Source organism: Stenotrophomonas hibiscicola ATCC 19867 (assembly GCF_000382065.1).
GTDB lineage: Bacteria > Pseudomonadota > Gammaproteobacteria > Xanthomonadales > Xanthomonadaceae > Stenotrophomonas > Stenotrophomonas hibiscicola.
In genome coordinates this window covers 340,199-397,869 of sequence record NZ_KB907502.1, presented here as the reverse complement: position 1 = coordinate 397,869, position 57,671 = coordinate 340,199, and the positions used below count along the sequence as shown (strand labels likewise).

General features: G+C 66.8%; 43 protein-coding genes (2 of these 43 running past the window's edge). 17 read left to right on the top strand and 26 right to left on the bottom strand.

Going from position 1 to position 57,671, the window contains the following annotated elements; translation table 11 throughout:
• Nucleotides 1-496, top strand: the 3' portion of a protein-coding gene (gene cheD, locus G370_RS0115860) for a chemoreceptor glutamine deamidase CheD (protein ID WP_014037083.1). 101 nt of this gene lie to the left of the window's left edge; the window shows 496 of its 597 coding nt (coding positions 102-597); its start codon lies off the left edge, out of view; it ends in the stop codon at nt 494-496.
• Nucleotides 493-1,566 (top strand): protein-glutamate methylesterase/protein-glutamine glutaminase, encoded by a 1,074-nt coding sequence (locus G370_RS0115855; RefSeq protein WP_019661481.1) that lies wholly within the window; start codon nt 493-495, stop codon nt 1,564-1,566. Before cheD ends, G370_RS0115855 begins: the two co-directional genes overlap by 4 nt.
• A 272-nt stretch (nt 1,567-1,838) precedes the next feature.
• On the opposite strand, the gene acnB is transcribed toward G370_RS0115855, so the two are convergent.
• From acnB to G370_RS0115840, 3 genes are read right to left on the bottom strand one after another with little or no spacing between them, the layout of a single operon-like run.
• Complete coding sequence (gene acnB / locus G370_RS0115850) at nt 1,839-4,430, bottom strand: bifunctional aconitate hydratase 2/2-methylisocitrate dehydratase (RefSeq protein WP_019661480.1); 2,592 nt, start codon at nt 4,428-4,430, stop codon at nt 1,839-1,841.
• Nucleotides 4,431-4,473: 43 nt separating this feature from the next.
• Nucleotides 4,474-4,872 (bottom strand): type II toxin-antitoxin system VapC family toxin, encoded by a 399-nt coding sequence (locus G370_RS0115845; protein WP_005416402.1) that lies wholly within the window; start codon nt 4,870-4,872, stop codon nt 4,474-4,476.
• Nucleotides 4,873-4,878: 6 nt separating this feature from the next.
• Nucleotides 4,879-5,103 (bottom strand): AbrB/MazE/SpoVT family DNA-binding domain-containing protein, encoded by a 225-nt coding sequence (locus tag G370_RS0115840; RefSeq protein ID WP_005409505.1) that lies wholly within the window; start codon nt 5,101-5,103, stop codon nt 4,879-4,881.
• Nucleotides 5,104-5,404: 301 nt separating this feature from the next.
• Here G370_RS0115840 and acnA point away from each other — a divergent pair, with 301 nt between their 5' ends.
• The gene (acnA, locus tag G370_RS0115835; protein WP_019661479.1) at nt 5,405-8,158 is read left to right on the top strand and encodes an aconitate hydratase AcnA; all 2,754 of its coding nucleotides are present in this window, start codon (nt 5,405-5,407) and stop codon (nt 8,156-8,158) included.
• Between the two features lie 130 nt (nt 8,159-8,288).
• On the opposite strand, the gene G370_RS0115830 is transcribed toward acnA, so the two are convergent.
• On the bottom strand, nt 8,289-9,839 hold the full coding sequence (locus G370_RS0115830; RefSeq protein WP_019661478.1) for a BCCT family transporter: 1,551 nt from the start codon (nt 9,837-9,839) through the stop codon (nt 8,289-8,291).
• Nucleotides 9,840-10,007: 168 nt separating this feature from the next.
• Between G370_RS0115830 and betI the strand changes: the two genes are divergently transcribed.
• The 5 genes from betI to rpfF all read left to right on the top strand — a co-directional run bounded on the left by betI (nt 10,008) and on the right by rpfF (nt 16,866).
• Entirely contained in the window at nt 10,008-10,598 is a 591-nt protein-coding gene (gene betI / locus G370_RS0115825; RefSeq protein ID WP_005409501.1) for a transcriptional regulator BetI, read from the top strand.
• Between the two features lie 38 nt (nt 10,599-10,636).
• Nucleotides 10,637-12,109 carry a betaine-aldehyde dehydrogenase gene (betB, locus tag G370_RS0115820; protein WP_019661477.1) on the top strand — a complete coding sequence of 491 codons (1,473 nt, stop codon included), beginning with the start codon at nt 10,637-10,639 and terminating at the stop codon, nt 12,107-12,109.
• Between the two features lie 101 nt (nt 12,110-12,210).
• Nucleotides 12,211-13,893, top strand: a complete 1,683-nt coding sequence (betA, locus tag G370_RS0115815; RefSeq protein WP_010482497.1) for a choline dehydrogenase — start codon at nt 12,211-12,213, stop codon at nt 13,891-13,893.
• Between the two features lie 226 nt (nt 13,894-14,119).
• Nucleotides 14,120-15,796, top strand: coding sequence for a long-chain fatty acid--CoA ligase (locus tag G370_RS0115810; RefSeq protein ID WP_019661476.1), 1,677 nt, complete (start codon nt 14,120-14,122; stop codon nt 15,794-15,796).
• A 200-nt stretch (nt 15,797-15,996) separates the two neighbouring features.
• Complete coding sequence (gene rpfF / locus G370_RS0115805; RefSeq protein WP_012480080.1) at nt 15,997-16,866, top strand: diffusible signal factor synthase RpfF; 870 nt, start codon at nt 15,997-15,999, stop codon at nt 16,864-16,866.
• Between the two features lie 12 nt (nt 16,867-16,878).
• Here the strand turns inward: rpfF and G370_RS0115800 are convergent, their stop codons facing one another.
• From G370_RS0115800 to G370_RS0115765, 8 genes are all read right to left on the bottom strand, one after another.
• A complete protein-coding gene (locus tag G370_RS0115800) occupies nt 16,879-19,602 on the bottom strand; it encodes a response regulator (RefSeq protein ID WP_080112542.1) in 2,724 nt (907 codons plus the stop codon).
• A gap of 1 nt (nt 19,603) precedes the next feature.
• On the bottom strand, nt 19,604-20,743 hold the full coding sequence (gene rpfG, locus G370_RS0115795; RefSeq protein WP_019661474.1) for a cyclic di-GMP phosphodiesterase response regulator RpfG: 1,140 nt from the start codon (nt 20,741-20,743) through the stop codon (nt 19,604-19,606).
• 205 nt (nt 20,744-20,948) lie between these two features.
• Nucleotides 20,949-22,460, bottom strand: coding sequence for a lysine--tRNA ligase (lysS, locus tag G370_RS0115790; RefSeq protein WP_019661473.1), 1,512 nt, complete (start codon nt 22,458-22,460; stop codon nt 20,949-20,951).
• A gap of 158 nt (nt 22,461-22,618) precedes the next feature.
• Nucleotides 22,619-24,259, bottom strand: coding sequence for an acetolactate synthase large subunit (locus tag G370_RS0115785; RefSeq protein ID WP_019661472.1), 1,641 nt, complete (start codon nt 24,257-24,259; stop codon nt 22,619-22,621).
• Nucleotides 24,260-24,321: 62 nt separating this feature from the next.
• Nucleotides 24,322-25,707: an NAD-dependent succinate-semialdehyde dehydrogenase gene (locus tag G370_RS0115780; protein ID WP_019661471.1), complete on the bottom strand. Its 1,386-nt coding sequence runs from the start codon at nt 25,705-25,707 to the stop codon at nt 24,322-24,324.
• Nucleotides 25,708-26,406: 699 nt separating this feature from the next.
• The gene (locus G370_RS0115775) at nt 26,407-27,189 is read right to left on the bottom strand and encodes a helix-turn-helix transcriptional regulator (protein ID WP_019661470.1); all 783 of its coding nucleotides are present in this window, start codon (nt 27,187-27,189) and stop codon (nt 26,407-26,409) included.
• Nucleotides 27,190-27,234: 45 nt separating this feature from the next.
• A protein-coding gene (prfB, locus tag G370_RS0115770; protein WP_014037064.1) for a peptide chain release factor 2 occupies nt 27,235-28,360 on the bottom strand; the annotation gives its coding sequence in 2 pieces (ribosomal slippage) (nt 27,235-28,284 and nt 28,286-28,360; 1,125 coding nt in all).
• A gap of 70 nt (nt 28,361-28,430) precedes the next feature.
• Nucleotides 28,431-29,291, bottom strand: a complete 861-nt coding sequence (locus tag G370_RS0115765; protein WP_019661469.1) for a LytTR family DNA-binding domain-containing protein — start codon at nt 29,289-29,291, stop codon at nt 28,431-28,433.
• A 175-nt stretch (nt 29,292-29,466) separates the two neighbouring features.
• On the opposite strand from G370_RS0115765, the gene G370_RS0115760 reads away from it, so the two are divergent.
• Both G370_RS0115760 and G370_RS1000000121095 read left to right on the top strand, forming a co-directional pair.
• Nucleotides 29,467-30,666 carry an acyltransferase family protein gene (locus tag G370_RS0115760; RefSeq protein ID WP_019661468.1) on the top strand — a complete coding sequence of 400 codons (1,200 nt, stop codon included), beginning with the start codon at nt 29,467-29,469 and terminating at the stop codon, nt 30,664-30,666.
• A 324-nt stretch (nt 30,667-30,990) separates the two neighbouring features.
• A complete protein-coding gene (locus tag G370_RS1000000121095; RefSeq protein WP_019661467.1) occupies nt 30,991-32,148 on the top strand; it encodes a hypothetical protein in 1,158 nt (385 codons plus the stop codon).
• A gap of 110 nt (nt 32,149-32,258) precedes the next feature.
• Here G370_RS1000000121095 and G370_RS0115750 read toward each other — a convergent pair whose 3' ends face one another.
• On the bottom strand, nt 32,259-35,171 hold the full coding sequence (locus tag G370_RS0115750; RefSeq protein WP_019661466.1) for a VIT domain-containing protein: 2,913 nt from the start codon (nt 35,169-35,171) through the stop codon (nt 32,259-32,261).
• Between the two features lie 159 nt (nt 35,172-35,330).
• The gene (gene recJ, locus G370_RS0115745) at nt 35,331-37,088 is read right to left on the bottom strand and encodes a single-stranded-DNA-specific exonuclease RecJ (protein WP_026347192.1); all 1,758 of its coding nucleotides are present in this window, start codon (nt 37,086-37,088) and stop codon (nt 35,331-35,333) included.
• A gap of 158 nt (nt 37,089-37,246) precedes the next feature.
• Between recJ and G370_RS0115740 the strand changes: the two genes are divergently transcribed.
• Nucleotides 37,247-38,287: a DUF1176 domain-containing protein gene (locus G370_RS0115740; RefSeq protein WP_019661464.1), complete on the top strand. Its 1,041-nt coding sequence runs from the start codon at nt 37,247-37,249 to the stop codon at nt 38,285-38,287.
• 112 nt (nt 38,288-38,399) lie between these two features.
• On the opposite strand, the gene G370_RS0115735 is transcribed toward G370_RS0115740, so the two are convergent.
• The 5 genes from G370_RS0115735 to dapB all read right to left on the bottom strand — a co-directional run bounded on the left by G370_RS0115735 (nt 38,400) and on the right by dapB (nt 45,330).
• A complete protein-coding gene (locus G370_RS0115735) occupies nt 38,400-39,317 on the bottom strand; it encodes a hypothetical protein (protein WP_019661463.1) in 918 nt (305 codons plus the stop codon).
• A 4-nt stretch (nt 39,318-39,321) separates the two neighbouring features.
• Nucleotides 39,322-39,786 (bottom strand): transcription elongation factor GreA, encoded by a 465-nt coding sequence (gene greA, locus G370_RS0115730; protein WP_026347191.1) that lies wholly within the window; start codon nt 39,784-39,786, stop codon nt 39,322-39,324.
• An 8-nt stretch (nt 39,787-39,794) separates the two neighbouring features.
• Entirely contained in the window at nt 39,795-43,037 is a 3,243-nt protein-coding gene (carB, locus tag G370_RS0115725; RefSeq protein ID WP_019661462.1) for a carbamoyl-phosphate synthase large subunit, read from the bottom strand.
• A gap of 148 nt (nt 43,038-43,185) precedes the next feature.
• Entirely contained in the window at nt 43,186-44,313 is a 1,128-nt protein-coding gene (carA, locus tag G370_RS0115715) for a glutamine-hydrolyzing carbamoyl-phosphate synthase small subunit (protein ID WP_026347190.1), read from the bottom strand.
• 288 nt (nt 44,314-44,601) lie between these two features.
• The gene (gene dapB, locus G370_RS0115710) at nt 44,602-45,330 is read right to left on the bottom strand and encodes a 4-hydroxy-tetrahydrodipicolinate reductase (RefSeq protein ID WP_026347189.1); all 729 of its coding nucleotides are present in this window, start codon (nt 45,328-45,330) and stop codon (nt 44,602-44,604) included.
• Between the two features lie 217 nt (nt 45,331-45,547).
• On the opposite strand from dapB, the gene G370_RS0115705 reads away from it, so the two are divergent.
• A complete protein-coding gene (locus G370_RS0115705; protein WP_019661458.1) occupies nt 45,548-46,009 on the top strand; it encodes a DUF4304 domain-containing protein in 462 nt (153 codons plus the stop codon).
• 87 nt (nt 46,010-46,096) lie between these two features.
• On the opposite strand, the gene G370_RS0115700 is transcribed toward G370_RS0115705, so the two are convergent.
• Genes G370_RS0115700 through G370_RS0115690 form a run of 3 tightly spaced genes read right to left on the bottom strand, consistent with a single transcriptional unit; the run spans nt 46,097 to nt 48,461 of the window.
• The gene (locus G370_RS0115700; RefSeq protein WP_019661457.1) at nt 46,097-46,345 is read right to left on the bottom strand and encodes a DUF6587 family protein; all 249 of its coding nucleotides are present in this window, start codon (nt 46,343-46,345) and stop codon (nt 46,097-46,099) included.
• Nucleotides 46,345-48,210 (bottom strand): ferrous iron transporter B, encoded by a 1,866-nt coding sequence (feoB, locus tag G370_RS0115695; protein WP_019661456.1) that lies wholly within the window; start codon nt 48,208-48,210, stop codon nt 46,345-46,347. Before feoB ends, G370_RS0115700 begins: the two co-directional genes overlap by 1 nt.
• A complete protein-coding gene (locus tag G370_RS0115690) occupies nt 48,207-48,461 on the bottom strand; it encodes a FeoA family protein (RefSeq protein WP_019661455.1) in 255 nt (84 codons plus the stop codon). Before G370_RS0115690 ends, feoB begins: the two co-directional genes overlap by 4 nt.
• A gap of 119 nt (nt 48,462-48,580) precedes the next feature.
• Between G370_RS0115690 and G370_RS0115685 the strand changes: the two genes are divergently transcribed.
• The 5 genes from G370_RS0115685 to yeiP all read left to right on the top strand — a co-directional run bounded on the left by G370_RS0115685 (nt 48,581) and on the right by yeiP (nt 52,154).
• Entirely contained in the window at nt 48,581-49,369 is a 789-nt protein-coding gene (locus G370_RS0115685) for an enoyl-CoA hydratase-related protein (RefSeq protein ID WP_019661454.1), read from the top strand.
• A gap of 2 nt (nt 49,370-49,371) precedes the next feature.
• On the top strand, nt 49,372-49,773 hold the full coding sequence (locus G370_RS0115680; RefSeq protein ID WP_019661453.1) for a VOC family protein: 402 nt from the start codon (nt 49,372-49,374) through the stop codon (nt 49,771-49,773).
• Nucleotides 49,770-50,666, top strand: coding sequence for a hydroxymethylglutaryl-CoA lyase (locus tag G370_RS0115675; protein ID WP_019661452.1), 897 nt, complete (start codon nt 49,770-49,772; stop codon nt 50,664-50,666). The genes G370_RS0115680 and G370_RS0115675 overlap by 4 nt, the downstream gene beginning before the upstream one ends.
• Nucleotides 50,667-50,767: 101 nt before the next feature.
• A complete protein-coding gene (locus G370_RS0115670) occupies nt 50,768-51,538 on the top strand; it encodes an SDR family oxidoreductase (protein WP_014646983.1) in 771 nt (256 codons plus the stop codon).
• 49 nt (nt 51,539-51,587) lie between these two features.
• Nucleotides 51,588-52,154: an elongation factor P-like protein YeiP gene (yeiP, locus tag G370_RS0115665; protein WP_005409468.1), complete on the top strand. Its 567-nt coding sequence runs from the start codon at nt 51,588-51,590 to the stop codon at nt 52,152-52,154.
• A gap of 80 nt (nt 52,155-52,234) precedes the next feature.
• On the opposite strand, the gene G370_RS0115660 is transcribed toward yeiP, so the two are convergent.
• From G370_RS0115660 to G370_RS0115645, 4 genes are all read right to left on the bottom strand, one after another.
• Nucleotides 52,235-52,927: a COG3650 family protein gene (locus G370_RS0115660; protein ID WP_019661451.1), complete on the bottom strand. Its 693-nt coding sequence runs from the start codon at nt 52,925-52,927 to the stop codon at nt 52,235-52,237.
• 83 nt (nt 52,928-53,010) lie between these two features.
• Nucleotides 53,011-53,403 (bottom strand): nuclear transport factor 2 family protein, encoded by a 393-nt coding sequence (locus G370_RS0115655; RefSeq protein WP_019661450.1) that lies wholly within the window; start codon nt 53,401-53,403, stop codon nt 53,011-53,013.
• A complete protein-coding gene (locus G370_RS0115650; RefSeq protein ID WP_019661449.1) occupies nt 53,384-56,533 on the bottom strand; it encodes a multidrug efflux RND transporter permease subunit in 3,150 nt (1,049 codons plus the stop codon). The genes G370_RS0115655 and G370_RS0115650 overlap by 20 nt, the downstream gene beginning before the upstream one ends.
• 36 nt (nt 56,534-56,569) lie before the next feature.
• Nucleotides 56,570-57,671, bottom strand: the 3' portion of a protein-coding gene (locus tag G370_RS0115645; protein WP_019661448.1) for an efflux RND transporter periplasmic adaptor subunit. It continues 44 nt past the right edge of the window; the window shows 1,102 of its 1,146 coding nt (coding positions 45-1,146); its start codon lies beyond the right edge, outside the window; its stop codon occupies nt 56,570-56,572.

The following is a 57,671-nucleotide window of genomic DNA, read 5'->3' as shown; positions in this document are numbered from 1 at the left end:
CGACACCACCGCGCTGACCACCACGCTGGGTTCCTGCGTGGCGGCCTGCCTGCGGGACCCGGTACTGAAGATCGGTGGCATGAACCATTTCCTGCTCCCCGAGGGCAATGCCGGCGACGGCGCGCCCGCGCGTTACGGCAGCTACGCGATGGAACTGCTGATCAACGACATGCTCAAGCGCGGCGCCCACCGCAAGCGCATCGAGGCCAAGGTGTTCGGCGGCGCCAACGTGCTCAAGGGATTCACCAGCAATCCGGTCGGTACCCGTAACGCCGAGTTCGTGCGCCAGTACCTCCAGGCCGAGCATATCCCGATCATCGCCGAGGACCTGTGCGGCATCCATCCGCGCAAGATCTGGTTCTTCGCCGATACCGGCCGCGTGGTGGTGCAGCGCCTGCCGCATGCCCACGAAGCCGAAGTGGCTGCCACCGAATCGGCCGTGCGTGCACGTCTGTCCAAGGCCCCGGTCACCGGTGGCGTGGAGTTGTTCGAATGACCCTGACCGGCAACGCCCCCTGCCGGGTCCTGATCGTCGACGACTCTGCCGTCGTGCGGCAGATGCTCACGGAAATCCTGTCCAGCGACCCGGCCATCGACGTGGTCGGCACCGCCGCAGATCCGCTGCTGGCGCGTGAGAAGATCAAGCGCCTGGCCCCGGACGTGATCACGCTTGACGTGGAAATGCCGCGCATGGACGGCCTGGCGTTCCTGGAAAACCTGATGCGGCTGCACCCGCTGCCGGTGGTGATGATTTCTTCGCTGACCGAACGCGGCGCCGACACCACGCTGCAGGCGCTGGCACTGGGCGCGGTGGACTTCGTCTCCAAGCCCAAGCTGGACGTCGCACGCGGCCTGCAGGGGTACGCCGACGAAATCATCGCCAAGGTGAAGATGGCGGCGCGCTCGCGGGTGCGACCGCTGGTGCGCGCGGCCGCCCCGAAGCTCACGCTGGACGCAGCGCCGGCAACGCGTGCTGCTTCGCCGCAGTTCCGTACCACCGACCGCCTGATCGCGATCGGCTCGTCAGCCGGTGGCACCGAAGCGCTGCGCGTGGTGCTGGAAGGCATGCCGGCCGACGCGCCCGCCGTGGTGATGACCCAGCACCTGCCGGCCAGCTTCAGCAGCGCCTTCGCCGAACGCCTGGACCGCCACTCGGCCATGGCCGTGCGCGAGGCCAGCGACGGCGAAGCGGTGCTGCCCGGCCATGCCTACCTGCCACCCGGCGGCAAGCACCTGCGCATCATCCGCGACGGTGCACGCTGGCGCTGCCGCATCGACGATGGCCCGGCGGTGAACCGGCACAAGCCGGCGGTGGACGTGCTGTTCCGCTCGGTCGCGCAGAGCGCGGGTGGCAATGCCATCGGGGCCATCCTCACCGGCATGGGTGACGACGGCGCACGCGGCCTGCTGGAAATGCGCCAGGCCGGCGCGCCGACACTGGTGCAGGACGAGGCCACCAGCGTGGTCTGGGGCATGCCCGGTGCAGCGTTCAAACTCGGCGCCGCTGAGGAACAGGTGCCGCTGGAGCGGATCGCCGAACGGCTGCTGGCGCTCTCCCGCGGCTGATTGCGCGCCGCGGCTCAAGGACTCCGCGGTCAGTAGATCCACGCCATGCGTGGATGCCTTTGTAGAGTCGAGCCGCGCTCGACTCATCGCGCATCGCACGAACAGCAGCCAAGCATGGACTCGGCGCTACAGGCCATCAGGCAACGAAAGAACCCCCGGCTTTCACCGAGGGTTCTTCGTTTCATCGGGGTGCCGGCCAGCAGCCGCCACCCCCATGCGTTGTCCGCTCACAAAAAACCCCCGGCGCAAGCCGGGGGTTTTCAGTTACCGCATCAGGCAGCGACCGACTTGGCCACGTCCTGGTATTCCTCGATCTGGTCAAAGTTCATGTAGCGGTAGATCTCCGCACCATTGGCGTTGATCACGCCGATGTCCGCCATGTACTCCTCCTTGGTCGGGATGCGGCCCAGACGCGAGCAGATCGCGGCCAGCTCCGCCGAACCCAGGTACACGTTGGTGTTGCGGCCCAGGCGGTTCGGGAAGTTGCGGGTCGAGGTCGACATCGCGGTGGAACCCTCGCGGATCTGCGCCTGGTTGCCCATGCACAGCGAGCAGCCCGGCATTTCCATGCGTGCGCCGGTAGCGCCGAAGGTGCCGTACACGCCCTCCTTGGTCAGCTCCGAAGCATCCATCTTGGTCGGCGGGGCCACCCACAGGCGGGTCGGCAGGTCACGCTTGCCTTCCAGCAGCTTCGCAGCGGCACGGAAGTGCCCGATGTTGGTCATGCACGAACCGATGAACACTTCGTCGATCTTGGCACCGGCCACCTCGGACAGGGTCTTCACGTCGTCCGGGTCGTTCGGGCAGGCCACGATCGGCTCGTGGATGTCGGCCAGGTCGATCTCGATGACGGCGGCGTACTCGGCGTCGGCATCCGGCTCCAGCAGCTGCGGGTTGGCCAGCCACGCTTCCATCTTCTCGATGCGGCGCTGCAGCGAGCGCGGATCCTGGTACCCCTCGGCAATCATCCACTTCAGCAGGGTGATGTTGCTGGTCAGGTACTCGATGATCGGTTCCTTGTTCAGGCGCACCGAGCAACCGGCCGCCGAACGCTCGGCCGAGGCGTCGGACAGTTCGAACGCCTGTTCGACCTTCAGCTCCGGCAGGCCTTCGATTTCCAGGATGCGGCCGGAGAAGATGTTCTTCTTGCCGGCCTTGGCCACGGTCAGCAGGCCCGACTTGATCGCGTACAGCGGGATCGCGTTGACCAGGTCACGCAGGGTCACGCCCGGCTGCATCTTGCCCTTGAAGCGCACCAGCACCGACTCCGGCATGTCCAGCGGCATCACGCCGGTGGCCGCAGCGAAGGCGACCAGGCCCGAACCGGCCGGGAACGAAATGCCCACCGGGAAACGGGTGTGCGAGTCACCACCGGTACCGACGGTGTCCGGCAGCAGCATGCGGTTGAGCCAGCTGTGGATCACGCCGTCGCCCGGGCGCAGCGAGACGCCGCCACGGGTGGAGATGAACTCCGGCAGGGTGTGGTGGGTCTTCACGTCCACCGGCTTCGGGTAGGCGGCAGTGTGGCAGAACGACTGCATCACCAGGTCGGCCGAGAAGCCCAGGCAGGCCAGGTCCTTCAGCTCGTCACGGGTCATCGGGCCGGTGGTGTCCTGCGAGCCGACCGAGGTCATCTTCGGTTCGCAGTACGTGCCCGGGCGCATGCCCTGGCCTTCCGGCAGGCCACAGGCGCGGCCGACCATCTTCTGCGCCAGCGAGAAGCCCTTGCCGGTATCGGCCGGCTGCACCGGCAGGCGGAACAGGTCGGTCGGGGCCAGGCCCAGCGCTTCTCGCGCCTTGCCGGTCAGGCCACGGCCGATGATCAGCGGGATGCGGCCACCGGCACGCACTTCGTCGAACAGCACGTCGGACTTGACCTGGAATTCGGCGATCACCTCGCCGTTCTTCAGCGCCTTGCCTTCGTACGGGCGCAGCTCGATGACGTCGCCGTGCTCCATCTTCGACACGTCCAGCTCGATCGGCAGCGCACCGGCATCTTCCATGGTGTTGTAGAAGATCGGCGCGATCTTGCCGCCCAGGCACACGCCACCGGCGCGCTTGTTCGGGATGTACGGAATGTCATCGCCGGTCCACCACAGCACGCTGTTGGTGGCCGACTTGCGCGAGGAGCCGGTACCGACCACGTCGCCGACGTAGGCGACCAGGTGGCCCTTGTCCTTCAGGTCGAGGATCTGCTGGATCGGGCCGCGCTTGCCGTCTTCTTCCGGGGTGAACGGCGCGTCGTCGCGCTTGTTCTTCAGCATCGCCAGGGCGTGCATCGGGATGTCCGGGCGGGTGGTCGCGTCCGGCGCCGGCGACAGGTCGTCGGTGTTGGTCTCGCCCGGCACCTTGAACACGGTGACGGTCAGGCTCTGCGGCACTTCCGGGTTGCTGGTGAACCACTCGGCATCGGCCCAGCTCTGCAGCACGGCCTGGGCGTTGGCGTTGCCGGCCTTGGCCTTTTCCTGCACGTCGTGGAAGGCGTCGAACACCAGCAGGGTCTTCTTCAGGCCGTTGGCGGCGATGGTGCCGACGCTGGCGTCGTCCAGCAGCTGCACCAGCGGGGCGACGTTGTAACCGCCGAGCATGGTGCCCAGCAGTTCGGTGGCGCGCTCGCGGCTGATCAGCGGGTTCTGCTCGCTGCCCAGCGCGATCGCGGCCAGGTACGAGGCCTTGACCTTGGCTGCGTCATCGACGCCGGCCGGCACGCGGTGGGTCAGCAGGTCGAGCAGGAACTCGGCCTCGCCCTGCGGCGGGTTCTTCAGCAGTTCGATGACATCGGCCGTCTGCTGCGCGCTCAGCGGCAGCGGCGGGATGCCAAGCGCAGCGCGCTCGGCGACGTGGTGGCGGTAGGCTTCCAACATGACAACTCCCGGGTAATGCGTAGGTTGAAATAACAAAGTGGGCTCAGGCGTGCGGCACGATCAGCTTCAGGCCCTTGAAGTAGTCGCGGTAAAACGTGTCGTTCCAGGTGATCAGGCCATCGCACTGCAGCAGTGCGTGGGCGCCGACCATGAATTCGTCCAGGCTGCGGCGGCTGCCGCCACGCTGGCGATGACGGCGGTGCATCTCGCCCGCGCGCAGCGCCGACTTGGCTTCCATCGGGTTGAAGTGCACGCCCATTTCTTCCAGCGCTTCGAGCACCTCGGCGCCGCCGCGCAGCGATGCGCAGACCTCGGCCAGGGTCGCGCCGCAGACCACCACACGGCCACCCACCAGGCTCTGCCGGAGGATGGCCTCCACCGCATCGGCCTGCGGACCATTGCTGAGTAGCTCGACCAGCACCGGTGAATCGACGGCGATCATCACGGCTTATTCCTCGTCACGCACCGCGCGTACTGCCGCATCGGACGATTCGAAGCCGTCCAGCGCGAACTTGCCGCGCGCCCGTGAAATGGCATCGTCAACACTCTTGCGCAGGATGATGCGGCTGCCGTCCAGCTCGACCTTCAGCAGCGTGCCCTTGGTCAGGCCGAGGGCATCACGCACCGCCTTGGGCAGGGTGATCTGTCCGCGTTCTGCAACAGTGGCTTCCATCGGTAGGCCCTCCAGAGTATGCACAAATTATACATACTTCCTTGGGCATACTTCCACCCTGAACAGGACCGGCACCCTGCCAGCCCTTGCCTCGCAAAGGATCGGCCACAAACGTGACATACGCCATACACCCTCCCCTGTAGTCTGGAACCGATGCCGCAGGCCGAACCCGGCCCGGGTGAATCCATTCAGTTTCGGGTTCATACTGGAACTTCCGGGGCCACCAGGCCACCGGCGACCGCAAGCAGGTCCGCCCATGCGCGGGCCACTGCAAGCCATCCGCAAGAAGGAGTTACCCCGCATGAGCGATTCGTTCTCCACCCGCAGCCAGCTGAACGTCGGCGGCAAGACCTACGACTACTTCAGCCTGCCCACGCTGGGCCAGCGCTTCGATATCTCCCACCTGCCCTACTCGATGAAGATCCTGCTGGAGAACCTGCTCCGGCACGAGGATGGCGGCATCACCGTCGGCAAGGACCACATCGAAGCCGTGGCCCGCTGGAACCCGGCGGCCGAACCGGACACCGAAATCGCCTTCATGCCGGCGCGCGTGGTCCTGCAGGACTTCACCGGCGTGCCCTGCGTGGTTGACCTGGCCGCGATGCGCGACGCCGTCGTCAAGCTCGGCGGCAAGCCGGAGCAGATCAATCCGCAGATTCCCTCCGAACTGGTCATCGACCACTCGGTGCAGGTAGATGTGTTCGGCAAGCCCGACGCGCTGGACCTCAACGGCAAGATCGAGTTCCAGCGCAACCAGGAACGCTACGGCTTCCTGCGCTGGGGCCAGAAGGCCTTCGACAACTTCAAGGTGGTGCCGCCCAACACCGGCATCGTGCACCAGGTGAATCTGGAAAACCTGGCCCGCGTGGTGATGACCGCGGAGAAGGATGGCAAGGCCGTGGCCTACCCGGATACCGTGTTCGGTACCGACAGCCACACCACCATGATCAACGGCATCGGCGTGCTGGGCTGGGGCGTGGGCGGCATCGAAGCGGAGGCGGCCATGCTCGGCCAGCCGTCGTCGATGCTGATCCCGCAGGTGGTCGGCTTCAAGCTGACCGGCAAGCTGCCCGAGGGCGCCACCGCCACCGACCTGGTGCTGACCGTTACCCAGATGCTGCGCAAGCTGGGCGTGGTCGGCAAGTTCGTCGAGTTCTACGGTGATGGCCTGCAGCACCTGCCGCTGGCCGACCGCGCCACCATCGGCAACATGGCCCCGGAATACGGCGCCACCTGCGGCATCTTCCCGATCGACGCCGAATCGCTGAACTACCTGCGCCTGTCCGGCCGAAGCGAAGAGCAGATCAACCTTGTCGAGGCCTATGCCAAAGCGCAAGGACTGTGGCACGAACCGGGCAGCCCGCATGCCCAGTACAGCACCACGCTGGAACTGGACATGGGCACGGTGAAGCCGTCGCTGGCCGGCCCGAAGCGTCCGCAGGACCGCGTCCTGCTCGAAGACGTGCAGAAGAACTACCGCGAAGCGCTGGTCGGCCTGACTGCCAACCGTGACAAGCGCAGCGAGGACGTTGCCACCTTCGTCAACGAAGGCGGTGGGGCGGCGGTCGGCAACGAGCAGCTGGCCAAGGGCTTCGCCGACATCGAGATCGAAGGCAGCAAGGTGCGGCTGAAAGATGGCGCGGTGGTCATCGCGGCCATCACCTCCTGCACCAACACCTCCAACCCGGCGGTGATGATCGGCGCCGGCCTGCTGGCCCGCAATGCGGCCGCCAAGGGCCTGAATCGCCAGCCGTGGGTGAAGACCTCGCTCGGGCCGGGCTCGCGCGTGGTCACCGACTACCTGGAAAAAGCCGGCGTGCTGAAGGAGCTGGAGAAGATCGGCTTCTACGTGGTCGGCTACGGCTGCACCACCTGCATCGGCAACTCCGGCCCGCTGCCGACCGAAGTCAGCGCCGGCATCGCCGCCGGCGATCTTGTGGTCACCTCGGTGCTGTCGGGCAACCGCAACTTCGAGGGCCGCGTGCACCCCGAAGTGAAGATGAACTACCTGGCCAGCCCGCCGCTGGTGGTGGCCTACGCCATCGCCGGCACCACCGACATCGACCTGACCACCCAGCCGCTCGGTACCGGCAGCGATGGCCAGCCGGTGTTCCTGCGCGACATCTGGCCGAGCAACAAGGAAATCGGCGATGTCATCGCCGCGACCATCGGCCCGGAGATGTTCAAGCAGAACTACGCCGACGTGTTCAAGGGTGACACCCGCTGGAACACCATCGCCTCGCCAGACGGCAACCTGTACGAGTGGAGCGATGCCTCCACCTACATCAAGAACCCGCCGTACTTCGATGGCATGACCATGCAGACCGGCAGCATCGACGACGTGCATGGTGCACGCGTGATGGGCCTGTTCGGCGATTCGATCACCACCGACCACATCTCCCCGGCCGGCAACATCAAGAAGGACTCGCCGGCAGGCCGCTTCCTGCAGGAGCGCGGCGTGCAGCCGGCCGACTTCAACAGTTACGGCAGCCGCCGCGGCAACGATGACGTGATGGTCCGCGGCACCTTCGCCAACATCCGCATCAAGAACCTGATGTTCGGTGGCGAGGAAGGCGGCAACACCCTGTACTACCCGGCCGGCGGCGGTCAGCCGGAGAAGCTGGCGATCTACGATGCGGCCATGAAGTACAAGGCTGAAAAGGTGCCGCTGGTGGTGCTGGCCGGCAAGGAATACGGCACCGGCTCGTCGCGCGACTGGGCGGCCAAGGGCACCCTGCTGTTGGGAGTGAAGGCGGTCATCGCCGAGAGCTTCGAGCGCATCCACCGTTCCAACCTGGTAGGCATGGGCGTGCTGCCGCTGCAGTTCCGCAACGGCGAAAACGCGCAGAGCCTGGGTCTGGACGGGTCGGAAGTGATCGACATCACCGGCCTGCAGGACGGTGCCAGCAAGCGCGCCACGGTCACCGCGACCAAGGCCGATGGCACCAGGAAGACCTTTGAGGTCTCGGTGATGCTGCTGACCCCGAAGGAAGTCGAGTACTTCCGCCATGGTGGCCTGCTGCAGTACGTGCTGCGCCAGCTGGCCAGCAAGTAACGGAAAAGGGCCGGATCCGCACGGATCCGGCCCTTTCCGTTTGCGATGCACCCCCCTGTAGAGCCGAGCCTGCGCTCGGCTGCTTCTGCGCCGACAGCAGCCGAGCATGGGCTCGGCTCTACAGAAGCACTCAGCGGCGCGGTGCGTCCGGGTCGGTGCGCAGCGCCTTCAGCAGGCCCCACATGTAGAACGCCAGGGTGAACGAGAACGGCAGGCCGCACAGCACCACCGCCGTCTGCATCGCGCTGAAGTTGCCGGCCAGCAGCAGGCCAACGCTGGCCACGGTGATGCCCGCCGCCCAGAACACGCGCAGCCAGATCGGTGCGTCGTGACCGTCCTCGACGCCGTCATCGACACGACGGGTGCACAGATTGGCGATCATCAGCGTGCCCGAATCGACCGGGGTCAGGAACAGCACGAAACCAATCACCACCGCAGCACCGGCCACGTACGGCGCGCCGGGCAGGTATTCCAGCAGCTTGAACAGCGTCATCGCCGCATCGTGCTGGGCCACGTCGCCCAGGATCGCCTGGCCATGGTTGAGGACCAGGTCGATGGCGGTGTTGCCGAAGATCGACAGCCACGCCAGGGTGAAACCGAGCGGGATGAGAAGCACGCCCATGACAACTTCACGGATGGTGCGTCCCCGCGAGATGCGCGCCACGAAAAGGCCGACGAACGGCGCCCAGGCGATCCACCAGGCCCAGTAGAACAGCGTCCACGAGCCCATCCACTCACGCCCCTTCGGGTCGTTGAGGTACATGTCGAAACTCTTGCGCACGAACGCACCGAGGTAATCGCCGGTGTTCTGGATCAGGCCATCGAACAGGTGCAGGGTCGGGCCGGTGACCAGCACGAACAGCAGCAGGCCGCACAGCAGGCGCACGTTGAGGTTGGAGAGCCAGGCAATGCCCTTTTCCACGCCTGCAACCACGCCGATGGTGGCCACCACCATCATCACCAGCACGATCGCCACCAGCACCTGCGGCGTATCCGGGATGTGGAACAGGTAGACCAGGCCGGACTGCACCACCAGCGCGCCGATGCCGAGGTTGGTCACCATCGAGATCAGCGTGGCCAGGATGCCGAAGCCATCCACCATGTCGCCGATGCGGCCATGGATGCGCTCACCGAAGATCGGGTACAGCGCCGAGCGCAGCGCCAGCGGCAGGTCGCGGCGGTAGGCGAAGTAGCCCAGTGCCACACCGACCAGCGCATACAGCGCCCAGCCGTGCAGGCCCCAGTGCAGGAAGGTCAGCACCATCGCCTCGCGGCCGGCGGCCACGGTGCCGCCGGGTTGCCCGGGCGGATGCAGGAAATGGTCCAGCGGCTCGTAGGCGCCGTAGTACAGCAGCGCGATGCCGATGCCGGCCGAGAACAGCATCGAGACCCAGGCCACGTAGCCGAAGGCCGGTGATTCCTCGTTGTGGCCCAGGCGGATGCGGCCATACGGCGAGAACGCCAGCCACAGCACGAAGCCCAGGCACAGCACGATCAGCAGCATGTACCACCAGCCGAACGCGGCCGACACCTCGGCCTGCGCCCATTGCAGCCAGTGCTCGCTGCCTTCGGGATAGAGAACGGTGAGCAGCCCGAGGATGCCGATCGACACCGAGGAGCTGAGGAAGACAAAACGGTTCAAGCGCAGGGGCGAACGCTTGGGATGAGCCAGGGAAGACATGGGATCGTCTCATCAGTCCGGGGGAGTACATGGGCGGGGCCGGACCGGTAAACCGGGCCCATGGCGTGGGGCGCGAGCGCATCCTAGGGTTTATTGATTGAACGTTCAATCAATAAAAAGCATAATGGCGGGCAGCCGATCCTTCGGGTCGCAATCCGTGGAGAGACAATGCCGAAGAAAGGCGTGGAACCGGTACGGCGCGAACAGCTGATCCGGGCCACTTTCCAGACCATCGACGAGATCGGCATGGCCGATGCGACCGTCGCCACCATCGCGAAGAAGGCAGGGTTGTCCAGCGGCATCGTCGCCCACTACTTCGGCGACAAGGACGGCCTGCTCAATGCTGCAATGCGGCAGATCCTGCGCGAGCTGAAGGACGCGGTCGCCCGCTACCGCGCCGACGCCAGCGACGACCCGCGCGAGCAGCTGCGCGCCATCGTCGACGGCAACTTCGACGACAGCCAGATCAACGGCACCGCGATGCGCGTCTGGCTCACCTTCTGGGCCGCGAGCATGCACCAGCCGGAACTGGCCCGCCTGCAGCGCGCCAACGACCAGCGCCTGTTCTCCAACCTGTGCCACCAGTTCAACCGCCTGCTGCCCCACCCGCAGGCCCGCCTGGCCGCCCGCGGCCTGGCCGCGATGATCGACGGCCTGTGGCTGCGTGGCAGCCTGGTCGGCGGCCAGTTCAACGCCGAGAAGTCCCGGCGCATCGCTTACGGCTATATCGACTTCCAGTTGCAGGCTGTCGCGCTATAAGCGCTTCAGCACCCGCCCCCTTCCAAGGAGTACGCCCCATGACCACCCTGCCCGTCCAACAGCTCTACATCCACGGCCAGCGGGTCGATGCCACCAGCGGCAAGACCTTCAAGACCGTCAACCCGGCCACCGGTGAAGTCCTGGCCGAGGTGCAGGTCGCCAGCCAGGCCGACGTCGAACGCGCCGTGCAGAGCGCGGCCGAAGGCCAGAAGGTATGGGCGGCGATGACTGCCATGGAGCGTTCGCGCATCCTGCGCCGCGCCGTCGAGATCCTGCGCGAGCGCAACGACGAACTGGCCCAGCTGGAGACTCTGGACACCGGCAAGGCGTTGGCCGAGACCACCGCCGTGGACATCGTCACCGGCGCCGACGTGGTCGAGTACTACGCCGGCCTGGCCACCGCCATCGAAGGCATCCAGCTGCCGCTGCGCGAATCGAGCTTCTTCTACACCCGCCGCGAGCCGCTGGGCGTGGTCGCCGGCATCGGCGCCTGGAACTACCCGATCCAGATCGCCATGTGGAAGTCGGCCCCGGCCCTGGCTGCCGGCAACGCGATGGTGTTCAAGCCCTCCGAAGTGACCCCGTTGACCGCGATCCGCCTGGCCGAGATCTACACCGAAGCCGGTGTGCCGGCCGGCGTGTTCAACGTCGTGCAGGGCCCGGGCCGCGAGATCGGCCAGTGGCTGACCGAGCACCCGGTGATCGAGAAGATCTCCTTCACCGGCGGCGTCGCCACCGGCAAGAAGGTCATGGCCAGCGCCGCGTCCTCGTCGCTGAAGGAAGTGACCATGGAGCTGGGCGGCAAGTCGCCGCTGGTGATCTGCGATGACGCCGATCTGGACCGCGCCGCCGACATCGCGGTGATGGCCAACTTCTTCAGTTCCGGCCAGGTCTGCACCAACGGCACCCGCGTGTTCGTGCCGCGCAGCATGCTGGCCGCCTTCGAGGCCGCCGTGGTCGAGCGCGTCAAGCGCATCCGCATCGGCGACCCGATGGCCGCCGACACCAACTTCGGCCCGCTGACCAGCTTCCCGCACATGGAAAACGTGCTGCGCTACATCGAGAGCGGCAAGGCCGAAGGCGCCCGCCTGCTGACCGGCGGCGGCCGCGCCACCGAAGGCGCGCTGGCCAATGGCGCCTACGTGCTGCCGACCGTGTTCTCCGACTGCCGCGATGACATGACGATTGTCCGGGAAGAGATCTTCGGGCCGGTGATGAGCATCCTCGCCTACGACGACGAAGACGAAGTGGTGCGTCGTGCCAACGACACCACCTTCGGCCTGGCCGCCGGCGTGGTCAGCAAGGACGTCAGCCGCGCCCACCGCATCATCCACCGCCTGGAAGCCGGCATCTGCTGGATCAACACCTGGGGCGAATCGCCGGCCGAAATGCCAGTTGGCGGCTACAAGGAATCCGGCGTCGGCCGCGAAAACGGCATCTCCACCCTCGGCCACTACACCCGCATCAAGTCGGTGCAGGTCGAGCTGGGCGACTACGCCAGCGTGTTCTGACCGGCGCGCCCCGAGCACGCCCTCTCGTCCGGCCACCGCGCCGATCCGACATTCCGCCGCGACGCCTGCATGCAGCGCGCCCCGGCCTGCAGGAGACACCCATGAGCACCCATAACGAGTACGACTACATCATCATCGGCGCCGGTTCGGCCGGCAACGTGCTGGCGACCCGCCTCACCGAAGATGCCGATGTCAGCGTGCTGCTGCTGGAAGCCGGTGGCCCGGACTACCGGCTCGACTTCCGTACCCAGATGCCGGCGGCGCTGGCCTTCCCGCTGCAGGGCAAGCGCTACAACTGGGCGTACAAGACCGATCCGGAGCCCTTCATGAACAACCGCCGCATGGACTGCGGACGCGGCAAGGGCCTGGGCGGCTCGTCGCTGATCAACGGCATGTGCTACATCCGCGGCAACGCGATGGACTACGACAACTGGGCCAGCATGCCGGGCCTGGAGGATTGGACCTACCTGGACTGCCTGCCGTATTTCCGCAAGGCCGAAACCCGCGACATCGGACCCAATGACTACCACGGTGGCGATGGCCCGCTGCGCGTGACCACGCCCAAGGCCGGCAACAACGAACTGTTCGCTGCGATGGTCGAGGCCGGCGTGCAGGCCGGCTACCCGCGCACCGACGACCTCAACGGCTACCAGCAGGAAGGCTTCGGCCCGATGGACCGAACGGTGACCCCGAAGGGCCGTCGTTCCAGCACCGCCCGCGGCTACCTGGACCTGGCCAAGCCGCGCCCGAACCTGACCATCGTCACCCACGCGCTGACCGACCGCATCCTGTTCTCGGGCAAGCGTGCGGTGGGCGTGCAGTGGCTGCACAACGACCAGCCACAGCGTGCCACCGCCCGCCGTGAGGTGCTGCTGTGCGGCGGCGCCATCGCCTCGCCGCAGATCCTGCAGCGCTCGGGCGTGGGCCCGGCCGACCTGCTGCGCAGCCTGGACATCGACCTGGTACACCACCTGCCGGGCGTCGGCGCCAACCTGCAGGACCACCTTGAGATGTACCTGCAGTACGAGTGCAAGAAGCCGGTCTCGCTGGCCCCGGCGCTGAAGCTGTACAACCAGCCGGCGATCGGTGCCGAGTGGCTGTTCCTGGGCACCGGCATCGGCGCCAGCAACCAGTTCGAGGCCGGCGGCTTCATCCGCAGCGACGCCGAATTCGACTGGCCGAACCTGCAGTACCACTTCCTGCCGGTGGCGATCAATTACAACGGCTCCAACCCGATCAAGGCGCACAGCTTCCAGATGCACGTCGGTTCGATGCGCTCGCCCAGCCGCGGCCGCATCCATGTGCGTTCGAAGGATCCGCGCGAACATCCGAGCATCCTGTTCAACTACATGTCGCACGAGCAGGACTGGCGTGAGTTCCGCGCGGCGATCCGCATCACCCGCGAGATCTTCGCGCAGCCGGCGCTGGCACCGTACAGCGGCCGCGAGATCTCGCCGGGCAGCGCGCTGCAGACCGACGCGCAGATCGACGCATTCGTGCGCGAGCATGCCGAGACCGCCTACCACCCGTCGTGCTCGAACAAGATGGGCCATGCCGATGACCCGATGGCGGTGGTCGACGGCCAGGGCCGCGTGCACGGGCTGGAAGGCCTGCGCATCGTCGATGCCTCGATCATGCCGCAGGTGGTGACCGGCAACCTCAACGCGCCGACCATCATGATGGCCGAGAAGCTGGCCGACGTGATCCGCGGCCGCACCCCGCTGGCCCGCAGCACAGCGCCGTATTACAAGGCCAACGGTGCACCGGTGCGCAAGCAGGGCTGAGCCAGCCGCACACCTTGAAACACCCGCCGGGCATGGCCCGGCGCTACCAGGCGCGTCCTGCCTTCGGTAGCGCCAGGCCATGCCCGGCGCCGTTTGACGCGTTCGCACAATGCGCTACGCAAACCCCTCTTCGCGTTTTCCCTACGGCGGGGTATGCTGCAATGAACGGCCATTGTCGATACGCTCGGGGCCGAACCTAATACATCACGATTCCTGGAGGGGGAATATGAGTCTGGATCGTCCCTGGCTGCAGAGCTATCCGAAAGGCGTTCCCGCCGAAATCGACGTCAACGAGTTCCATTCGGTAGCTTCGGTCTTCGACGCTTCCGTCGCGAAATTCCGCGACCGTCCCGCCTACTCCAGCTTCGGCAAGGTCCTCACCTATGGTGAGACAGACGCGCTGGTCACCCAGTTCGCCGCCTACCTGCTGGGTGAGCTCAAGCTCAAGAAGGGTGACCGCGTCGCCCTGATGATGCCCAACTGCCTGCAGTACCCGGTGGCCACCTTCGGCGTGCTGCGCGCCGGACTGACCGTGGTCAACGTCAACCCGCTGTACACCGCGCGCGAACTCAAGCACCAGCTGGTCGACGCCGGCGTCAGTGCGCTGGTGGTGGTCGACAACTTCGGCGACACCGTCGAACAGGTCATCGCCGATACGCCGGTCAAGCACGTGGTCACCACCGGCCTGGGCGACCTGCTCGGCGCCAAGGGCGCGATCGTCAACTTCGTACTGAAGTACGTCAAGAAGATGGTGCCCAACTACCACATCAAGGGTGCCGTCCGCTTCAGGCAGGCGCTCAAGCTGGGCAGCCGCCACGCGCTTCCGCCTGTCGAGATCGACCACGACGACATCGCCTTCCTGCAGTACACCGGCGGTACCACCGGCGTGGCCAAGGGCGCGATGCTGACCAACCGCAACCTGATCGCCAACATGCAGCAGGCGTCGGCGTGGCTGTCCACTTCAGGCATCGAGCCGGGCAAGGAAGTGATCATCACGGCCCTGCCGCTGTACCACATCTTCGCGTTGACCGCGAACGGCCTGGTCTTCATGAAATTCGGTGGCTGCAACCACCTGATCACCAACCCGCGCGACATGAAGGGCTTCGTCAAGGAGCTCAAGGGTACCCGCTTCACCGCCATCACCGGTGTCAACACGCTGTTCAACGGCCTGCTCAACACCCCCGGCTTCGACGAGATCGACTTCTCCTCGGTCAAGTTCACCCTGGGCGGTGGCATGGCCGTGCAACGTGCCGTGGCCGAACGCTGGAAGAAGGTCACCGGGGTGACCCTGGTCGAGGCCTACGGCCTGACCGAGACCTCACCGGCAGCCTGCATCAACCCGCTCACCCTGCCCGAGTACAACGGCGCCATCGGCCTGCCGATCCCGTCCACCGATGCGTGCATCAAGGACGACAACGGCAACATCCTGGCGCTGGGCGAAGTGGGCGAGCTGTGCATCAGGGGCCCGCAGGTGATGAAGGGCTACTGGCAGCGCCCGGAGGAAACCGCCACCGCCATCGACGCCGACGGCTGGCTGCACACCGGCGACATGGCGAAGATGGACGAACAGGGCTTCTTCTACATCGTCGACCGCAAGAAGGACATGATCCTGGTGTCCGGCTTCAACGTGTACCCGAACGAGGTCGAGGACGTCATCGCGATGATGCCCGGCGTGTTGGAAGTGGCTGCGGTCGGTGTCCCGGACGAGAAGTCCGGCGAGGTCGTGAAGGTCGTGATTGTGAAGAAGGACCCGAACCTGACCGCGGAAATGGTCAAGGAACATGCCCGGGCCAACCTGACCGGTTACAAGCACCCCAGAATCGTAGAATTCCGAAAGGAGCTGCCGAAGACCAACGTCGGCAAGATTCTCCGTCGCGAGCTGCGTGATACGCCCGCCCAGTAAGGGTTTCCGGGCAGCACGACAGTACAGGGGACCCCGCCGGAGACGGCGGGGTCTTTTTATTGCCGGAACATGGCCGGCCCGGCGCTTGCGGGCGGTTCACGACGGGTGCATAGAATCAGTCGCCGCCGCATGTTCAGCTCGCCCCCTCACTCCTCTCCGTCCGCTCTGCGGTTGGCCGGACGGTCACACGGAGAACTCCCATGTCTGCAGTACGCCCCATCATTACCCGTCCCTCGCAGCACCCTACCCTGCGTATCACCGAAGAACCCGAGCGGGACGTTTACTGGATCCATATGCACGCCAACCTGGTCAACCAGCCAGGCCGGCCGTGCTTCGCCTCGCGCCTGGTCGATGACATCGTCGACTACCAGCGCGAACTGGGCGATCGCCTCAGCGCCTCGCACGCTCTGTCACCCCATGTCGTACTTGCCTCGGACAGCGACGTGTTCAACCTGGGCGGCGATCTCGAACTGTTCTGCCGCCTGATCCGCGAGGGCGACCGCGCCCGCCTGCTCGACTATGCCCAGCGCTGCGTGCGCGGCGTGCATGCCTTCCATGCCGGCCTGGGCACCCGTGCCCACAGCATCGCCCTGGTCCAGGGCAATGCACTGGGGGGCGGCTTCGAGGCCGCACTGAGCTGCCACACCATCGTCGCCGAGGAAGGCGTGTTGATGGGCCTGCCGGAGGTGCTGTTCGACCTGTTCCCCGGCATGGGCGCCTACTCCTTCCTGTGCCAGCGGATCAGTCCGCGGCTGGCGGAGAAGATCATGCTGGAAGGCAACCTCTACACCGCCAGCCAGCTGAAGGAAATGGGCCTGGTCGACATCGTGGTGCCGGTGGGCGAAGGTGTTGCCGCAGTCGAACAGGTGATCAAGGAAAGCCGACGCATCCCGCACGCCTGGGCGGCGATGCGTGAGGTCAACGAGATCGCCACCATGGTGCCGCTGCATGAAATGATGCGGATCACCGAGATCTGGGTAGACACTGCGATGCAGCTCGGCGAGAAGTCCCTGCGCACCATGGATCGGCTGGTACGGGCGCAGGCCCGACGCAATGGCGACCCGGCCTGATCGTCTGGCGGGTCAGGACGGGCTGCGCTCGCTGTCGTCGCGGTGCGGTGCCCCCGCACTACGGGCAGCCAACGCATTCCTGCCGTTGCGCAGAGCGGTCGCCAGGTTGCTGAGGCGGGCGCTCCATTCACCCTTCAGCTGCCAGTCCGCCATGCGCATGATTTCGCCACTGGAGGCGGCAACCTGGACAAGCCCCAGGTTGCTTGCCACGCCGCGCAGCGCGTGGGCGTGCTCGCGGAAATCCTCCCAGGCCTGGCGCTCGCCGCAGCCCTGCAGCTGGCCCATGCTCGCGTCGACGTCCGCCAGGCATTGGTCGATGAACTTGCATTCGAAGCCATCGCCCATGCCCAGCGACGCCAGCTCGTCCAGCACCGCGGTATCGAGCACGCCATCGCCGACCGGCAATGCAGGCACCGACTGGATGCCGGGCTCGGCGCGGGTGTTGGCGGCGACATCGGCCAGCACTTCCAGCAGGCGGGTGGCCACCACGGGCTTGGCAAGGAAGGCGCGGGCGCCGGCCTGCTCACAACGCAGGATGGACTCGGGGGTGACGTCTGCGCTCAGCACCATGACCGGAACGTAAGGCATGCCGCTGGCCTGCATCACCCGCAACTGCTTGAGCAGATCCAGTCCGCTCATGCCGGGCATGTGCAGGTCGACGATCGCTGCGTCGTAACTGGCCTGCTCCAACGCATCGAGCACTTCGGCGCCGCCGTTGACGCAGGTGACCTTGTGGCCGGCCTTCTCCAGCAGCCGCTGCAGCACCATGCGGTTGGCCTCGTGATCGTCAGCCACCAGGACCCGCAGGCTGCGCACCCGTGCACGATGGCGCAGGAAGGGGTTGGAAAACGCGATGACATTGCCGGCTTCAGCCACCTCGGACGGAACCGCCGGGGCTGATGCGGTCTCTGCGACGTCCAGCGTGATCTCGACCCAGAACACGCTGCCGCGCGGGCTGTTCGGTACATAGCCGACCTGCCCGCCCATCGACTCGACCAGGCCCTTGGCAATGGCCGTGCCCAGGCCGGTGCCCTCATGGCGACGGGCCAGGCCGACATCACCCTGCTCGAAGGCATTGAACAGGCGCCCACGCAGCGCCACCGGCACGCCGATGCCGGTATCGACGATCTCGAATCGCAGGCGCATCCGTTGGCTGCCCGGCGCGTCCGGGCTCGACACGCGCAGATGCACGTAGCCGCTGTCGGTGAACTTGACCGCGTTGCCCATCAGGTTCAGCAGGATCTGCTGCAGATGCCCGGCATCACCCAGCAGGCGCGGCGGCACGTTGTCGTCCACCTGCACGCGATAGTCCAGCGACTTGGAGCGGGTCTGCGGGGTCAGGATCAGGTTGATCGCCTGCAGCACGTCGGCCAGTGCGAACTCGTGCGACTCCACGCGCACCTTGCCGGCTTCGATCGCGGAGATGTCCAGCACCTCTTCCACCAGCGCCAGCAGGCTGCGGGTCGAGGCCTGGATGGTGTTCAGGCACTCGCGCTGTTCGTCGTCCAGGCGGGTGGTGGCCAGTACTTCGGTCATGCCCGCCAGCCCGTTCAGCGGCGTGTGGAACTCATGGCTCATGTTGGCCAGGAAGCGGCTCTTGGCTTCGTTGGCCTGGCGCGCCTCGGCCACCGCCCGGGTCAAGGCATGCAACAGCGAATCGAAGTACAGCGGAATCGCGCCCAGGCCCAGCAGCAGGCCCCAGCCCAGATAGTCGTGGCTGCGCCAGTAGGGCGACAGCATCACCGTGCACAGGAACGCCAGGCAGCCCATGGCCGTGGCCACGCGCAGGTAGGTGCTGCCGTAGCGCATGCCGTTGCCGATCGTGACCCACAGCATCACCGCATACAGCGGTGCGGCCGGCTCGCCCTGGATCGTCATGATCCAGGCCATGCAGGTGTAGTCGGTCAGCATGCCGATCACCCGGCGCACATGCGACACGCCCGGATTGACCAGGATCGCGGCCAGCAGGCCTGCGGAAATGGTCAGCTCGAAGGCGAGGATCAGCCACGTCGCAGTCAGCGCCTCACCGCCACCGCTCAGCGAGCGCCAGCCGAGATAGCTGATGAACAGCGCCGTGATGATGATGCGGATCAGGTTCTGCGCGTGCTCGCTGTCCTCGCGCCCGGACAGGCGCTGCTTGAAGCGGGCCAGCAGCGAGCGCTTGTCGGAGCCAGTGGCGGGCGTCGTATCCATGGTCGGATGTCGCATCCTTCGGCGCAGCAGGGAGGAGCAGCACAACGGTACCGCCAACAGCCCCAGCCACAGTGAAACCGCCAGGCCCAGGTTGGCCTGCCAGTAAGGGGTCAACAGCACCGTAGTGCCGAAACTGGCCATGGCCAGCACGACGGCAGCGGCCAGGTACCGCGGCCCGAAGCGCAGGCCGTTGCCCACTGTCACCCACATCACCACCGCATACACCCACGCCAGCGGCTCACCCATCTGGATCATGCCGATCGCGATCAGTCCGTAATCGGCCAGCATCCCGGCCACCCGTCGCGGGTCCGAGCGCTGCGGCCTCCACAGCAGCCAGCCGAACAGCAGCAGCGACAGGCCCAGGCCGGTCACTACCGTTGCCAGCACGCCCTGGTACTGATCCAACCGGTGCAGGCGGGCACCGGACAGCAGAACATAGATCAGGATCAGCGAGATCAGCACCACCCGCACGATCGCCTGGCCATGTTCCGAATCCGGACGCTGCGCCAGCCGACGCTTCACGCGTGCGAACAGGTCCTGCATGTCACCCACCCGGTCGCGTCGATGCCGTCGAGTGCTGGGCGCAGATGTCCATCAACTGCTGGCGGCCGCGCATCAGCGCATCCACGCAGCGTGGATCGAACAGGCGGCCACGCTGTGCGTACAGATAGGCCAGTGTGGCTTCCATGGTCCATGCTTCCTTGTACGGACGGGGTGAGATGAGTGCGTCGAAGACATCGGCGACAGCAACGATCCGCGCTTCCAGCGGGATCGCTTCGCCGACCAGGCCGTCGGGATAGCCGCTGCCGTCATAGCGCTCGTGATGGCGCAGCGCGATGAGCGCGCCCACCTGGATGAAACGGTTCTGGCTGCCACTGAGCAGCTCGTGGCCGATGCGTGGATGCCGGCGCATGATCGCCAGCTCCTCGTCATTGAGCTTGCCCTGCTTGAGCAGCACCGCGTCGGGAATGGCGATCTTGCCCATGTCATGCAGCGGTGCGGCCATCTCGATCAGGCGCACGTCGTCTTCGGGCAGGCCCAGCTGCTCGGCAATCAGCCCCGCCACGCGCGCCATGCGTTCGAGGTAGGCACTGGTGCCGGCATCACGGAACTCGATCGCCCGTGCCAATCGCGACAGGGTCTCGCGTTCGCGTTCCTCGACCTCGTGCATGCTGGCCAGCAGGCGCTGCTCCAGCGACAACGCGCGCTGCTTCACGTTCTCGGTCTGCTGGCGCAGCTGCAGCAGGTTGTAGCAGCGCGCGCGCAGTTCGCGCGGGCGGATCGGCTTGACCAGGAAGTCGATGACCCCCGCTTCCAGCGCCGCCTGCCGGATCGGCTCGTCGCCGACCACGGTGATCAGGATCACCGGGATATCGCGGTGCTTGGGCAGGCGACGGAAACGGCGGGCGAACTCCAGCCCGTCCATCTCCGGCATGCGGTAATCGAGCAGCAGCAGGTCGACCGGGTGCGCCTCGCACCAGGCCAATGCGGTCAGCGGATCGCCGAAGTCATGCACGCTCAGTTCCGGCGCGATGTCTTCGATGACGTGACGCAGCATCGTCCGCGCGGACGTCTGGTCGTCAACAATGACGATGTTCAACGCGTACTCCGCCTGGTTTCTCGACCATGCTGGATCATCAGCAGGCGAGGATACCCTGCCGCTGCGAACGCTCGCACCCTGCATCGGCCCGACTCCCGTGTCATGCGTCCCGGTTCATGATCGTCATCACATTGTGAAGCGGACTCTCCACAATGCGCACTCCCCCTGGCGCCGATCAAGCCATAACAGACGTCAAGGTAGTGCATTAACGATACGCCGAGTGCGGGAGGCGTCAATCGCGCCGTCTCATTTCGCGACGGCGCGCACAAACAGGGGTCAAAAAGACGACTTACTGCTCCGGACGCATGTACGGGAACAGCAGCACGTCACGGATCGAGCTGCTGCCGGTCAGCAGCATCACCAGGCGATCCACGCCGATGCCGAGGCCACCGGTCGGGGCCATGCCGTACTCCAGCGCACGGATGTAGTCGGCGTCGTAGTGCATCGCCTCGTCGTCGCCGCCTTCCTTCGCGGCCACCTGGGCCTGGAAACGCTGCGCCTGGTCTTCCGGGTCGTTCAGTTCGGAGAAGCCGTTGGCCAGCTCCTTGCCGTTGACGAACAGCTCGAAGCGATCCGTGTAACCCGGGTCGTTGTCGTTGGCACGAGCCAGCGGCGAGACCTCCACCGGGTGGTCGGTGATGAAGGTCGGCTGGATCAGGGTGTGCTCGACCGTGGCCTCGAAGATCTCCAGCAGCAGCTTGCCCCAGCCGTAGGACGGCTTGACGCGGATATTCAGGCGCTCGCAATGGCGCAGCAGCGCGTCGCGGTCGGTGCAGTCGGCGACGGAAATCTCGGGGTTGTGGTGGCGCACCGCCTCGTCCATGCGCCAACGGCGGAACGCCGGGCCCAGGTCGATCTTCGCCCCGTCCCACTCGACCTCGGTGCTGCCGTTGACGGCCTTGGCCACGTCACGGATCACGCCTTCGGTCAGGTCCATGATCTCGTTGTACGTGGCGTAGGCCTCGTACAGCTCCATCATGGTGAATTCCGGGTTGTGGCGGGTGCTGACGCCTTCGTTGCGGAAGTTGCGGTTGATCTCGTAAACGCGCTCCAGGCCACCCACGGTCAGGCGCTTGAGGTACAGCTCCGGCGCCACACGCAGGTACAGGTCCAGGTCCAGCGCATTGTGGTGGGTGGTGAACGGCTTGGCCGCCGCGCCGCCGGGGATGTAATGCATCATCGGCGTCTCGACTTCCAGGAAGTCGCGGCTGTCCAGCCAGGCGCGCATGGCGCGGATGATCTTCGAGCGCTTGATGAACACCGCGCGCGATTCCGGGGTCACGATCAGGTCGACGTAGCGCTGACGATAGCGCTGCTCGACGTCGGCCAGGCCATGCCACTTGTCCGGCAGCGGGCGCAGCGACTTGGTCAGCAGGCGGATCGATTCGGCCTTGACCGACAGCTCGCCGGTCCTGGTGCGGGTCAGGCCGCCTTCGACGGCGATGATGTCGCCCACGTCCCAGCCCTTGAAGGCGGTATAGGCATCGCCCAGCACCGTGCCCTGCAGGAACAGCTGGATGCGGCCGGACTCGTCCTGGATCTGCGCGAAACTGGCCTTGCCCATGATGCGCTTGGCCATCAGGCGGCCGGCCATCTTCACCTGGCGGCCATTGCCTTCCAGCGCCTCGGCGGTCCACTGTTCGACATCGGCGAACTCTTCCTGCAGGCGGCCGGCGAAGTCCTCGCGACGGAAATCGTTCGGATACGCGATGCCCTGCCCACGCAGCGCTTTGAGTTTCTCACGGCGCTCGGCGATCAACTTGTTTTCGTCGACGGGGGGGGTATCGGTAGCTTCGCTCATGGATCTGCGGGAATCGTGTAGTGAGGGGGATCTTGCGCCCGGCACAGCCGGTTGCCCAGCATACCAAAACCGTCCAGCCCCAGCCGGGAGAGGGGTCAGATCCCCCTGCTGCGCAAAGGAATCTGACCGCCTCCGGGACCCTGCCTGGCCCTGGATGTCTACCTGTTGCCGGGGAAGGCCTGCCGCAACTCATCCACCAGCACCCGCTGGTTCTCCGAATAGTCCACCGGCACCGACACCAGGTGCACCCCACCCTCGTTGAAGGCCGCCTCCAGGGTCGGGACGAACTGCTCGATGGCCGTCACCTCATGCCCCTTGCAGCCATAGGCCTCGGCATACTTCACGAAATCGGGATTGCTGAAGGTCATGCCGTAGTCGGTGAAACCATCCACCGCCTGCTTCCAGCGGATCATGCCGTAGGCACCGTCGTTGAGGATCAGCACCACCAGGTTCAGGCCCAGCCGGCGCGCCGTCTCCAGCTCCTGGCTGTTCATCATGAAGCCGCCGTCGCCACACACCGCCAGCACCCGTCGTTGCGGGTACAGGATCGAGGCCATGATCGCCGACGGCAGGCCCGCGCCCATGGTCGCCAGCGCGTTGTCCAGCAGCAATGTGTTGGCCACCTGGGTGCGGTAGTTGCGCGCAAACCAGATCTTGTACATGCCGTTGTCCAGCGCCACGATGCCGTCCGGCGGCATCACCTGGCGCACGTCGTGCACCAGTCGTTGCGGGGTGAAACCAGCGTCCTCGGCGCGATCGGCAAGGTGCTCGAGGATGGTCGCGCGCAGCGGCAGCAGCGCATCGGCATGGGGCACCGCGCCTTCGATGCGGTCGGCCAGTTGGGTCAGCGAACGGCCGATGTCACCGATCACTTCCACCTGCGGGAAGTAGACCTGCTCCACCGCCGCCTGCGAGTAGCCGATATGGATCACGGTCGGCCCGCCTGGACGCATCACGAATGGCGGCTTTTCGGTGACCTCATGGCCGATGGTCACGATCACGTCGGCATGGTCGATGGCCATGTGCACGTAGTCGCGTTCGGTCAGCGCCGCGGTACCCATGTACAGGCCCGAGCCGCCGGCCACCGCACCTTTGCCCATCTGCGTGGTGAAGAACGGAATGCCGGCGCGTAGTACGAACGCCGACAGCGCCTCGCTGGACTGCGGCCGCGACGCCGCCGAAGCGATCATCAGCAACGGCCGCTTGGCATTGCGGATGATCTCCGCGGCGCGGTCCAGCGCCTCGGGGCTGGCAATCGGCCGCTCCACCGCATGCGGCGGAATCAGCGACACCCCTTCTACTTCATCGGCGGCGATATCCTCGGGCAGCTCCAGCAACACCGGGCCCGGGCGCTCCTCCTGGGCCACACGGAACGCTTCGCGGACGATGGTCGGGATGGTGCGCGCCGAGACGATCTGCCGCGCCTGCTTGGTCAGCGGCTTCATCGTGCTGACGATGTCGACGATCTGGAAGCGTGCCTGCTTGCTGGCCACGATGCCCTTCTGGCCGGTGATCATGATCACCGGCCACGCACCGAGCAGCGCGTAGGCGGCGCCGGTGGTGAAGTTGAGCGCGCCCGGACCGAGCGTTGCCAGGCATACGCCCGGCTTGCCGGTCAGGCGGCCATACGTGGCCGCCATGAACACCGCCGCCTGTTCGTGGCGGGTGATGACCAGTTCGATGCTGGAATGGCGGAGCGACTCGACCACGTCGAGGTTTTCTTCGCCGGGAATACCGAAAATGCGCTCGACGCCTTCGTTCTCAAGTGCGGCGACGAGCAGATCTGAACCCTTGGACATCGGATGCCGTCCTTTGTGCTGGACTGATGGTGGATCGTTGCAGGAAGGATGAGAGCCGCGCGTCAATGCTTGTCGAACCACACTGTCTGCGCGTTGACGAATTCACGGATGCCGAAGTGCGAGAGCTCGCGGCCGAAGCCGCTCTTCTTCACGCCGCCGATCGGCACGCGGGGGTCCGAAGCGGAGAAGCCGTTGACGAACACACCGCCGGTCTGCAGCCGGCGGGCCAGCTGCATGGCTCGGGCGCGGTCGCCGGTCCACAGGTTGCCGCTGAGGCCGAACTCGCTCTGGTTGGCCAGTTCCACCGCGTGGTCGGCATCACGGGCGCGGCTGATCGAGGCCACCGGCCCGAAGGTCTCGGTATCGAAGGCCTGCATGCCCGGCTCCACGTCGGCCAGCACGGTGGGGGCGTAGAACGCGCCCGGGCGATCCAGCTGATGGCCGCCGACCAGCAGCTTCGCGCCGGCCTCCACCGAGGCGCGTACCTGCGCATCCAGCTGTTCCAGCAAGTCCTGGCGGGCCATCGGGCCGATGCGGTTGGCCGGGTCGCGGCCATCGCCGATGCTCAGTGCCTGCACCTTCTGGCAGAACTGCGCCACGAAACGGTCGTAGACCGCGTCCTCGACGATGATGCGCTTTCCGGCGATGCAGACCTGCCCGGTGTTCTGGAAGCGCGAGGCGACCGCGGCATCTACGGCGGCGTCCAGATCGGCGTCGGCCAGCACGATGAACGGATCCGAGCCACCCAGCTCCAGCACTACCTTCTTCAGTGCCTGCCCGGCCTGGGCGGCGATGCTGCGGCCGGCGGCCACGCTGCCGGTCAGGGTGACGGCGGCGATGCGGTCATCGGCGATCGCACGGCTGGTACCCTCGCGGCTGATGTTGGCGGCGATGAAGGTGCCTTCCGGCAGCCCGGCATCACGCCAGGCGGCATCGAGCAGTTGCGCGGTGCCGACGATGTTCTCGGCCGGCTTCAGCAGGAAGCCGTTACCGCCCATCAGGATCGGTACCGCCGCGCGCATCACCTGCCAGTACGGGAAATTCCACGGCATGATGCCCAGCACCACGCCCAGCGGCAGGTAGGACACGTAGGCCTTGTCATCGGGCACATGGGTCGGTTCGTCGCGCAGGAACTGCGCGCCGTGGTCGGCGTACCAGTCGCACAGCACGGCACATTTCTCGATTTCGGCCAGCGCTTCAGCTTGGACCTTGCCCATTTCGGCAGTGGCCAGCGCGGCCAGCTTCTCACGGTCTCGGCGCAGTACGGCGGCCATCGCACGCAGTACGTCTGCGCGCTGTTCCAGGCTCTTGACGCTCCAGGTCGCAAAGCCGACCTGGCCGCGATCGAGGATTGTTTCCAGCTCGGCATCGGTGGCAAAGGGATGGCTGGCGATCTGCCGGCCGGTGGCCGGATCGCGGGAAATGGCGGTGGTGGGGGCAGCGGACATGCAGGGCTCCTGGTGTCTCGACAACGGGCGGTGGCCCGTCTCCTGCGCAGGAATGTGGACCCGAATGGCGGAGGCAACAAGGCGTCTGCTTATCCTGTGACCTGCACTTACCTGTCTGAATGGGGATAGGTGCCGGCAGGGCTGCGCCCTGCACCCGCAGAGGCCAGGGCAACGTCAAGGTCAAAGGCCTGCATTCCGTGGGATGGCGGGGTGGGTCCGGTTGCGGGGGACGGCGTGAATCCCCCTCCGGGGTCCGGCCCAGCCGCCGGCGGCTGGGCGTTCGGGCGCTTGCGAAGCAGTGCTTCGCAAGCAAAGCGCCCTCACCCATGTAGCCTCGGTCGCGCCATCCATGGCGCTCACGCCCCCGCAACCGGACCCACCCCGCCTTCGACAGATTTCCGCGATCTGTCGGGAATACTCTTGGGATCTGACCCCGGAATTTCTTTCGATATCTGACAGATGTGTCGACCAAGGTCGACACCTACCAACAGCCGCGCGAAATTTGTCTGAGGCGGGGCGGTGTGGGTTGGCAGGACCGTTGGCGCCATGGATGGCGCCATCGAGCCCCCACGGATGGGTTCACGGCGTGTCCTGCCAGCCCACACCGCCCCGCCATCCCAAGGATGCTCGCTGTTGCTGTTGCTGTTGCCTTGGCTTGAAGCCTCTGCGGGTGCAGGGCGCAGCCCTGCCGAACACCCCCTACTTCCGCGGCAGGTAAGTCACCAGGGAAAGATCGTGCCGGCTCTCCGGCACCAGCGCCACGTACTGCAGGTCCAGCAACCCCCGCGTGGGATGGTTCAGCTTCTTCGCACCCTCATCGAACCGGCGCACATCGTGCTCCGGCCACCACTGGCGGAACTCCTCGCTGTGCGCGGCGATGTCTTCCACCAGCGCCAGGAACGGGGCCTTGTCCGGGGCCTGCGCCATCGCCGCACGGAAGCCTGCCAGCAGGCCGCGGGTCATTTCTTCCCAGTTGAGGATCAGCGTGCGGTACGGCGGGTACAGAAACATCAGCCGCAGCGTGTTGCGCTCGTGCGGCGCCAACTGGCTGTAGTCCACGAACAGATCGGCGATGGCCGGGTTCCAGGCCAGGATGTCGAAGCGGGTGTTGCGCACATAGGCCGGGATCGGCTGCATCGCCTCCACCAGCTGGCGCAAGCCGTCGGTCACGCTCTCGTCCGGTGATTCCAGCGGCACGCCGTAGCCGGACAGCGCGAACGCGTAGGCGCGCTCGTCGTCGCTCATGCGCAGCACCTGCGCCAGCCGCTCCAGCACCTCGGGCGAGGCGCGCACTTCACGGCCCTGCTCGATCCAGGTGTACCAGCTGACACTGACCCCGATCGCCAGCGCGACTTCCTCGCGTTTCAGGCCCGGGGTACGCCGGCGCCCGGCCGGCAGGCCGAGCGTGGCGGGGTCGACACGGGCGCGGCAGGCCTTAAGGAAGCCGCCCAGTTCCTTGCGTTCACTTTCGCTGCGCATCATCGCCCTCCGTTGCGGAAGGCGATGCTATCCGCGCAGGCGCGTCGATCAGGCATCGACGCGCTTGGAGCCCACGGCCAGGCCGGCCTTCAGGCTGGCCTCGACGAACTCGTCCAGGTCGCCGTCGAGCACCTTCTGCGTATCCGAGCGCTCGATGCCGGTACGCAGGTCCTTGATACGGCTCTGGTCGAGCACGTAGTTGCGGATCTGGCTGCCCCAGCCGATGTCGGACTTGGTGGCTTCCACCGCGTCCTTCTCGGCGTTGCGCTTCTGGATCTCCAGCTCGTACAGCTTGGCGGCCAGCATCTTCATCGCGTTGTCGCGGTTCTGGTGCTGGCTGCGGCCGGTCTGGCAGGCCACGACGATGTTGGTCGGGATGTGGGTGATGCGCACCGCCGACTCGGTCTTGTTGACGTGCTGGCCACCGGCACCGGACGAACGGTACACGTCGGTACGCAGGTCGGCCGGGTTGATGGTGATGTCGATGTTGTCGTCGATTTCCGGCGACACGAACACCGAGGTGAAGCTGGTGTGGCGGCGGTTGTCCGAGTCGAACGGCGACTTGCGCACCAGACGGTGCACGCCGGTCTCGGTCTTCAGCCAGCCATAGGCATAGTCGCCTTCCACGCGCAGCGTGGCCGACTTGATGCCGGCGACGTCGCCACCGGACACTTCCATCAGTTCGGTCTTCCAGCCGCGTGACTCGCACCAGCGCAGGTACATGCGCAGCAGGATCTCGGCCCAGTCCTGGGCTTCGGTGCCGCCGGCACCGGCCTGGATGTCGACGAACGCCGCCGCATTGTCCATCTCGCCGGAGAACATGCGCTGGAACTCCAGCTTCTCCACGTGGGCCTGGTGCTTGTCCAGGTCGGCGACCACGGCCAGGGCGGTGTCCTCGTCCTGCTCGGACTCGGCCAGCTCCAGCAGCTCGGTGGCATCGTTCAGGCCATCGAGCACCGAGGCGATGCCGCCCACGGTCTTTTCCAGGCTGGAACGTTCGCGGCCCAGGTTCTGGGCGTACTCGGCGTTGTTCCAGACGTCGGGGCTTTCCAGCTCCCGCGTTACTTCTTCAAGACGCTCTTTCTTGGCGTCGTAGTCAAAGATACCCCCGAAGCGACAGCACGCGATCGGTCAGATCGGTGATGCGCTGGCGGACAGGATTCAGTTCGATCATGTCGGCGGTTATGAATTCAAAAGATGACTGGTAATGATACCGCAGGCTGCGGGTACCCGGAATGAGGGCCTCACCCTGCCCCCAGCGCCTGCCGCAGCAGCGGCAGCTGGCGCCGGCTGCACGGCACTTTCGCCCCGTCGGCCATATGCAGCAGGGCCTCGCCACCGTCCAGCGGCTCGATCGAGCGCAGCTGGCCCCGATGGATCAGCCAGCTGCGGTGCGGGCGCAGGAACTCGCCCGGGTCGAGCCGCTGCTCCAGCACTGCCATGGTGATCCGCAGCGGATAGTCGTGGCCGCGTACCCGCAGGTTCACATAGTTCCCTGCGGCCTGGGCGTACTCCACGTCCGCCGTGGCGACCAGGAACTCCTTGCCCAGCTTGCGCACCAGGAAGTGCTGGGGGCGCTCGACCGGCTCCACCGGCGGGCCGACGTCCGGCTCGGCCAGCAGGCTCGCCTCGCCCTGCCTGCGCCGGCCGAACCAGCTGGCAAAGTGCTCCAGTGCCACGAATATCGCAAACGTGCGTACATCCTTCAGGTATTCGTAGGCAAAACGCTCCAGCCAGCCGGCATCATCCTGGTAGCGATGGCCCAGCGACCCGTAGGCCAGGTGCCGCAGCAGCACCATCCCCACCACGTGCAGCAGCGACCAGCCGACGCTGGCCAGCAGATACAGCGGCAACCGCTGCTTCCAGGTATCGGCATGCAGCGGCCAGCGCTCGCAGCCCCACCACAGCAGCGGCAGGGTCAACAGGACCAGGCCGAGGCTGCTGAACTCCCAGATCATCGGCTCCCACAGCCCGAGATCGGCGCCGCGGCGACTGGCGTCCATCACTTCCACCAGCGCATTGGTCACTGCCGAGGCCGACAGGATCGCCGCCCATACCAGCAGGCGGGTTGAAGTACGCCAGCGCGATGGTCGGCCCTGGGTCATTGCTGCATCCATGTCGTTGCGGTGCTCCAGCCTGCCTCAAGGGACAAAGGGTAGCGGCTCCATTGGTCCCACCACCCCCGCCATTGGTCACTGCGTCGGTTCCAGCGGCCCCTTGCCAGTCGCCGCACGGACCGGGCGGCGTCACCTTGGCTCGACTCTCCGGCACACCATCACCATGACCCGACGCTACGACATCGACGCCCTGCGCGTGTTCGCCTTCGCCCTGCTGATCCTCTACCACACCGCCATGGCCTACGTGGACGACTGGGGCTTTCACCTCAAGAGCGTGCATACCGCCGAATGGCTGCAGTGGCCGATGCTGTTCGTCAACCGCTGGCGGATGTCGCTGCTGTTCCTGATCTCGGGTATCGCCATCGCGCTGATGCGGCCGGAAGGCAGGTTGCTGCGCTTCGCCGGCCTGCGCACCTGGCGGCTGCTGCTGCCGCTGCTGTTCGGCATGTTCGTGATCGTGCCGATCCAGCCCTATTGCGAAGGCGTGGCCAACGGCCACGTGGCACCCGGCTTCGGCCACTTCCTGCTGCGCTACTGGCAGGTGCGGCCGTGGCCGGAAGGCAGCTTCGCCGGCTGGCAGTACGGCATCACCTGGAACCACCTGTGGTACCTGGCCTATCTTTGGAACTACACGCTGGCCTTGGCCCTGTTGATGCCATTGCTGGGAACGGCGGTGGTTCGCCGCGCGATGGCGCTCTGCGCAGCATCGCCGATGCTGCTGATCGGCCTTCCGTCCACCCTGTTGCTGGCCTGGGTGATCTGGCTGGAGCCGATCTACCCGTCCACCAATGCCCTGCTCGGCGACTGGTACCAGCACGCGAAGTACGCGACGGTGTTCCTGGCCGGCTACCTGCTGGGTCGTGAACCGGTGTTCTGGGAGCGCGTGGTCGCCCTGCGCCGCACCACGCTATGGCTGGCGCTGGCTGCCGTCGGCTGGTATCTGGGGTTGCGCATCCTCGGTCAGGTACTGCCCGCCGATTCCCCGCTGCGGCAATGGCCCGAACCGTTCTGGGACCTGCAGGGCCGGGCCAGCCAGTCGCTTTACGTATGGACCGCGCTGCTGGCCATCCTCGGCTGGGGAAAGGTCTTCCTCGATCGCCCGTTCCGCTGGCTGCCGTACTGCACCGAAGCCATCTATCCGTGGTACATGCTGCACCAGAGCCTGATCATCGCCCTGCTGTTCTGGCTCAAGCCACTTCAGTTGGGCTGGTGGATGGAACCGGCCCTGCTGCTGGCCGGTACTGTCGGCGGCTGCCTGCTGATCCACGAACTGCTGATCCGACGCGTGCGTTGGCTGCGGCCGCTGTTCGGCCTGCGTGCGAATCCGCCAGCGTGGCCGGTTGCACACGCTGCGCGGTTGTAGAGCCGAGTCCACGCTCGGCTGCTTCTGCCCTGAGCCGAGCATGGGCTCGGCTCTACACGTCCACCGGCCGGCAATCCACTTCTGGCTGGCCGCTACTGATGGCACTGTCACGGACGCACCAGCGCCGGCGCATTTTGGCTGACGTGCTGGCTGGCTGATAGACCAGCATCGATGCTGGGGACTCCACACGGGACCTCGTACGGGCAACGGATACGCAGCATGTTCATGGCATTTGCAACTATTCGCATTGGAAGCTCAACAGCGCCCTGCCAGTGTAGGAAGTCGCCTTTTCGACGGAAGGCACTTTTTGCCGGGAGCGCTGCAATGGATCAATCCGACATCAATCTGCTGGTCGCCTTTGTTAACTCGGAAGAAGCTGCGCTTGCTGAGGAATGTCAAGGCGACATTTACCCGAGCTATCACTACCAACTCGGAGCACTTGCACCGAAAGCAGGTCGCCACTTGTCTGGGGATCTGCTGCAACGTTTCTACTTCCACTGGCTGCGCGTGGGTGACTGGAAGGTCGCCGGACTCCCTGAGAGAGACTTTCCCACCCTTGTTGCAGCCTATCTGGAACTCACAAAGCTCCCGATGGGCTACGGCACGCGCCCACCCAGCCGAAGCCTCGAGCACCTGTTCTGCTTCGGCTTCAATGAGCATGGCGAGCTGCCAAGTGGCACGGTTGCAAATGCAGCCGACCTGAAACAGCGCACCCATCTGGTGGAGCATTGCAGGAAGTACCAATCGTTCCATGCCCAGCGAGAGAAGGTCGAAAAATTCCTTCCATTCCGCTCGTCGGCCCCGATCATTCTCGAAGCCGGCCGATCCCTGCAACACGATATCAAGGAAATGGGGCCAATCCTCTATTGGGGCATGGCACTCATTGCACAACTCAATGAGGACACGCGCATCCCGATGGCACATGACCTGATGGTCAGGAAGTGGTCTGGAGACGGAGATCGAAACCACGCGCTCTCCGTGCTTTACCTGACTGCCCAAGCCGCCCGACCACACTGCGCGGAGAACAGCGAGTACGTCGCTCTTTGTGAAAATCTGGCGCAACTGCATGACATGCGGATCATGGCGGGGGACGCTGTCCAGCTGGTGCAGCGCCAGGGTTGGCGTGTGCAGAACATCCGAGACTGGAGCGCCAGAATCACCCTCTATCAGGACGGCGAGTACAGCAGCGAGAGCGGACATCCTCGGATCAGCCTGACCCTCAACAGTTGGCCTGACAGCCCTTGGTCAATCAACCTGACCTCGGGTGATGGCTCCTACGTCGCCTACCGGGACAGACCCACCAGCAACGACTTCCAACTGCCGCCAATCATCGGCGCCACGCTTGATCACTTTCCCGAATGGGTCAAGCAGATAAATACAAGCCTGGGTATCAATTTGGTTCCAGGCACGGATTCGGTTGCGTCTGCCCACAAGAATCGCACGCTGGCCAGACAACTAGACGCTTGGATGCGCGCAGACTAGCAGTGTAGAGCCGAGCCCACGCTCGGCTGCTTCTGCCATGAGCCGAGCGCAGGCTCGGCTCTACATTGAGGCAGTCGAGCAAGCTCGACTCCACAAGGGCGTCCGAGTGATCAACGCACCTCGAACTCGCCCACCAGCACGGTTTCGGCGCGGTCCTTCAACCGCATCGTGACCATCTGGTCCTTCTGCTTCGACGTGCCCCAGTGGGTGGTCAGGCGCAGCATCAGCGTCGTCGCCCCGGTCACCAGCTGCTGGCGGCTGCCGAAGTAGTTCGCCTCCACCTTGTACTTGCCCGGCTTGGCATTGCGTAGCGAGAACTGCTCGGGACCATAGCCGCCGGTGAAGTCCTGCGACATCTGCCCGCCCTGGTAGGTCAGGCGGTTGCCGTAGTAGGCGCGCTCGCCGTTCGGGTCGGTCACCCACAGGTCCATGTCGCTGTTGTCGGCATCCCACGACAGCACCACCCGCAGGTCCAGCGGCATCGCCTGCAGCAGGCGCGGGTCGATGGCCGAGGTATCCAGCCGCGGCGTGCTGCGTGCCACCAGGTTGGTCAGCTCATCCAGTGCGATCAGGGCGATGCCATCGAAGCGGCTGTCCCACGGCCGCACCACCACCTGGTACAGCGGCGCAAGCGCCTGCTGCGGCTTGCCGGCCGCTGCCAGCGCCAGGCCCAGGTCGCGGAAGCTCTGCGGCTCTTCCTGGCCCATCGCCAGCACCTGCTCGAACACCGGCACCGCCAGTGCGGGCGCGTCGGCCTGCATCAGCCGGTAACCAAGCACGCGCAGCAGGTGCCGGTTGTCCAGGTCCATCTCGGCCAGGTTCGACAGCACCCGCAGTGCCAGCTCGCGCTGGCCCTGCTCCAGCAGCAGGTCGGCCACATCGAGGAAGAAGGCGCTGCTGTCGGCGTGGGCATCGCGCTCGGCCAGATAGCGGTCGTAGAGTTGCGACGGCGGGCCCTGGCGCAGGCGCCGGGCGATGGCCGAGTCCGGCTGCCAGGCCGCCAGCTGGATGCCGAGTTGGCCGTCGTTGGCGGCAGCGGGCGCAGCGACACGGCCACCAGTGACCGTGATTGAATCGAGGGCCATGTTCGATGCAGGTGCTGAGCGACGCGCACGCGCGCTGCTGGCTTCCATGCGCTGCTCGGCGGCGGCGGCCATCGGTGCCGGGGCGGGCGGTGCCGCGGGGGGCGGCGCGGCGAGCGTCGCCACCGGCGCCGATTCCATCGCGTAGTCCGCGGAGGCCACTTCCAGTGCCCCACCCTTCACGTGCGGCGGCGCTCCCTTCGGCCAACTGCGGTTCCACCACTGCTGCCGCTCCTTCCAGCGTGCCGCCAGCTCATCCAGGCGCTGGCGATCAGCAGCGGCGCGGTCTGTCACCTGCCGTGCGAACCGCGCGTCGTAGTCCGCGCGCAGCTTGCCGGACGGACGGATGGCATAACGCAGGTAATCCTCCAGCGTCTCCAGCACGATCAACGAGGTGTCCGGCCCGACCAGGCCAAACTGCTGCGACAGGCGCTGCATGGCCTCACGGTTGCCGCGGCGGTCGACGGCCAGTTGGTGCAGGCGCGCCTGCGCCCACAGGCCGGCCAGCAGTTCGCCGTCATCGCTTTTCTGCGTGGCCGGCAGCGCCTGCCATTCGCCGCCACCCACGCGCACCCGCATCGGCACGCCGTCAGCTGCCAGTCGTGCATGCAGCCACAGCCAACCCTGGGCTTCACTGCGACGGTCGATGACCACGTCCTGCACGCCGCGCCCTGCATCGACCTGCACATCCAACGGCGACGCCAGCAGCGCATGCGCGGCCGCGTCGACATCCTTGCCCAGCGCGACGAAACGGCCGCCATGCGCCTCACTCCAACCCCGCAGTCGCACGGCATCGGTGCGCGCGCCGGCGCTGCTGACCGCAAACAGGCGTTGATCCGGCGCCATCGCCGGCAGCTGTTCCGGCCCATAGGTCAGCAGGCCATCACTGACCAGCAGGTATTCCCTCACGCTCGATCGCGGCTGCCACTGGGCCAGCGCGCTGGCACCGTCCGGGCGCACGGCCTGCAGGGCTGCGCGCAGCTCGCTCCAGTTGCCGGCGCGGATACGGAATCGACGCACCGGCTCGGCGCGATCCCGCAGCACGGTCAAGGCCACGGTGCCGTCACCCATCGCAGCGAAGTAGCGATCCAGCAGGGCAAGCTCACGCGAGCGATCGCGCTGTCCCGCCGAACCGGAGCCGTCCCACAGCAGGCCGATCTCGCTGGGCAACGTGCGCGGCGTGCTGCTGGCCGCCACCGGCAGCTGTGCCAACAGGTAGTGTCCATCCTGCCAGGGCGCCACCTGCACCTGCGCCTGACGTGCTGCCGGCAGGTTCCACTGCAGCTGCTGCGGCAACTGCGCGCCCTTGCCCTGCCACAGCAGCTGGCCCGCGCTGATGCGGAAGGGCGCCGTACCCGCGGTGGCCGTACCGGGGGCCTGCAGTTTCAGTTCAACCGAGGCTGCACCGGCGGCGAACTGCAGCGGCAGCGTCCACTGCCAGCCTTGGCCGGCAAAGGCCAGCGGTTCGCGGATCACCAGCTGCACGCGCCGGCTACCGCTGGCCGGCAGCGGGTAGATGCGCAGGCGGAACTGATTGCCGGCGGTCTGTTCCAGCAGGGCCGGGTCGACGCCGCGGCGGGCGATCTCCTCGAACACCTGGCGACCGCGGTCCTTGGGCACCGGCACCGCGTCACGCATCTCGCCGTTGATATCCAGCGCGAAGCCGGTGATCTGCTGGCCCTCGGCCAGCGGGAACTGCAGCTCGCCCTCCAGCACGCGCCGGTTCGGGTTGTGGAACTCCAGCGTGATCCGGGTCTGGGCGACGCCGGCCTGCACTTCGCCTTCGATGCGGGCTTGTCGTAATTGAACCGGCTGCTCAGCCGCCGGCGCGATCAGCAGCGGCGTGGCGGACTGCGGCCGGGAGATCGTCGGCGACTGTGCGCCAACGGGCCAAGCCGCAAGGGCCAACAACAACACAGTGCAGCAACGGGCGAAGACCATGACCGGACTCCAGTGGGATCGTGGATCGTTGAACGCACCAGCAACCGTAATGGGGTTGGCGCCCCCCCCCAAAAAGGGGACGGAGGGGATTAAGTCGCAATTGGCATACAAGGCAAAAGCGGCTTAATCCCCTCCGTCCCCTTTTTCCGTCCCCTTTTTCTATGCAGGCAGGCAGTGCTCCACGATCAGCTGGATGGCGCTGCCGCCACGGTAGTCATCGCAGGCCAGCCGGTAGGCCAGGTGGACGTGACGTGATGGCGCGTTGCCGTGCCAGCCGCCGAAATGGATGGCGTTGATCGTGCCGGGTACGCCGGGCAGGCGCAGTTCCAGCTTCAGGTGACGCTCCTTCAGCACGCGCCAGTTGGTCACTTCGAAGTGGCCGTCGAACAGTGGCTCGGGGAAACCCTGGCCCCACGGCCCGGCCAGGCGCAACGCATCGGCGTGGCGATGGTCCAGCTCGTCCGCGGCCAGCTCGCCGTCACTGAGCACCTGCTGCTGCAGTGCCGCCGGATCGAGCATCTCCAGCACCACCGCGACGAAGGCGGCCTTGAAGTCATCGACGTGGTCACGCCGCAGGCTGAGGCCGGCCGCCATGGCGTGGCCACCGAAGCGTTCGATCAGGCCCGGGTGGCGCGCATCGACCAGCGCCAGGGCGTCACGGATGTGCAGGCCGGGAATGGAGCGCGCCGAGCCTCGCAGGGTGTCGGCGCCGGGTTCGGCCGGGGCGAAGGCGATCACCGGGCGATGCAGGCGATCCTTCATCTTCGATGCGACCAGGCCGACCACACCCGGATGCCAGTCAGCATCGAACAGGCAGGCCGCCACCGGTCGCTGACCGGCCATGTCCAGCACCACCCGGGTCAACGCCTGCTCGGCGTCATCGGTCATCGACTGCTGCACGGCGCGCCGTTCCGAATTGATCTGCTCCAGCGTCTGCGCGATCTCGCGCGCCTGGCGCGGGTCTTCGGTCAGCAGCAGCGCGATGCCCAGCGCCATGTCTTCCAGCCGGCCCGCGGCATTCAGGCGCGGGCCGAGCGCGAAGCCGATGTCGGTGGCCGTCAGCCGCGCGGCATCACGGCCGCTGGCTTCGATCAGCGCACGCAGGCCAACACAGCCCTGTCCCGCGCGCAGACGCCGCAGGCCCGCGCTGACCAGTGCCCGGTTGTTCGGATCCAGCGCCACCAGGTCGGCAACGGTCCCGACCGCCACCAGGTCCAGCAGCGTGGTCAGGTCCGGGCCCTTGCCATCCGCAAAGACACCTGCCTCGCGCATGTGCCGGCGCAGCGCCATCAGCACGTAGAAGATCACGCCGACGCCTGCCAGCGATTTGCTCGGGAACGCATCACCGTCCAGATTCGGATCGACGATGACATCGGCCGGCGGCAGCTGCGGCCCGGGAAGGTGATGGTCGGTGACCAGCACCTGCCAGCCGCGTGCCTTGGCCGCGGTCACGCCCGCATGGCAGGCGATGCCGTGATCGACCGTGACCAGCAGGTCCGGTTGCAGCGCGGCCAGCTCTTCCACCAGCGACGGTGACAGGCCATAGCCATGCACCATGCGGTTCGGCACCGCGTGGAAGACGTGTTGCGCGCCGAGCATGCACAGGCCACGCACGCCGACCGCACAGGCGGTGGCGCCATCGCAATCGAAATCGCCGACCACCAGTATGCGCTTGTCGTTGGCGATGGCTTCGATCAGCAGGCCCACTGCATCATCGATACCGGTCAGCAGCTCGGGCGCGTGTAGGCTGCCCAGTTTCGGCAGCGCCAGCTCTGGCGTTCCCGCACCACGGCTGGCATAGAGTCGGGCCAGCAATGGCAGCGTGCCCTCTGGCCAGCTGCCGGGCACGACCGCATCGCGGCGGCGGATCAGCGGTGTATCAGAGGGCGGCTGCGCAGCATCGGCGGCAAGGGACATCGGCATCGCCGGTTACGAAAGACCCGCACATCATAACTTGCACCGCTCCCCCGGTCGGCTGCCGCTGCTGACGAGGCAACTTGGCTCTTCGGCCAGCAGCATTTGGATTTCACGACCGCATCTTCCATGCTTGCCTGCCCTGGAACGGACTTCCATCCATGACCCGCACCCTGCTGACCGCGCTGATGGCACTCACCGTGGCCCCGGCCGCCCACTCCGCCACGCCTGAGCCCAGGCCCGGGGTCGAATTCGAACACAACGACTGGTCGCTGGCCTGTGACAACACCCGCACCTGCCGCGCCGCCGGCTACAGTCCGGAACAACCCGGCAACCTGCTCAGCCTGATGCTTGAGCGCGCCGGCGGCCCGGGTGCGAAGGTGATCGCGCGGCTGCGCAATGGCGAGGATGGCGAAAGCCCGACGCCGACCGGGGCACTGCGCCTGCGCCTGAACGGCAAGGACCTGGGCCCGGTGCGCGACACCGGCGACGGGGACAAAGTGTTGTTACAGCAGGCACAGACCGATGCACTGGTCGCCGCACTGCCGCGCCAGGCACGCATCGAGATCATCGACGGCAAGGGCAAGGCCTGGCCGATCTCCGACAGCGGTGCAGCAGCCGTACTGCTGAAGATGGACGAGGCCCAGGGCCGGCTGGGAACGCCCGGTGCGCTGGTACGGCGTGGCGACAAACCCGAAGCAAGCGTGCCTGCGGCGTTGCCGGTGCCAGTGATCGTGCGCGGCACGCTGGTGGCATCGCGCGCCTCGGACGCGGCACTGGCCAAGGCACCGGGCCTGCGCAAGGCGCTGATCGCCAGCCTGCCGAAGCCGGATGAGTGCGGCCGCCTGAGCGATGGCGGGACAGATGAAATCGAGATCCAGCGACTGGACGCCCAACATGTGCTGGCAAGCACCAGCTGCTTCGTGGGTGCCTACAACTTCAGCAGCAGCTACTGGGTAGTGCAGGACAAGCCGCCGTACGAAGCACGCTTCGTCACGTCCGATGCAGAAGACTTCGATCGCGACGACGCTACGTTGAGCGGTCGCTTCCGTGGGCGCGGCGTCGGTGACTGCTTCTCCGGCCACGACTGGGCTTGGGATGGCGCGCGATTCGTGAAGAGCAGCGAGTTCACCACCGGGCAGTGCCGGGGCGTTGCGGGTGGGCACTGGACACTGCCGACGGTGGTCAGCGAGGTCCGTTGAGGCGCCGCTACCTGCGATAGTGCCGCCCGCTGGCCGGCAACTCCGGCAAACCCTGGGGGTCAGCGCCGTTTCCGATGGAAAACGGATCCGACCCCGCTCGGCCGAGCCCCGATCAGTCGTGAAGCTGGCGCGGCTTCTTCCAAAACTGCCAGCGCTGTCCGCGATCCAGCTGGAACTGCAGGCCGTCCTCGAAATCCAGCACCAGCCGCTGCAGCTCGCCGCGCTTCAGCGCGGCCAGCAGCGGACGGATCGCATCGTTGCCGAGCTGCTGCAGGGAACGCAGCTGGCGCAGGTCGACCAGTGCATCCACCGCCTGCTCGCCATCGACGGCTACGCCAGCCGCCAGGGCCAGGCCCTGCAACAGGGCATCGCGGCTGCGCACCTGTGCGTGCGGTGTGCTGACCGACACCGGCATCACGCCACCGCCCCAGAACCACAGCGAATTGATCGGCTGTTGCCCCTGCGCGGCGCGCTGCTGGTTCCAGGAATGGTTGTGCAGCAGCACCTGCGCCTCGGTCATCAGCGCCCGCCAGCGACGGCCGCCCTCGCCCTCCGGCAGATGCGAGAACAGGTCATCGCCCAGCACCTCGTCCGGACTGTCGAAGTCCGGCAGGGCCAGGTCGATCGGCAGGCGCAGGTACCAGCGCGACGGGTCCGGTGCGTCGAGCACGAATCCGGCATCGGCGAACAACGGCTGCAGCACCGGCAGCAGGGCCAGGCTGTCGGCCAGCGTCGGCCGCAGCGTTTCGCCGTAGGCCATCATCCGCGCGCCATGCATGTCCGGCACCATGCAGGCCGGATCGGCACGCAACCAGCTGGCGCCGGCCGCATCGCCGACGTCGCGCTGGCGGGTCAACGCGGCCACCGGCCAGTGCGGCGCGGCAACCGCAAAATGGCGCGTCAGCTGCGCGCGTTCGCCCGGCGCGACCTGCACGGTCGTGGCACGGCCGAGCGCACGTGCCACATCGTCCGGCAACGCAGCCGCGGCAAAGCGGCTGCGGGCCGGCAACAGCAGGGTCGCCGTTGCCACCGTGTCAGTCCACGTAGCTGACGCTGACGATCTCGTACTCGCGTTGGCCAGCCGGGGCGTCGATCACGATCGAATCACCTTCCAGCTTGCCGATCATCGCGCGCGCCACCGGCGAGGAAATCGCGATCAGGCCCAGCTTGATGTCCGCTTCCAGGTCACCGACGATCTGGTACTTCTTCTCTTCGTCGGTTTCCACGTCGGCCAGCGTCACGCTGGCGCCGAACACCACCTTGGAGCCGGCGTTGAGCTTGCTCACGTCGATGATCTCGGCGTGCGACAGCTCGCCTTCCAGCTGCTTGATGCGGCCTTCGATGAAGCCCTGTTCCTCGCGCGCGGCGTGGTACTCGGCGTTCTCCTTCAGGTCGCCATGCTCACGCGCTTCGGCGATGGCGGCGATCACCTTCGGGCGCTTGACCGACTTCAGGTGATCCAGTTCGTCGCGCAGCTTCTGCGCGCCCTTCATCGTGATGGGGGCTCTCATGCATTCAACTCCTTGTGCAGCTCCTGCAGCGACCAGACGGGGCCGGTGCCGCGGAATTCCAGTGAATCCACCAGCGCCTTGGCGCCGGCAATTGTGGTCGAGTAGGTGACGCGATGCTGCAGCGCCTCGCGACGGATCGAGAACGAGTCGTTGATCGCCGAACGACCTTCGGTCGTGTTGACGATGTAGACGATCTCGCCGTTCTTGATCGAGTCGACGATGTGCGGACGGCCTTCGACCACCTTGTTGATGATCTCGCAGTCCATGCCGTGCTGCTGCAGCCACGCGGCAGTGCCACGGGTCGCGACCAGGCTGTAGCCACGCGCCAGCAGCGCCTTGGCCACCGGCAGCACGCGCTTCTTGTCCGGATCGCGGACCGAAACGAAGGCCTTGCCGACCGGCGGTGCCTTGATGCCACCGGCTTCCTGCGCACGCGCGAAGGCGGCGTTGAAGCTGCGGCCCACGCCCATCACCTCACCGGTGGAGCGCATCTCCGGCCCGAGGATCGGGTCGACGCCCTGGAACTTGGCGAACGGGAAGATCGCTTCCTTCACCGAGTAGTAGTCCGGTACGATTTCCTTGGTCGCGCCCTGCTCGGCCAGGCTCTTGCCGGCCATGCAGCGCGCGGCGATCTTGGCCAGCGGCATGCCGGTGGCCTTGGACACGAACGGCACGGTGCGCGAGGCACGTGGGTTCACTTCCAGCAGGTAGATGGTGTCGGCACCCTCGTCGCTGGTCTGGATCGCGAACTGGGTGTTCATCAGGCCGACCACGTTCAGGGCCTTGGCCAGCTCCACCACCTGGCGGCGCAGCTCGGCCTGGGTTTCAGCCGACAGCGAGTACGGCGGCAGCGAGCACGAGGAATCGCCCGAGTGCACGCCGGCTTCTTCGATGTGCTCCATCACGCCGCCGATCAGGACGTTGCCCTGGGCATCGGCAATGATGTCGACGTCGCACTCCACGGCGTTGTCGAGGAAGCGGTCCAGCAGCACCGGCGAATCGTTGGACACCTTCACCGCGTCGCGCACGTAGCGGGCCAGGTCGGCTTCGCCGTAGACGATTTCCATCGCACGGCCGCCCAGCACGTAGCTCGGGCGCACCACCAGCGGGTAGCCGATCTCGCGGGCCAGCAGCAGGGCTTCCTGGTCGTTGCGGGCGATGCGGTTCGGCGGCTGCTTCAGGCCCAGCTTGTCGACCAGCTGCTGGAAGCGCTCGCGGTCTTCGGCCAGGTCGATCGAGTCCGGGCTGGTGCCGATCACCGGCACGCCATTGGCCTCCAGCGCGCGCGCCAGCTTCAGCGGGGTCTGGCCGCCGTACTGCACGATCACGCCCTTCGGCTGCTCCAGTTCGACGATTTCCAGCACGTCTTCCAGGGTCAGCGGTTCGAAGTACAGGCGGTCGGAGGTGTCATAGTCGGTCGACACGGTTTCCGGGTTGCAGTTGACCATGATGGTTTCATAGCCATCCTCGCGCAGCGCCAGTGCCGCGTGCACGCAGCAGTAGTCGAACTCGATGCCCTGGCCGATGCGGTTCGGGCCACCACCCAGGATCATGATCTTGTCGCGGTTGCTCGGCGCGGCCTCGCACTCGTCCTCGTAGGTCGAGTACAGGTAGGCGGTACCGGTGGAGAACTCGCCGGCGCAGGAGTCCACGCGCTTGTAGACCGGGCGCACCTTGTGCGCACGACGCAGCGCGCGGATGGCGGCTTCATTGGTGCCGGTCAGCTGCGCCAGGCGCGCATCGGAGAAGCCAGCGCGCTTCAGCTTGCGCAGGCGTGCGGCGTCCAGCGCGTCGATGCCACCGGCAGCGACTTCGCCTTCTGCAGCGATGATTTCCTCGATCTGGTCCAGGAACCAGTGGTCGATGAACGACAGTGCGTAGATCTCTTCCACGCTCATGCCGGCGCGGAACGCGTCGGCGACGAAGAACAGGCGCTCCGGGCCCGGCGCCTTCAACTCGCGGCGCAGGGTCTGCAGGTCGTCTTCGTTGGCCAGGTCCAGGCCGGTCGGGTCGAAGCCGACCTTGCCGGTTTCCAGGCCACGCAGGGCCTTCTGCACCGACTCCTGGAAGGTACGGCCCATCGCCATCACCTCGCCGACCGACTTCATCTGGGTGGTCAGGCGAGCGTCGGCGGCCGGGAACTTCTCGAAGGCGAAACGCGGGATCTTGGTGACGACGTAGTCGATCGACGGCTCGAACGAGGCCGGGGTCAGGCCACCGGTGATTTCGTTCTTCAGTTCGTCCAGGGTGTAACCCACGGCCAGCTTGGCGGCGACCTTGGCGATCGGGAAGCCGGTGGCCTTGGACGCCAGCGCCGAGGAACGCGACACGCGCGGGTTCATCTCGATGACGACCACGCGGCCGGTCTTCGGGTTGATGCCGAACTGCACGTTCGAGCCACCGGTATCGACGCCGATCTTGCGCAGCACGGCGATGGAGGCATCGCGCAGGCGCTGATACTCCTTGTCGGTCAGGGTCTGCGCCGGCGCCACGGTGATCGAGTCACCGGTGTGCACGCCCATCGGGTCCAGGTTTTCGATCGAGCAGACGATGATGCAGTTGTCCGCAGTGTCGCGGACCACTTCCATCTCGAACTCCTTCCAGCCCAGCACCGACTCTTCCACCAGCACCTCGGTGGTTGGCGACAGTTCCAGGCCGCGGCTGACGATCTCGACCAGCTCTTCGCGGTTGTAGGCAATGCCGCCACCGCTGCCGCCCAGGGTGAAGCTGGGGCGGATGATGGTCGGGTAGCCGACGCGGGTCTGGATCTCCAGCGCTTCGTCCAGGGTGTGGGCGACGGCGGCGGTCGGGCATTCCAGGCCGATCTCACCCATGGCCACGCGGAACAGCTCGCGGTCTTCGGCCATGCGGATCGCTTCGCGCTTGGCGCCGATCAGTTCGACGTTGTACTTCTCCAGCACACCGTTGTCGGCCAGGTCCAGCGCGCAGTTCAGCGCGGTCTGGCCACCCATGGTCGGCAGCAGCGCATCGGGCTTTTCCTTGGCGATGATCTTCTCGACCGTCTGCCAGTTGATCGGCTCGATGTAGACGGCGTCGGCCATCTCCGGGTCGGTCATGATCGTGGCCGGGTTGCTGTTGACCAGCACCACGCGGTAACCCTCGTCACGCAGGGCCTTGCAGGCCTGGGCACCGGAGTAGTCGAACTCGCAGGCCTGGCCGATGACGATCGGGCCAGCACCGATGATGAGGATGGTCTTGAGGTCAGTGCGCTTGGGCATTTTCTTCTCTAAGTCAGTACAGCGTGACAAGGGGGGTGATCGCACGCTGTCGATCAGGAATCTTGATCCGCAGCGCCGCGCCAGGGGCAGCAGCGATGCGGGGTTTACGGTCCATCGCGACGCCACCGGCAGGCCGGCGGCGTACTGATCACGCCTTGGCCTGCTCCATCAGCGCCACGAAGCGGTCGAACAGCGGACCGACATCGTGCGGGCCCGGGGATGCTTCCGGATGGCCCTGGAACGAGAACGCCGGCACGTCGGTGCGGGCCACGCCCTGGTTGGTGCCGTCGAACAGCGAACGGTGGGTCACGCGCAGGGTCGGCGGCAGGGTTGCTTCATCGATCGCAAAACCGTGGTTCTGCGAGGTGATCATCACCCGGCCACTGTCCAGGTCCTGCACCGGGTGGTTGGCACCGTGGTGGCCATGGCCCATCTTCATGGTCTGCGCGCCAGAGGCCAGGCCGAGCAGCTGGTGGCCCAGGCAGATGCCGAAGGTCGGGATCTTCACGTCGATGAAGGCCTTGATCGCGTCGATGGCGTAGTCGCACGGTTCCGGGTCGCCCGGGCCATTGGACAGGAACACGCCGTCCGGCTTCAGTGCCAGCACTTCGGCGGCCGGGGTCTGCGCCGGCACCACGGTCACTTCGCAGCCGCGCTCGGCCAGCATGCGCAGGATGTTGGTCTTCACGCCGAAGTCGTAGGCCACGACCTTGAACCGGGCCGGCACGCTGACGAAAGCATTGGCATCCAGGTCCAGCTGGCCCTCGGTCCAGGTGTAGGTCTTCTCGGTAGTGACGACCTTGGCCAGATCCATGCCCTTCAGGCCCGGGAACTTGCGGGCGGCTTCCAGTGCCTTTTCCACGTCGATGTCGCCGGCCATCAGCGCACCATTCTGCGCGCCCTTCTCGCGCAGGATGCGGGTCAGCTTGCGGGTGTCGATGCCGGCGATGGCGACGACGCCCCGCTGGATCAGCCAGTCCTGCAGCGACAGCTGGCTGCGCCAGTTGCTGGGACGGCGCGGGACGTCGCGCACGATCAGACCGGCCGACCATACCTTGGACGCTTCATCGTCCTGGTCGGTCATGCCGGTGTTGCCGATATGCGGATAGGTCAACGTGACCATCTGCCGGGCGTAGGACGGGTCGGTCAATACTTCCTGATAGCCGGTCATGGCGGTGTTGAACACCACTTCACCGACGGACAGGCCGGGCGCGCCTACGGATTCGCCCTCGAATACGGTGCCGTCTTCGAGGACGAGGATTGCGGCTTGGGTCACGGGAATCTCACTTTGGCTACCGAGGGGGCTGCCGAAGTCACGCCTGCGCTTCACGGAAATCCGGTTGCAAAAAAGCGCGGACGTACGGTCTGGGACCGGTCCGGCTTTCGTGATTCGGCGAGTGCGAATTGTAGCGCTGCCGGGGCGCTCGCGCCAGCGGTTATCGCGCTTCATGAACAGGCGATTGCGCATTCATTTCAATCCGGCGGCGTATGCGGCGCCCGCTGGTAGCGCCGGGCCATGCCCGGCGAACCGACACCGACGCCGGGCACGGCCCGGCGCTACCGGTTAACGCGGCCCGTCCAGTAGATCCCGCACCCGGTAGCTGCCCGGAGCCCGGCCCTGCAGCTGGCGGGCGGCGAACAGCGCGCCGCGGGCGAAGATGTCGCGGTTGGTGGCCCGGTGCACCAGCTCGATGCGCTCGCCCAGCCCGGTGAACTGCACCAGATGCTCACCTACGATGTCGCCAGCACGCAGGCTCGCGTAGTGCGGCTCCGCTCCGCCGCGCTGCGCGGCCGCGCCCAGGGTTAGCGCGGTGCCTGACGGTGCGTCCTTCTTCTGCGTGTGGTGCGATTCGACGATATCGCAGTCCCAGCCGGCCAGCGCCTGCGCGGCGCGCTCCACCAGCTCGTCCAGCACCGCCACGCCCAGGCTGAAGTTCGACGCCCAGACCAACGGGATCTTCGCCGCTGCTGCATCCAGCGCCTGCCGCTGCGTGCCGGAGATGCCGGTGGTACCCGACACCAGCCCCGCGCCGCGTTCCACGCACAACGCCAGCATCGGGTCGAAACCCTCCGGCAGGCTGAAGTCGATCGCCACGTCGAACACCGGCGCGCCGGGCAGTTCGCTGGCACCGAAGAACGGCACGCCGTCGACCACGCGCTGCGCCGGCGCACGGCCGGCCACTGCGGCCACGATCTGAAGGGTTTCGGGATGTTCGGCGGCCAGCCGCAGCAGGGCCTGGCCCATGCGCCCGGAGGCGCCGTGAATGAGCAATCGCAGGGGAGTCTGGTTCATGCCTGCAGGCTAGCGGCAGCACGCCTGCTCCGGCAAGCGCCGTCACTGCGACGCTGGGTGACCTTCCGCGCAATGGATGCTCGTTCCTCCCTGGGTACGCCTCTCTTGACTGCACCAGGCGGAGCGCATGCGACACCGTAGATGTCGCGTTTACCACTGGACGCAGAAACGCGGCCACTCAAGGCTGTGGTCCCCTCTTCCGGCCCAGGCAACGCCCATGAAATCCGCGACCGTCTTCAGCAAGTGCGCCAGGAAGACCGGCTATGCCGGGACCACGACCACCCGCTACCGCTTGCTGGATGACGCCCTGCTTGTCGTGAATCACCAACGCGCCAGCGAAAGCCGCGGTTTCTATGTGAATGCCGGACTCTACTTTCCAGAGTTGCTCGTGCACCCCCTCACGCCCGACGATCTTGAAACGGCTTTCAGGTACCGCTCCAGCATCCCCACGCCGCATGTCGACTGGCGTATCGAAGAGACGCCAGGCCTGCGCCGGGCTTTCACCCAGCAGGATCTTCATGACCTGCTCGATGCTGGCGATCGCAACGCGATGAAGCGCCTGCTGCTCAATGCCCTTGCCGACGTGGCGGGCTTCGCAGCGACCCATGGAAATCGCGCCTCGGTACGGCGGATGCAGCAGGAGGGACGCTTTCGCGCGATCATCCGCAAAGAGGTCTGAACCCCGGAAAGCGTGCAAACCAAGGTTCGCACCCACAGGCCGAAAGTTCGCACCCGCCGCACAGCCGCCGTCGAGCATGGCTCGACGCTACTTCTTGTTGGTCGGCCCGCAACTGTCGCAACCGCCACAGGCACCGCCACCTCCGCTGGCAGGCGGCGCGATCTTCCGCCCCAGCGCCTGCGCCCAGGCCGCGCGGCCCGGCTTCAGCAGAGCCAGCGCCAAGGCACCGCGCAGCGTGCGCACCGTGCCGGGGAACTGCTTCTTCAGCACCACCCAGGCGCTGACCAGCACGGCCACCGCGATGATCAGGTACTGGATCAGCAGCCCGGTATCCATCAGCCACCTCCCAGCGCCTTGGTCACCTGGTAGGTGATCAGCGCCGCCACGTAAGCTGCGGCGAACAGGTAGAACGCGGCAAAGCCCATCTGCTTCCACGAGTTGGTCTCGCGCTTGATGGTGGCCAGCGTCGAGATGCACATCGGTGCGTAGATGTACCAGACCAGCAGCGACAGGGCCGTGGCCAGCGACCAGCCATCGCTGATCAACGGGGTCAGTGCCTGGCTGGCCGCATCGTCATCCGCCGCCGACAGCGCATACACCGTCGCCAGCGACGACACCGCCACCTCACGCGCGGCCAGGCCCGGGATCAGCGCGATGCAGATCTGCCAGTTGAAGCCCAGCGGTGCGAAGAACACCGCCATCGCATGGCCGATCTGGCCGGCGTAGCTATAGTCGATGGCCGGCATCGTGGCGCCCGCCGGCGCCGCTGGGAACGACAGCAGCACCCACAGCAGGATGGTCAGCGCCAGGATGATGCCGCCGACGCGCTTGAGGAAGATCATGCCGCGCTCGTACAGCCCCACCGCCAGGTCGCGCGCATGCGGCAGCCGGTACGACGGAAGCTCCAGCATCAGCGGATGCTCGCTCTTGTCGCGGCGCCACTTCTTCATGATCCACGACATCGCCAGCGCACTGAGGATGCCGGCGACGTACAGGCCGAACAGCACCAGGCCCTGCTGGTTGAACACGCCCCACACGGTCTTCTGCGGAATGAACGCACCGATCAGCAGCGCGTACACCGGCAGGCGCGCCGAACAGGTCATCAGCGGTGCGACCAGGATGGTGGCCAGGCGGTCACGCGGGTCCTGGATGCTGCGCGTGGACATGATGCCCGGCACCGCGCAGGCGAAGCTGGACAGCAGCGGGATGAACGAGCGGCCAGACAGGCCGGCAGCGGCCATCATGCGGTCGAGCAGGAACGCCGCGCGCGGCAGGTAGCCGGATTCCTCCAGCACCAGGATGAAGAAGAACAGGATCAGGATCTGCGGCAGGAACACGACCACGCCACCGACACCGGCGATGATGCCGTCGGTCAGCAGGCTGGCCAGCGGACCCTCCGGCAACACGCTGCCAACGAGAGTACCGAGCCAGGCGAAGCCAGCCTCGATGCCATCCATCAACGGCGTCGCCCAGGCATACACCGCCTGGAAGATCAGGAACATCACCACCGCAAGGCTGATCAGCCCGAACACCGGGTGCAGCAGCCAGCGGTCCAGCGCGTCGTCGATCTTCGCGGTTCGCGCCGGCATGCGCACGGCGACCGAAAGGATCTCGCGCACCTTGGCGTGGTAGTCGATGCCACCTTCCGGGCCCGGCACCGGCGCATCCAGGTGCGGCACCATCGCATCGAGGCGCTCGACCAAGGCCTTGGCGCCCTGCTTGCGCACCGCCACGGTCTCCACCACCGGCACGCCCAGCTCGCGTTCCAGCGCGGCCACATCCACCTGGATGCCGCGGCGTTGTGCGGCGTCGACCATGTTCAGCGCGACCACCATCGGCTTGCCCAGCTCACGCAGCTCCAGCGCGAAGCGCAGGTGCAGGCGCAGGTTGGTGGCGTCGATCACGCACAGCAGCACGTCCGGCGCGGCTTCGCCCGGGTAGAAGCCCCGGCACAGGTCGCGGGTGATCGCCTCGTCCAGGCTGGCCGGATGCAGGCTGTAGGCGCCCGGCAGATCAAGCACCGCGAATTCACGGCCGGACGGCGCACGCAGGCGGCCCTCCTTGCGCTCTACGGTGACGCCGGTGTAGTTGGCGACCTTCTGCCGACTGCCGGTCAGCTGGTTGAACAGCGCGGTCTTGCCGCTGTTGGGGTTGCCGACCAGCGCAATGCGCAGCGGGGCGGTGGCAGCGGAAGCGCTCATGCGCGTCGCTCCTGGCGGTTGGCGTCTACCACGACGCGCTTGGCCTCACTGATCCGCAGCGCGAACCGGGTGAACCCGACCTGCACCAGCAGCGGCTCGCCCCCCACCGGACCTTTGGCCACCAGGCGCACTTCCTCGCCATTGACGAAACCCAGCTCGCGCAGGCGACGGGCGATGGCATCGTTGGCGTGCAGGTCCTGCACGGACTCGACCACGGCCGAGATGTGCAGCGGCAGTTCGGACAGCGTCATCTAGCGTGTTCTCTGCTGGATGTAAATGGTTCTCGATTCTAACATTCCCGCGTCGCGTCATGGCCCATGACCAATGGCCCGCTATGATCCATACAGGTATGGAGTGACCCTGGAATCCCATGAACGATGCTTTGCAGATCGAGCGCCGCGGCGCCGTCATCACCCTCTGGCTGAACCGGCCGGAACTGCACAATGCCTTCGACGCCAGCCTGATCGCCCGGCTGACCGCCGCGCTGGAGGCCGCCGGACGGGACGATTCGATCCGGGCCGTGGTGGTGGCCGGCCATGGCGCCTCCTTCTCGGCCGGCGCCGACATGCAGTGGATGCGCGGCATGGCTGCGGCCAGCGAAGCCGATAACCGCGAGGACTCGCTGGCCCTGGCCCGGCTGATGCGCACCCTGGACGAGCTGCCCAAGCCGACCCTGGCACGGGTCCACGGCGCGGCCTTCGGCGGCGGTGTCGGCCTGGTCGCCTGCTGCGACATCGCCATCGCCAGCACCGCGGCCCGCTTCGGCCTGACCGAAAGCCGCCTGGGCCTGCTGCCGGCGGTGATCTCCCCCTATGTGATCGAGGCCATCGGCCCACGCCAGGCCCGTCGATGGTTCGCCACCGGCGAGCACTTCGATGCCGAGACCGCACTGCGGATCGGCCTGGTCCACCAGCTGGTCGAACCCGAGCGCCTGGACGAGGCGTTGGAACGCCAGCTGGCCCTGCTCGACAAGGCAGGCCCGATCGCCTCGTCCACCGCCAAGCAGCTGGTGCGGCAGGTCCGGGACAGCCATGACCGCGACACCCTGGATCGCGATAATGCCGCCCTGATCGCGCGCCTGCGGGTGTCCGCCGAGGGCCAGGAGGGCCTGGGCGCCTTCCTAGACAAGCGCGCCCCCCATTGGGTCACGGAAGCCTGAACATGCTCGATCATCTTGGTTTGACCAGCGCCGACCTGGCGCGCAGCAAGGCCTTCTTCCTGCAGGCACTGGCGCCACTGCAGATCGGCGTGGTGATGGAAGTGAGCGCCGAACTGACCGGCGACCACGACCACGTCGGCTTCGGCAGCGACGGCAAGCCGTTCTTCTGGCTCGGCAATGGCGGCACCGCCAGCCACGGCGTGCACGTGGCCTTCGCCTGCGCCAGCCGCGCGCAGGTGGACGCCTTCCACGCCGCCGCCCTCACCGCCGGTGGCCGCGACAACGGCGCGCCGGGCCTGCGCCCGTGGTACCACCCGGATTACTACGCCGCCTTCGTGCTCGACCCGGACGGCAACAACATCGAAGCGGTCTGCCATCGCCCCGTCGGCGAGGTGGCTGCATGAGCGACTACGTCCGCATCGTCGAGGTCGGCCCGCGTGACGGCCTGCAGAACGAAAAGCAGTCGGTGTCCACCGCCGACAAGATCGAACTGATCAACCGCCTGTCGGCCACCGGCCTGCGCAGCATCGAGGCGACCAGTTTCGTCAGCCCGAAGTGGATTCCGCAGCTGGCCGATGCCGCCGAAGTCTACGCCGGCATCCAGCGCCGCCCGGGCATCCACTACCCGGTACTGGTGCCGAACGAACAGGGCTACGACCGCGCCCGCGCGGTGGGCGTGGAGGAAGTGGCGGTGTTCACTGCCGCGTCCGAGGCGTTCAACCGAACCAACACCAATGCCGGCATCGACGAGTCGCTGGCCCGGTTCGAGCCGATCCTCCGCCGCGCCGCCGCCGATGGCGTGCGCGTGCGTGGCTACGTCTCCACCGTGCTCGGTTGCCCCTACCAGGGCGAGGTGCCGCTGGCCGACGTGGTGCGCGTGGCGCGCGCGCTGCACCAGATGGGCTGTTACGAAATCTCGCTGGGCGACACCATTGGCGTCGGCACCCCGCGCAAGGCACGGGCGATGCTGCAGGCGGTGGCGGCCGAGATTCCGATGGAAGCATTGGCCGTGCACTTCCACGACACGTACGGCCAGGCCATCGCCAACATCGCCTCCTGCCTGGAAGAAGGCGTGCGCGTGGTCGACAGTGCCGTCTCCGGGGCCGGTGGCTGCCCGTATGCCAAGGGTGCCAGCGGCAACGTCGCCAGCGAAGACGTGGTCTACCTGCTGCGGGGCCTGGGCCTGGAGAGCGGCGTGGACCTGCCGGCACTGGCCGAGACCGGCCGCTGGCTGGCCGGCCTGCTCGGCCGCGCCACCGCCAGCCGCACCGGCCAGGCGCTCGCAGCGACCGGCTGAGCACCCCGCTGCGCCGCTCCCGCTCGGGCGGCGCAGCGCACAACGGCGACGGTCGCCGCTTCCGTTAGAATCGGCGGTTCTCGAACCTGCAGGACCGTGCAATGCAGCTGTCTTCCGTACGTGCCGTGATCACTGGCGGCGTCTCCGGCCTCGGCCTGGCCGTGGCCCAGCACCTCGTCGCCCAGGGCGGCAAGGTGGCTCTGTTCGACCTCAACGACGACAAGGGTGCAGCTGCCGTTGCCGGGCTGGGTGCCGACAAGGCCCGCTATTTCAATGTCAACGTCAGCGATGAGGCGGCCGTGGCTGCAGCCATCGACCAGGCCCACGATTTCCTCGGCGGCCTGAACGTGGCGATGAACTGCGCCGGCATCCTCGGTGCCGGTCGCGTGCTCGGCAAGGAAGGCCCGATGCCGCTGGCCGGCTTCCAGGGCACGGTGATGGTCAACCTGGTCGGCAGCTTCAACGTCGCCAAGGCCGCGGCCAACCGCATGCAGCACAACGACGCCGGCGAAGACGGCGAGCGCGGCGTGATCATCAACACCGCCAGCATCGCTGCCTATGAAGGACAGATCGGCCAGGCCGCGTATGCGGCCAGCAAGGGCGGCGTGGTGTCGATGACGCTGCCGATGGCGCGCGAACTGTCGCGCTTCGGCATCCGCGTCAATACGATTGCTCCTGGCGTGTTCTGGACGCCGATGGTCGATGGCATGCCCGAAGCCGTGCAGCAGTCGCTGGCCGCCTCGATCCCGTTCCCGTCGCGCCTGGGCAAGCCGGAAGACTTCGCCAGTCTGGTCGGCTTCATTCTCGGCAACACCTACCTCAACGGCGAGACCATCCGCCTGGACGGCGCTACCCGCCTCGCTCCGAAGTGATTCCCCCCGGGCGCCGGGACGGCGCCCTCCCCCAACGACCTAGATCACCATGAAAGCCAACGACATCAAGAAGGGCAACGTCGTCGAGTACAACAACGGCGTGTACCAGATCCGCGACATCGAGCGCAGCTCGCCGCAGGGTCGCGGCGGCAACGTCCGCTTCCGCTTCATCATGTACAGCGTGCCGGGCGGCAACAAGCTCGACGCCAGCTTCGATGCCGACGACAACCTGGTCGAGGTCGAACTGCTGCGCCGCCAGTCCACCTATTCGTACAAGGACGGCGATGCCTTCGTCTTCCTCGATGACGAGGACTACACCCCGTACACCCTGGATGCGGACGTGATCGGCGACGACGCCGGTTACATCACCGACGGCCTGACCGGCATCTACGTGCAGGTGATCGACGAGCAGCCGGTGGCGATCCAGCTGCCGGCCTCCGTGGTGCTGGAGGTGATCGAGACGCCGCCGGAACTGAAGGGTGGCACCGCCACCAAGCGCCCGAAGCCGGCCAAGCTCAACACCGGCATCGAAATCATGGTGCCCGAGTACATCGTCAATGGCGAACGCGTGCTGGTGAACACCGCCACGGGCGAATTCGCCGGCCGTGCCGACTAAGCGCCTCGCGCTGATCGGCTGCCTGTTCCTGCCTGCGGCGTGTTCGCCGCAGGCAGCGGACGGATCATCGGTGGCAGCGGTTACGGCTGTTTCGCACCGAAGTTGCCGCAGCCATGGTACTGGCGGGTACCGACAGTCAGCATCGCCTTGGCCTCGAACGCCTCGCCGCTCATGTCATCCTGGCAGGTGGTGCGCTGGAAGCTGAGCTTGACGTCGGTGCCGTCGGACGCCTTTCCGCTCCATCCATCAGCGCCCTGGGTGGGTTTGGCCACGTCGAAGCGGCGCTCGCCATAATCGACCTCCACCTGCAGGCCCGGCGCATCGCCGTCGACGACTGCAAGCCAGCCGGGTTCATTGCCGGTGGCACGGAATGCCGCATTGCCGGCGCTGCCATCGCCTTCGGTAGCTTCCACCGCATGGCACTCGCGATCCGGTTCGCCCATCAGGCTCAGCAGGCCATCATCGCTGCCCTTGGTCCAGAAGCTGTTGCCGAGACCATCGCTGTACTTGGCGCCGGATGCCGCGCGCTCGGAGGTCATGGCGAAGCTACGCTCGCCGATCACCAGCGTGGCAGCATCCTCGCCATTGAATGTCGCGCCCACACTCAGATCACCACACTGGTAGGCGGTCTCACTGCCACCTTCCGTGTTGGCGCTCGGCTGCGGCGTGGCAGGCGGGGCGTCATTGCTGCCCGCCGCGGGTGCCTGGGCCGGCTGGCACGCGACCAGCACCAACCCCAGGGAGGCTGCCAACAGACTGGGAACTACACGCATGGCTCGACTCCTTGTCGGCACTACAGGAATGCTCGACCCTACCACCTCGCGGTGAGCGGGGCCTGAAAGCGGCCTGACCGCGCTCATGCGGCCAGTACCGCCATCGACAGCAGCTGCGCGCCGCTTTCGCCGGAACTGCAGGTCCACACCCGCAGCAGGCGCAGTTTCAGCTCGCGCTCCTGGCCCTGCCCGCGCACCGACAAGCGCACGTCGCTGGACAACAATGCCAGGCGTCCGCACAGCAACGTTTCCACCGCGTACGACTGCAGGCTACGCACCTGCAGGTTTCCGGTCAGCCAGTCGCCCAGCCACGGCAGGTCGAGCATGCGGCCGCCGTGGCCATCCATCATGAACAAGGCCGGCGATACCAGCGCGGTCAGCGCATCGTGGTCGTCATCCAGCAATGCCTGCCGCAGGCGCTGTTCCAGCGCTGCCAACTGCCGCTCATGCAGATCTTCAACGATGTTCCGTTCCATCCACGGTTCCTCCCGGCATCGGCCGGCGTCTGCGCAGGCGCTGCGCGATCCACTGCCGCGCGCCCTGCACCACTACATAGAAGACCGGCACGAAGAACACGGCCAGCACGGTCGCACTGACCATGCCGCCGAACACACCGGTTCCAATCGCCTGCTGGGTTTCCTTCGACGCGCCCTGCGCCAGCATCAGCGGCACCACGCCCAGCGCGAATGCCAGCGAGGTCATCACGATCGGCCGCAGTCGCAGCCGCGCTGCCTCCAGCGCTGCTTCAACCAGGCCGCGACCCTGCTGCTGCAGCTGGCGCGCGAACTCGACGATGAGGATCGCGTTCTTCGCCGACAGCCCGATCACGGTGATCATGCCGACCTTGAAGAACACGTCGTTGGGCATGCCCCGCAACAGCACCGCAGCAACCGCACCAAGCAGGCCCAGCGGCACCACCAGCATCACCGCCAGCGGGATCGACCAGCTCTCGTACAGTGCCGCCAGCACCAGGAACACCACCAGCATCGACAACAGCAGCAACCACGGCGCCTGCGCACCGGACTCCCGCTCCTGCAGCGACTGGCTGGTCCACTGCAGGGCAAAACCGGACGGCAGCTTCTCCGCCAACCGCTCCATCTCCGCCATGGCCTGGCCGGTCGACACGCCGGAGGCCGGTGCGCCGGACAGATTCAGCGCCGGGAAGCCGAGATAGCGCTGCAGCTGCAGCGGCGCCTCGGTCCAGTGCGGCGTCACCAGTTCCGACAACGCCACCATGCCGCCTTCGCTGTTGCGAACGTACAGCTTCAGCACATCCTCCAGCTCCATCCGGTGCGGTGCATCGGCCTGCAGGATCACCTGCTGCAGCCGGCCCTTGTTGGGGAAGTCGTTGACGTACTGCGAGCCCATCGCCGCCGACAGCGTGCTGCTGATCTGCTCGAACCCCACGCCCATCGCCTCGGCCTTGGCGCGGTCGATGTCCAGCCGCACGCTGGTACCTGCTGGCAGGCCATCGGCATGCACCTCCGACAGCAGCGGGCTGGCCTCGGCCAGCTTCAGCAGCTGCTGCAGGGCCGCACGCAGTTCGGCCTGGCTCTGCCCGGTACGCGCCTGCAGGGCCAGCGAGAAGCCGGACGAACGGCCCAGGCTGTCGATCGCCGGGGGCATCACACTCATCACCTCGCCCTCGGCAATCGTGGCCATCGCCTGCTGCGCGGCCTCCACTTCGCCGGCCGCGGTGGCCCCTGCACGCTCGCCCCAATCCTTCAGCATCGTGTAGGTCAGCGCCGCGCTCGGGCCGGAACCGGAGAAGCTGTACCCGAGGATCGACTGGTTGGAGCCGATGCCCGGGCGTGACGCCACGTGCCGTTCGTAGGCTTCGACCACGGCCAGCGTGCGTTCGGCCGTGGCTTCAGCCGGCAGCTGGATCGAGGTCATGAAGTAGCCCTGGTCCTCTTCCGGCAGGAAGGCGCCCGGCAGCCAGTGCAGGCCCAGCAGCAGCGCCGCCACCAGCGCCGCGAACACGCCCATGACCCGCCCGCTCCGCTGCAGCACGGAGGCCACGCCGCGCTGGTAGCGCCCAGTCAACGCCTCGAAGCCACGATTGAAGGCACCGAACAGCCCGCCACGGCCATGATGGCCATGGGTGTTCGGGCGCAGCAGCGTCGCGCACAACGCCGGCGTCAGGCTCAGGGCCAGCAGCGCCGAAAACAGGATCGACACCGCCATCGCCACGGTGAACTGGCGGTAGATGGCGCCCACCGAGCCGCTGGCCAAGGCCATCGGAATGAACACCGCGGTCAGCACCAGGGTGATGCCGATCACCGCGCTGGTCAGCTCGCGCATCGCCTTGATGGTCGCCTCGCGCGGCGGCAGGCCCTCCTCGGCCATGATCCGCTCCACCCCCTCGACCACCACGATCGCGTCGTCGACGATGATGCCGATCGCCAGCACCATGCCGAACATGGTCAGCACGTTGATCGAGAAGCCCAGCGCCAGCATCACCGCGAAGGTACCGAGCAGCGCGATCGGTGCGACCAGCGCCGGAATCAGCGTGTAGCGCCAGTTCTGCAGGAACAGGTACATCACCGCGAACACCAGCAGCATCGCCTCCAGCAGCGTCTGCACCACCTTCTGGATCGAGATCTTCACGAACGGCGCGGTGTCGAACGGGATGCTCGCCTCCACGCCGCGCGGCAACAGCGGCGCCAGCTCGGCCATGCGCTCACGGACCGCCGACGCCGTGCGCACCGCATTCGCGCCCGGCCGCAGCTGCACCCCGGCAGCGGTGGCCGGATGGCCGTCCTCGCGGGTGCCCCAGGCATAGCTCTGCGCGCCCAGTTCGACGCGGGCGACATCACCCAGCACCACCCGTGAACCGTCGGCCCCGGCGCGCAGTACGATCGCCGCGAACTGTTCCGGCGTGGACAACTGGCCGTCGGCGCTGAGCGGCACGGTGATGCGCTGGCCTGGAACACCCGGCGAATCACCGATGCGCCCCGGCGAGATCTCCAGGTTCTGCTGCTCGATGGCAGCGGCCACGTCACCCATGGTCAGCCCATAGCCGGTCAGCCGGGTCGGGTCCAGCCACACGCGCATCGCCTGCTCCGCACCGAACAGCTGCACGCGGCCGACGCCATCGATGCGGCGCAGCTCCTCGATGATGTTGCGCGCCATGAAGTCGCCCAGTGCGGCCTCGCTGACGCTGGCATCGGGCGAACGCAGGCCGACCAGCATCAGGAAGCCGGAATCGGCTGCTTCCACGAACAGGCCGTTCTGGCGCACGCTGCGCGGCAGGCGCGGCTCGATCGCCTTGATCCGGTTCTGCACGTCCACCTGCGCCAGCTCCGGATTGGTACCCGGCTTGAAGGTCGCGGTGATCGAGGCTTCGCCGGAGGTGTCCACCGACGACTCGAAATACAGCAGGTGCTTGACGCTGGACAGCTCGCGCTCGATCAGGCCGACCACCGCGTCGTTCAGCGTCTGCGGGCTGGCACCCGGGTAGCTGGCATAGATGCTGACGCTGGGCGGGGCGACTGCTGGATAGCGCTCCACTGCCAGCCGCGGGATCGCCAGCACGCCGGCCAGGATGATGAAGATCGCCAGCACCCAGGCGAACACCGGGCGATCGATGAAGAAACGTGCCATGTTGGATTTTCCTGGAGGGACCGGCCCGGTAGAGGCTCAGCCCTTGCTGCCGGCCTGCACCGCGCCGGCGCTGGCGACCGGCATCTGCCAGTCGCGCGCATCGACCACCACGCCTTCCTGCAGGCGTTCCTGGCCTTCGACCACCACCTTTTCGCCCGCCTTCAGGCCCGTGCGCACCAGCCATTGGCGATCGACACTACCGTCCACTTCCAGCGTGCGGATCACCGCCTTGCCATCGCCACCGATCACCCAGGCATAGGCCTGGCCACCGGCACTGCGCAGCACGGCCTGCTGCGGCACGGTCAGTGCGCTGGCCGGCGCACCCCGCGGCACCTTCGCGCGCACGTACATGCCGGGCAGCAGCTGGCGCTGCGGGTTGTCGACCAGGATGCGCAGGATCACATCACCGGTGCGCGCATCGACATTGATGCCGGAGAACAGCATCTGGCCACGTTCGGGCAGCGGCCTGCCGGCCGCACCGATGATCGTCACCGGCAGCTCGCCGCCACCGGCACTGCGTTGCAGCGACTCGAGCTGCGCCGCTGGCTGGCGCACATCGACGTAGACCTGGTCGATCTGCTGCACCACCGCCATCGGCTCGGCATCGGCCACGCCGACCAGTGCACCTTCGGTCACCAGCGCCTGGTCGATGCGGCCCGCAATCGGTGCACTGACCGTGGCATAGCGCAGGTCGAGCTGGCGGCGGGCCAGGATCGCGCGCGCCTCGTTCACCGCGGCACGGGCCTGTTCGTACTCGGCACTGGCATCGTCGCGGTGCTGCTGGCTGACCGCCTGCGCGGCCGCCAGCGCATGCAGGCGCTGCGACTGCACGCGGCTGCGGCCCAGGGCTGCCTCACTGCGCTGCAGCGCTGCCAGTGCCGAGTCGACATCGGCACGGAACGCCGCCGGATCAATCTGGAACAGGGCCTGGCCGGCGCGCACTTCGGCGCCCTGTTCGAACAGGCGGCGCTGCACGATGCCGCCGACCTGCGCACGGATCTGTGCGGTGCGAACGGCGGCGACACGGCCGGGCAGTTCATCGTCGCGCTGCACGACCTGCGGGCCGACAGTGACCACGCTGACGCGCGGTGCCACTTCGGGCGTGGCTTCGGGGGCGGAGCAGGCCGTCACGGCCAGG

Excerpts from the sequence above, each read along its gene's own strand:
- G370_RS0115855 (WP_019661481.1), top strand. The coding sequence starts at position 493 with ATGACCCTGACCGGCAACGCCCCCTGCCGGGTCCTGATCGTCGACGAC.
- acnB (WP_019661480.1), bottom strand. The coding sequence starts at position 4,430 with ATGTTGGAAGCCTACCGCCACCACGTCGCCGAGCGCGCTGCGCTTGGC.
- G370_RS0115845 (WP_005416402.1), bottom strand. The coding sequence starts at position 4,872 with ATGATCGCCGTCGATTCACCGGTGCTGGTCGAGCTACTCAGCAATGGT.
- G370_RS0115840 (WP_005409505.1), bottom strand. The coding sequence starts at position 5,103 with ATGGAAGCCACTGTTGCAGAACGCGGACAGATCACCCTGCCCAAGGCG.
- acnA (WP_019661479.1), top strand. The coding sequence starts at position 5,405 with ATGAGCGATTCGTTCTCCACCCGCAGCCAGCTGAACGTCGGCGGCAAG.
- G370_RS0115830 (WP_019661478.1), bottom strand. The coding sequence starts at position 9,839 with ATGTCTTCCCTGGCTCATCCCAAGCGTTCGCCCCTGCGCTTGAACCGT.
- betI (WP_005409501.1), top strand. The coding sequence starts at position 10,008 with ATGCCGAAGAAAGGCGTGGAACCGGTACGGCGCGAACAGCTGATCCGG.
- betB (WP_019661477.1), top strand. The coding sequence starts at position 10,637 with ATGACCACCCTGCCCGTCCAACAGCTCTACATCCACGGCCAGCGGGTC.
- betA (WP_010482497.1), top strand. The coding sequence starts at position 12,211 with ATGAGCACCCATAACGAGTACGACTACATCATCATCGGCGCCGGTTCG.
- G370_RS0115810 (WP_019661476.1), top strand. The coding sequence starts at position 14,120 with ATGAGTCTGGATCGTCCCTGGCTGCAGAGCTATCCGAAAGGCGTTCCC.
- rpfF (WP_012480080.1), top strand. The coding sequence starts at position 15,997 with ATGTCTGCAGTACGCCCCATCATTACCCGTCCCTCGCAGCACCCTACC.
- G370_RS0115800 (WP_080112542.1), bottom strand. The coding sequence starts at position 19,602 with ATGCAGGACCTGTTCGCACGCGTGAAGCGTCGGCTGGCGCAGCGTCCG.
- rpfG (WP_019661474.1), bottom strand. The coding sequence starts at position 20,743 with ATGCAGGGTGCGAGCGTTCGCAGCGGCAGGGTATCCTCGCCTGCTGAT.
- lysS (WP_019661473.1), bottom strand. The coding sequence starts at position 22,460 with ATGAGCGAAGCTACCGATACCCCCCCCGTCGACGAAAACAAGTTGATC.
- G370_RS0115785 (WP_019661472.1), bottom strand. The coding sequence starts at position 24,259 with ATGTCCAAGGGTTCAGATCTGCTCGTCGCCGCACTTGAGAACGAAGGC.
- G370_RS0115780 (WP_019661471.1), bottom strand. The coding sequence starts at position 25,707 with ATGTCCGCTGCCCCCACCACCGCCATTTCCCGCGATCCGGCCACCGGC.
- G370_RS0115775 (WP_019661470.1), bottom strand. The coding sequence starts at position 27,189 with ATGATGCGCAGCGAAAGTGAACGCAAGGAACTGGGCGGCTTCCTTAAG.
- G370_RS0115765 (WP_019661469.1), bottom strand. The coding sequence starts at position 29,291 with ATGACCCAGGGCCGACCATCGCGCTGGCGTACTTCAACCCGCCTGCTG.
- G370_RS0115760 (WP_019661468.1), top strand. The coding sequence starts at position 29,467 with ATGACCCGACGCTACGACATCGACGCCCTGCGCGTGTTCGCCTTCGCC.
- G370_RS1000000121095 (WP_019661467.1), top strand. The coding sequence starts at position 30,991 with ATGGATCAATCCGACATCAATCTGCTGGTCGCCTTTGTTAACTCGGAA.
- G370_RS0115750 (WP_019661466.1), bottom strand. The coding sequence starts at position 35,171 with ATGGTCTTCGCCCGTTGCTGCACTGTGTTGTTGTTGGCCCTTGCGGCT.
- recJ (WP_026347192.1), bottom strand. The coding sequence starts at position 37,088 with ATGTCCCTTGCCGCCGATGCTGCGCAGCCGCCCTCTGATACACCGCTG.
- G370_RS0115740 (WP_019661464.1), top strand. The coding sequence starts at position 37,247 with ATGACCCGCACCCTGCTGACCGCGCTGATGGCACTCACCGTGGCCCCG.
- carB (WP_019661462.1), bottom strand. The coding sequence starts at position 43,037 with ATGCCCAAGCGCACTGACCTCAAGACCATCCTCATCATCGGTGCTGGC.
- dapB (WP_026347189.1), bottom strand. The coding sequence starts at position 45,330 with ATGAACCAGACTCCCCTGCGATTGCTCATTCACGGCGCCTCCGGGCGC.
- G370_RS0115705 (WP_019661458.1), top strand. The coding sequence starts at position 45,548 with ATGAAATCCGCGACCGTCTTCAGCAAGTGCGCCAGGAAGACCGGCTAT.
- G370_RS0115700 (WP_019661457.1), bottom strand. The coding sequence starts at position 46,345 with ATGGATACCGGGCTGCTGATCCAGTACCTGATCATCGCGGTGGCCGTG.
- feoB (WP_019661456.1), bottom strand. The coding sequence starts at position 48,210 with ATGAGCGCTTCCGCTGCCACCGCCCCGCTGCGCATTGCGCTGGTCGGC.
- G370_RS0115690 (WP_019661455.1), bottom strand. The coding sequence starts at position 48,461 with ATGACGCTGTCCGAACTGCCGCTGCACATCTCGGCCGTGGTCGAGTCC.
- G370_RS0115685 (WP_019661454.1), top strand. The coding sequence starts at position 48,581 with ATGAACGATGCTTTGCAGATCGAGCGCCGCGGCGCCGTCATCACCCTC.
- G370_RS0115680 (WP_019661453.1), top strand. The coding sequence starts at position 49,372 with ATGCTCGATCATCTTGGTTTGACCAGCGCCGACCTGGCGCGCAGCAAG.
- G370_RS0115675 (WP_019661452.1), top strand. The coding sequence starts at position 49,770 with ATGAGCGACTACGTCCGCATCGTCGAGGTCGGCCCGCGTGACGGCCTG.
- G370_RS0115670 (WP_014646983.1), top strand. The coding sequence starts at position 50,768 with ATGCAGCTGTCTTCCGTACGTGCCGTGATCACTGGCGGCGTCTCCGGC.
- yeiP (WP_005409468.1), top strand. The coding sequence starts at position 51,588 with ATGAAAGCCAACGACATCAAGAAGGGCAACGTCGTCGAGTACAACAAC.
- G370_RS0115660 (WP_019661451.1), bottom strand. The coding sequence starts at position 52,927 with ATGCGTGTAGTTCCCAGTCTGTTGGCAGCCTCCCTGGGGTTGGTGCTG.
- G370_RS0115655 (WP_019661450.1), bottom strand. The coding sequence starts at position 53,403 with ATGGAACGGAACATCGTTGAAGATCTGCATGAGCGGCAGTTGGCAGCG.
- G370_RS0115650 (WP_019661449.1), bottom strand. The coding sequence starts at position 56,533 with ATGGCACGTTTCTTCATCGATCGCCCGGTGTTCGCCTGGGTGCTGGCG.